The sequence below is a fragment of the Streptomyces sp. NPDC001604 genome (assembly GCF_042893475.1).
Taxonomy (GTDB): Bacteria; Actinomycetota; Actinomycetes; order Streptomycetales; family Streptomycetaceae; genus Streptomyces.
Genome location: NZ_JBIAUY010000003.1, coordinates 112,985 through 170,655, shown reverse-complemented (window position 1 = coordinate 170,655; position 57,671 = coordinate 112,985). Strand labels below are relative to the sequence as shown.

General features: G+C 70.4%; 47 protein-coding genes (2 of these 47 running past the window's edge). 31 read left to right on the top strand and 16 right to left on the bottom strand.

All coding sequences use genetic code 11. The features are described from left to right. The 19 genes in view from ACFY1E_RS10310 to ACFY1E_RS10220 are tightly spaced (at most 19 nt apart) and all read left to right on the top strand, a layout consistent with a single transcriptional unit that may run on beyond the window. Positions 1-889, top strand: partial view of a glycosyltransferase family 4 protein gene (locus ACFY1E_RS10310; RefSeq protein ID WP_389073692.1) — the 3' portion only. 362 nt of this gene lie to the left of the window's left edge; 889 of the gene's 1,251 nt are visible here — the last part of the coding sequence; its start codon lies beyond the left edge, outside the window; it ends in the stop codon at positions 887-889. Beyond that, entirely contained in the window at positions 886-2,256 is a 1,371-nt protein-coding gene (locus ACFY1E_RS10305) for a polysaccharide biosynthesis protein (RefSeq protein WP_389073689.1), read from the top strand. The genes ACFY1E_RS10310 and ACFY1E_RS10305 overlap by 4 nt, the downstream gene beginning before the upstream one ends. Further along, positions 2,253-3,770, top strand: coding sequence for a Wzz/FepE/Etk N-terminal domain-containing protein (locus ACFY1E_RS10300; protein ID WP_389073686.1), 1,518 nt, complete (start codon positions 2,253-2,255; stop codon positions 3,768-3,770). The genes ACFY1E_RS10305 and ACFY1E_RS10300 overlap by 4 nt, the downstream gene beginning before the upstream one ends. 3 nt (positions 3,771-3,773) lie before the next feature. After that, a complete protein-coding gene (asnB, locus tag ACFY1E_RS10295; RefSeq protein ID WP_389073684.1) occupies positions 3,774-5,708 on the top strand; it encodes an asparagine synthase (glutamine-hydrolyzing) in 1,935 nt (644 codons plus the stop codon). A 19-nt stretch (positions 5,709-5,727) separates the two neighbouring features. Then, positions 5,728-7,908 carry a bi-domain-containing oxidoreductase gene (locus tag ACFY1E_RS10290; protein ID WP_389073681.1) on the top strand — a complete coding sequence of 727 codons (2,181 nt, stop codon included), beginning with the start codon at positions 5,728-5,730 and terminating at the stop codon, positions 7,906-7,908. Continuing rightward, complete coding sequence (locus ACFY1E_RS10285) at positions 7,905-9,863, top strand: alginate lyase family protein (protein ID WP_389073679.1); 1,959 nt, start codon at positions 7,905-7,907, stop codon at positions 9,861-9,863. Before ACFY1E_RS10290 ends, ACFY1E_RS10285 begins: the two co-directional genes overlap by 4 nt. 8 nt (positions 9,864-9,871) lie before the next feature. Further along, positions 9,872-11,413, top strand: a complete 1,542-nt coding sequence (locus ACFY1E_RS10280; RefSeq protein WP_389073677.1) for a right-handed parallel beta-helix repeat-containing protein — start codon at positions 9,872-9,874, stop codon at positions 11,411-11,413. Between the two features lies 1 nt (position 11,414). Next, the gene (locus ACFY1E_RS10275) at positions 11,415-12,695 is read left to right on the top strand and encodes an O-antigen ligase family protein (protein ID WP_389073675.1); all 1,281 of its coding nucleotides are present in this window, start codon (positions 11,415-11,417) and stop codon (positions 12,693-12,695) included. Positions 12,696-12,697: 2 nt separating this feature from the next. Next, positions 12,698-13,942: a glycosyltransferase gene (locus ACFY1E_RS10270; protein ID WP_389073672.1), complete on the top strand. Its 1,245-nt coding sequence runs from the start codon at positions 12,698-12,700 to the stop codon at positions 13,940-13,942. Further along, positions 13,939-15,189 (top strand): methyltransferase domain-containing protein, encoded by a 1,251-nt coding sequence (locus tag ACFY1E_RS10265; protein WP_389073670.1) that lies wholly within the window; start codon positions 13,939-13,941, stop codon positions 15,187-15,189. The genes ACFY1E_RS10270 and ACFY1E_RS10265 overlap by 4 nt, the downstream gene beginning before the upstream one ends. After that, positions 15,186-15,980 carry a glucose-1-phosphate cytidylyltransferase gene (locus ACFY1E_RS10260; protein ID WP_389073667.1) on the top strand — a complete coding sequence of 265 codons (795 nt, stop codon included), beginning with the start codon at positions 15,186-15,188 and terminating at the stop codon, positions 15,978-15,980. The genes ACFY1E_RS10265 and ACFY1E_RS10260 overlap by 4 nt, the downstream gene beginning before the upstream one ends. Beyond that, positions 15,977-16,624 carry a PIG-L deacetylase family protein gene (locus ACFY1E_RS10255; protein ID WP_389073664.1) on the top strand — a complete coding sequence of 216 codons (648 nt, stop codon included), beginning with the start codon at positions 15,977-15,979 and terminating at the stop codon, positions 16,622-16,624. Before ACFY1E_RS10260 ends, ACFY1E_RS10255 begins: the two co-directional genes overlap by 4 nt. Before the next feature lie 3 nt (positions 16,625-16,627). Continuing rightward, entirely contained in the window at positions 16,628-17,653 is a 1,026-nt protein-coding gene (locus ACFY1E_RS10250; RefSeq protein WP_389073662.1) for an NAD-dependent epimerase/dehydratase family protein, read from the top strand. Further along, positions 17,641-18,924 (top strand): DUF4910 domain-containing protein, encoded by a 1,284-nt coding sequence (locus tag ACFY1E_RS10245; protein WP_389073659.1) that lies wholly within the window; start codon positions 17,641-17,643, stop codon positions 18,922-18,924. The genes ACFY1E_RS10250 and ACFY1E_RS10245 overlap by 13 nt, the downstream gene beginning before the upstream one ends. A 5-nt stretch (positions 18,925-18,929) precedes the next feature. After that, positions 18,930-20,219 carry a hypothetical protein gene (locus ACFY1E_RS10240; protein ID WP_389074876.1) on the top strand — a complete coding sequence of 430 codons (1,290 nt, stop codon included), beginning with the start codon at positions 18,930-18,932 and terminating at the stop codon, positions 20,217-20,219. After that, positions 20,216-21,163, top strand: coding sequence for a glycosyltransferase family 2 protein (locus tag ACFY1E_RS10235; protein WP_389073657.1), 948 nt, complete (start codon positions 20,216-20,218; stop codon positions 21,161-21,163). The genes ACFY1E_RS10240 and ACFY1E_RS10235 overlap by 4 nt, the downstream gene beginning before the upstream one ends. Continuing rightward, positions 21,160-22,380, top strand: coding sequence for a polysaccharide pyruvyl transferase family protein (locus tag ACFY1E_RS10230; RefSeq protein ID WP_389073654.1), 1,221 nt, complete (start codon positions 21,160-21,162; stop codon positions 22,378-22,380). Before ACFY1E_RS10235 ends, ACFY1E_RS10230 begins: the two co-directional genes overlap by 4 nt. Next, positions 22,377-22,928 carry a dTDP-4-dehydrorhamnose 3,5-epimerase gene (gene rfbC, locus ACFY1E_RS10225; RefSeq protein WP_389073652.1) on the top strand — a complete coding sequence of 184 codons (552 nt, stop codon included), beginning with the start codon at positions 22,377-22,379 and terminating at the stop codon, positions 22,926-22,928. Before ACFY1E_RS10230 ends, rfbC begins: the two co-directional genes overlap by 4 nt. 6 nt (positions 22,929-22,934) lie before the next feature. Further along, on the top strand, positions 22,935-24,278 hold the full coding sequence (locus ACFY1E_RS10220) for a glutamate-1-semialdehyde 2,1-aminomutase (RefSeq protein WP_389073649.1): 1,344 nt from the start codon (positions 22,935-22,937) through the stop codon (positions 24,276-24,278). A 2-nt stretch (positions 24,279-24,280) separates the two neighbouring features. Here the strand turns inward: ACFY1E_RS10220 and ACFY1E_RS10215 are convergent, their stop codons facing one another. Further along, positions 24,281-24,967 (bottom strand): phosphatase PAP2 family protein, encoded by a 687-nt coding sequence (locus ACFY1E_RS10215; RefSeq protein WP_389073647.1) that lies wholly within the window; start codon positions 24,965-24,967, stop codon positions 24,281-24,283. A gap of 144 nt (positions 24,968-25,111) precedes the next feature. Continuing rightward, positions 25,112-27,295, bottom strand: a complete 2,184-nt coding sequence (locus ACFY1E_RS10210; protein WP_389073644.1) for an RICIN domain-containing protein — start codon at positions 27,293-27,295, stop codon at positions 25,112-25,114. Positions 27,296-27,659: 364 nt separating this feature from the next. Here ACFY1E_RS10210 and ACFY1E_RS10205 point away from each other — a divergent pair, with 364 nt between their 5' ends. Continuing rightward, positions 27,660-27,890, top strand: a complete 231-nt coding sequence (locus ACFY1E_RS10205; RefSeq protein ID WP_389073642.1) for a hypothetical protein — start codon at positions 27,660-27,662, stop codon at positions 27,888-27,890. A gap of 84 nt (positions 27,891-27,974) precedes the next feature. Here ACFY1E_RS10205 and ACFY1E_RS10200 read toward each other — a convergent pair whose 3' ends face one another. The 4 genes from ACFY1E_RS10200 to ACFY1E_RS10185 form a co-directional block, all read right to left on the bottom strand. Beyond that, the gene (locus ACFY1E_RS10200; protein ID WP_389073639.1) at positions 27,975-29,246 is read right to left on the bottom strand and encodes an SGNH/GDSL hydrolase family protein; all 1,272 of its coding nucleotides are present in this window, start codon (positions 29,244-29,246) and stop codon (positions 27,975-27,977) included. Positions 29,247-29,299: 53 nt separating this feature from the next. After that, the gene (locus ACFY1E_RS10195) at positions 29,300-31,717 is read right to left on the bottom strand and encodes a glycoside hydrolase N-terminal domain-containing protein (protein WP_389073637.1); all 2,418 of its coding nucleotides are present in this window, start codon (positions 31,715-31,717) and stop codon (positions 29,300-29,302) included. Positions 31,718-31,808: 91 nt separating this feature from the next. Continuing rightward, a complete protein-coding gene (locus tag ACFY1E_RS10190) occupies positions 31,809-33,668 on the bottom strand; it encodes an alpha-galactosidase D (RefSeq protein WP_389073634.1) in 1,860 nt (619 codons plus the stop codon). 130 nt (positions 33,669-33,798) lie between these two features. Beyond that, positions 33,799-34,986 (bottom strand): ROK family protein, encoded by a 1,188-nt coding sequence (locus tag ACFY1E_RS10185; protein WP_389073631.1) that lies wholly within the window; start codon positions 34,984-34,986, stop codon positions 33,799-33,801. A 201-nt stretch (positions 34,987-35,187) separates the two neighbouring features. Between ACFY1E_RS10185 and ACFY1E_RS10180 the strand changes: the two genes are divergently transcribed. Continuing rightward, a complete protein-coding gene (locus ACFY1E_RS10180; RefSeq protein ID WP_389073629.1) occupies positions 35,188-35,745 on the top strand; it encodes a CGNR zinc finger domain-containing protein in 558 nt (185 codons plus the stop codon). Positions 35,746-35,768: 23 nt separating this feature from the next. On the opposite strand, the gene ACFY1E_RS10175 is transcribed toward ACFY1E_RS10180, so the two are convergent. Next, a complete protein-coding gene (locus tag ACFY1E_RS10175; RefSeq protein ID WP_389073626.1) occupies positions 35,769-36,881 on the bottom strand; it encodes an ADP-ribosylglycohydrolase family protein in 1,113 nt (370 codons plus the stop codon). Between the two features lie 444 nt (positions 36,882-37,325). Beyond that, the gene (locus ACFY1E_RS10170) at positions 37,326-38,357 is read right to left on the bottom strand and encodes an alpha/beta fold hydrolase (RefSeq protein WP_389073624.1); all 1,032 of its coding nucleotides are present in this window, start codon (positions 38,355-38,357) and stop codon (positions 37,326-37,328) included. A gap of 214 nt (positions 38,358-38,571) precedes the next feature. On the opposite strand from ACFY1E_RS10170, the gene ACFY1E_RS10165 reads away from it, so the two are divergent. The 5 genes from ACFY1E_RS10165 to ACFY1E_RS10145 all read left to right on the top strand — a co-directional run bounded on the left by ACFY1E_RS10165 (position 38,572) and on the right by ACFY1E_RS10145 (position 43,712). Next, positions 38,572-38,766 carry a hypothetical protein gene (locus ACFY1E_RS10165; RefSeq protein WP_389073622.1) on the top strand — a complete coding sequence of 65 codons (195 nt, stop codon included), beginning with the start codon at positions 38,572-38,574 and terminating at the stop codon, positions 38,764-38,766. A 37-nt stretch (positions 38,767-38,803) separates the two neighbouring features. Continuing rightward, positions 38,804-40,381 carry a tannase/feruloyl esterase family alpha/beta hydrolase gene (locus ACFY1E_RS10160; RefSeq protein ID WP_389073619.1) on the top strand — a complete coding sequence of 526 codons (1,578 nt, stop codon included), beginning with the start codon at positions 38,804-38,806 and terminating at the stop codon, positions 40,379-40,381. A 67-nt stretch (positions 40,382-40,448) separates the two neighbouring features. Further along, the gene (locus ACFY1E_RS10155; protein WP_389073617.1) at positions 40,449-40,895 is read left to right on the top strand and encodes an Ohr family peroxiredoxin; all 447 of its coding nucleotides are present in this window, start codon (positions 40,449-40,451) and stop codon (positions 40,893-40,895) included. Then, positions 40,892-41,746: an alpha/beta fold hydrolase gene (locus tag ACFY1E_RS10150; protein ID WP_389073615.1), complete on the top strand. Its 855-nt coding sequence runs from the start codon at positions 40,892-40,894 to the stop codon at positions 41,744-41,746. Before ACFY1E_RS10155 ends, ACFY1E_RS10150 begins: the two co-directional genes overlap by 4 nt. A 295-nt stretch (positions 41,747-42,041) precedes the next feature. After that, positions 42,042-43,712 carry a hypothetical protein gene (locus tag ACFY1E_RS10145; RefSeq protein ID WP_389073613.1) on the top strand — a complete coding sequence of 557 codons (1,671 nt, stop codon included), beginning with the start codon at positions 42,042-42,044 and terminating at the stop codon, positions 43,710-43,712. Here the strand turns inward: ACFY1E_RS10145 and ACFY1E_RS10140 are convergent. The 4 genes from ACFY1E_RS10140 to ACFY1E_RS10125 all read right to left on the bottom strand — a co-directional run bounded on the left by ACFY1E_RS10140 (position 43,643) and on the right by ACFY1E_RS10125 (position 46,490). After that, positions 43,643-44,065 carry a DUF6817 domain-containing protein gene (locus tag ACFY1E_RS10140; protein WP_389073611.1) on the bottom strand — a complete coding sequence of 141 codons (423 nt, stop codon included), beginning with the start codon at positions 44,063-44,065 and terminating at the stop codon, positions 43,643-43,645. The genes ACFY1E_RS10145 and ACFY1E_RS10140 overlap by 70 nt on opposite strands. Positions 44,066-44,097: 32 nt before the next feature. After that, positions 44,098-45,171 (bottom strand): endonuclease/exonuclease/phosphatase family protein, encoded by a 1,074-nt coding sequence (locus ACFY1E_RS10135; RefSeq protein WP_389073609.1) that lies wholly within the window; start codon positions 45,169-45,171, stop codon positions 44,098-44,100. 23 nt (positions 45,172-45,194) lie between these two features. Then, entirely contained in the window at positions 45,195-45,806 is a 612-nt protein-coding gene (locus ACFY1E_RS10130; RefSeq protein WP_389073606.1) for a M15 family metallopeptidase, read from the bottom strand. A 327-nt stretch (positions 45,807-46,133) separates the two neighbouring features. Next, positions 46,134-46,490 (bottom strand): hypothetical protein, encoded by a 357-nt coding sequence (locus ACFY1E_RS10125; protein WP_389073604.1) that lies wholly within the window; start codon positions 46,488-46,490, stop codon positions 46,134-46,136. Between the two features lie 258 nt (positions 46,491-46,748). Here ACFY1E_RS10125 and ACFY1E_RS10120 point away from each other — a divergent pair, with 258 nt between their 5' ends. After that, a complete protein-coding gene (locus tag ACFY1E_RS10120) occupies positions 46,749-48,395 on the top strand; it encodes a sigma-70 family RNA polymerase sigma factor (protein WP_389073602.1) in 1,647 nt (548 codons plus the stop codon). A gap of 29 nt (positions 48,396-48,424) precedes the next feature. On the opposite strand, the gene ACFY1E_RS10115 is transcribed toward ACFY1E_RS10120, so the two are convergent. The 4 genes from ACFY1E_RS10115 to ACFY1E_RS10100 form a co-directional block, all read right to left on the bottom strand. Beyond that, entirely contained in the window at positions 48,425-49,207 is a 783-nt protein-coding gene (locus tag ACFY1E_RS10115; RefSeq protein ID WP_389073599.1) for a polysaccharide deacetylase family protein, read from the bottom strand. 386 nt (positions 49,208-49,593) lie between these two features. Beyond that, positions 49,594-50,301 (bottom strand): LuxR C-terminal-related transcriptional regulator, encoded by a 708-nt coding sequence (locus ACFY1E_RS10110; RefSeq protein ID WP_389073597.1) that lies wholly within the window; start codon positions 50,299-50,301, stop codon positions 49,594-49,596. A 145-nt stretch (positions 50,302-50,446) separates the two neighbouring features. Then, positions 50,447-51,898: a purine-cytosine permease family protein gene (locus tag ACFY1E_RS10105; RefSeq protein ID WP_389073595.1), complete on the bottom strand. Its 1,452-nt coding sequence runs from the start codon at positions 51,896-51,898 to the stop codon at positions 50,447-50,449. Positions 51,899-51,998: 100 nt separating this feature from the next. Further along, positions 51,999-53,453, bottom strand: coding sequence for a glyceraldehyde-3-phosphate dehydrogenase (locus ACFY1E_RS10100; protein WP_389073593.1), 1,455 nt, complete (start codon positions 53,451-53,453; stop codon positions 51,999-52,001). A gap of 194 nt (positions 53,454-53,647) precedes the next feature. Between ACFY1E_RS10100 and gndA the strand changes: the two genes are divergently transcribed. The 4 genes from gndA to ACFY1E_RS10080 form a co-directional block, all read left to right on the top strand. After that, complete coding sequence (gndA, locus tag ACFY1E_RS10095) at positions 53,648-55,087, top strand: NADP-dependent phosphogluconate dehydrogenase (RefSeq protein ID WP_389073590.1); 1,440 nt, start codon at positions 53,648-53,650, stop codon at positions 55,085-55,087. 320 nt (positions 55,088-55,407) lie between these two features. Beyond that, positions 55,408-56,913 (top strand): purine-cytosine permease family protein, encoded by a 1,506-nt coding sequence (locus ACFY1E_RS10090; RefSeq protein ID WP_389073589.1) that lies wholly within the window; start codon positions 55,408-55,410, stop codon positions 56,911-56,913. Continuing rightward, entirely contained in the window at positions 56,910-57,467 is a 558-nt protein-coding gene (locus ACFY1E_RS10085; protein ID WP_389073586.1) for a cysteine hydrolase family protein, read from the top strand. Before ACFY1E_RS10090 ends, ACFY1E_RS10085 begins: the two co-directional genes overlap by 4 nt. Before the next feature lie 72 nt (positions 57,468-57,539). Next, positions 57,540-57,671, top strand: the 5' portion of a protein-coding gene (locus tag ACFY1E_RS10080; RefSeq protein WP_389073584.1) for a PIG-L deacetylase family protein. The gene runs 630 nt beyond the window's last position; the window shows 132 of its 762 coding nt (coding positions 1-132); the start codon lies at positions 57,540-57,542; its stop codon lies off the right edge, out of view.

Genomic DNA, 57,671 nt, shown 5'->3' with positions numbered 1-57,671 from the left:
CGCGCGGTTCGTCTTCGACCAGCACGACCTGGTGCCCGAGCTGTATCTGTCCCGCTTCGACCGCGGCAAGGACCTGCTCTACCGCGGTGTGTGCGCGCTGGAACGGCGCACGTACCGGGCCGCGGACATCGTCCTCGCCACGAACGAGAGCTACCGCGAGGTGGCGATGCGCCGCGGCGGTAAGCGCCCGGAGGACGTGTTCGTGGTGCGCAGCGCGCCGCAGATCGAGCGGTTCCAACCGGTGCCGCCCGAGCCGGAGTTGAAGCGCGGCAAGCCTCATCTGCTGTGCTACCTGGGCGTCATGGGCCCCCAGGACGGCGTCGACTACGCCCTGCGGGCCCTGGCGAAGCTGCGTGACGAGCTCGGGCGTACCGACTGGCATGCGGTGTTCGTCGGCTCCGGCGACGCCTTCGACGCCATGGTCGAGCTGTCCAAGAAGCTCGGCCTCACCGAGCAGGTGCAGTTCACCGGGCGCATTCCGGACGCCGACCTGGTGCGCTACCTGTCCACCGCGGACGTGTGCCTGTCTCCCGACCCGCGCAACCCGCTCAACGACGTGTCGACCATGAACAAGGTCCTCGAGTACATGGCGATGGGCCGGCCGATCGTCTCCTTCGAACTGAAGGAGGCGCGCGTCTCCGCCGGTGACGCCGCCGTCTACGCGCCCGCCAACGACGAGGCCCGGTTCGCCGAGCTCGTTGCGGAGTTGATGGACGACCCGGACAAGCGCGCCCGGATGGGCAAGATCGGCCAGGAGCGGATCAGCGGGCCGCTGGCCTGGGAGAACTCACAAGCGTCGCTGCTCGCCGCCTATGCCGCCGCCTGCCGTGACCACACCCCGGTGTCGGCGGTCGAGCCGGTCCGGACAGGGAAGAGGCAGCGCAGTTGAGCGAGGACACGATACGCCTGGTCACCATCGGGCGGATATTCAGTCGGCGCTGGCGGCTGCTCGCCGTCCTCGCCGTCGTGGGTGCGCTGGTCGGCTTCGGCGCCTCGGTGGTGGTGTTCCCCCCGCGCTACACGGCATCGGCACCGGTACTGCTGCCGGGACTGTGGGAGGAGCGCGAGCTGCTCACCCAGGTGGACCTCGCGACCAGTTCGGCGGTCGTCGACCGCGCGGCCGACGCGCTGCACTGGTCCGGCGTGAGCACCACCGACCTGCGGAAGCAGGTCAGTGCCAAGGCCGCGGACGGGAACATCATCACCATCGCGGGTACGGCCGACACCCCCAAGCGCGCTCAGCAGCTCGCCGACCAGGTGGCTCAGCAATTCGTGCAGTACACCGCGCAGATCGCGGGCAGCGGCACGGACTCCGCAACCACCACGGCGAACGACACGCTGCGCAAGCAGGTCGAGGAGACCAGCCGCCGCATCAGCGACCTGGCCAAGGCGGCCAACCCCGGACAGACCGTGGAGAGCGTGCAGGCCCGCACCGAGCTCGAGAACCTGCGCACCTCGCTGGAGGGGGCCATGAAGAAGGTGGACGAGGCCAACCCGGCGACCAACAAGGCAGGCATGGTCGTCATGGGGCCCGCCGCCCCGCCGACCGGCGAGGCCGCGCCGACGAGGATCCAGCTCATCGTCGGCGGAGCGCTGCTGTTCTTCCTGCTCGCGGTCGTCGGCCATCTCGTCGCCGCACGGATGAACCGCAGGCTGCGCACCGAACCGGAGATCGCCGCGGCACTGGGCTCGACACTCCTCGGCACCGTCGACGTGGCCGGTGAACGGCGCGCACGCCGGCCGGAAGTCGGGGGCTCACGAGCCCGTGTCCGCCGCTTCCTCGGCCTCGACACCCCGTGGGACCTGCCGGCCCCGCAGAAGTCCGGCGACGAGGCCGGCCGACGCCTCCGCTACCGGCGGGTGTGCGCCCGGCTGAAGGAGCGACTGCCCTCCGCCCAGCGGCTGTTGGTCGTCGTACCGGAAGGCGACGACATCGCCCGCCGCGCCGCAGGACAGCTCGTCGCCGAGGCCAGGAGCGGCCCGATGCTGCGGATGGTGGAGGTTTCGGTGAACCGGCCGGTGGTGCCGGACCGCGAGAACGAGTCCGGCGCCGTGGTGGTCCTCAGCGCGGACAGCTGGACCGCCGAAGAGCTCGCAGGCATCGCGGAGGCCTGCGCGGACGGCAGGCACGAGGTCGTCGGCATCGTCGTCGCCGACCTGGTCCAGGCCCGTCCCACGAGGTCGGCCGGCCCGCTTCCGGACGACGCCACGCTGGCGCTCGCGGTGCGCGGCCACGCAACAGGAGGTTCGGCGTGACGACAAGCACGACCCCGGAGTCGTCGGCTGCCACTCCGCTCATCGACCTGCAGGCGCTGGTGGTGGCGGTGCGCAGGCGCCGTCGCCTGTGGACGGCCATGGCGCTGCTCGGCCTGCTGGCCGGCGCCGCAGTGGCGGTCCTGATGCCGCCGCCGCCGACCGCGGTGACCAAGGTGCTGGTCGCGCACGCGGAGGACCAGCCGAACGACACCGGAACGCTGATCCGCACCGACGTCCAGCTGCTGCAGACCACCCAGATCGCCGACAAGGCCCTGCAGGCCCTCAAGTCCCCGGAGAAGCCCGAGGACTTCATGAAGGACTACCAGGGCGCCGGTCTGACCAACAACCTGCTGCAGATCACCGTGACCGGCGACAGCGACGCGCAAGCGGTGGCCCGCGCCAAGGCGCTCGCCGACTCGTTCATCGCGGACCATGTACGGCGGATGAAGGACACCGCGCAGGCCCAGGCCAAGGCCCTGCTGGACCAGCGTGACCGCATGCGCGTCGAACTCGCCCAGGTCAACAAGCAGATAGGAAACCGGTCCCCGGACAGCGACCCGAAGGCGTCGGCGGGCATCGAGACGCTCTTCGCCCGCCGGGCCGAACTCAACGCGCGCATCTCCGACTTCGACCAGCGCGCCGCGGACGCCCGCACCGGCACGCCCCAGGTCATCGCCGGCACGCAGATCGTGGACGCACCGCGCGCGGTGCGCCACTCCCTGCCCAAGGCCCTGGTCACCGACGCCGCCGTCGGCGGGATCCTCGGGCTCGTCCTCGGCCTTGCGCTGGCCGCGGTCGGCACGGTGGTGGCGGACCGCCCCGTACTGCGCCGGGACATCGCCGCGAACCTGGGCGCCTCGGTCATCGCGGAGCTGCCCCGCCGCTCGGGCAAGCTGTGGCGGCGCCGCCGCACCCGGGTCACCCGCGAACGGCTCACCGCGACCCTGGCCCGCACCACGGGCGACTCCACGGAACCGGTGTCGCTGCTGGAACTGGGCTGCGCACGCAGCACGAGCGTGATCGCCCTGGATCTGGCCAGGGCCCTGGCGGCACAGGGTCCGGTGACCGTCGTCGACGCTCTGCCCGGCGGACAGCTCGAAGGCCGTAAGAAGCCGGGAGATCCGCCTGTGGTCAGCGGCGAGCGTGCCGCGAGCCTGTCGCCTTCGGAGCGCCGCATCGGCGTCGGCTCGGTGGCGCCCGGCACGGCGTGGACCGACCTGCGCCACCTCGGCACCCAGACCGTGCTCGTCGTGCGGGCCGGACACGGCAGCGCCGCCTGGCTGCACACCGTGGCACGGCAGCTCGCGGACCAGCGCATCCCGGTGATCGGTGTGGTGCTGATCGACCCCGATCCGCGCGACCGCACCGACGGCACCCTGTGGGACGGACTGCACACCGCGCTGCGCGGCCGTGCCGAGCGGCCGGCCCGGCAGAACGGCACCAACCAGCCGCGGACGGAGCGGCAGCCGATCTGGGCCGCACACATCCCCGGCAACGACCAGGACGGGCGGTAGCACATGTGTGGCATCGCAGGCACCTATCGCTGGCCGGACGGAAAGGTCGTGACCGACCGGCTCACCGAGACCCTCGCCCACCGCGGCCCGGACGGAGCAGGCCGCTACGGCCACCCCGTCGGTGACGGCGAGGTGCACCTCGGGCACCGCCGCCTCTCCATCATCGACCTGACCGAGACCGGCGCCCAGCCGATGGTCTCGGACGGCCTCGCCCTGACCTACAACGGCGAGCTGTACAACGCGCCCGAGCTGCGCGCCGAACTGGAGGCGGCCGGGGTGCGCTTCCGCGGAACCTCCGACACCGAGGTCCTCCTCGAGGCCTGGAGGCGCTGGGGCACGGACTGCCTGCCCCGGCTGCGCGGCATGTTCGCGTTCGGGATCTTCGACGAGCGCACCGGTGAACTGGTCCTGGTCCGCGACCAGTTGGGCATCAAGCCGCTGTTCCTGCTGCGGCGCGGCGACGGCCTGGTGTTCGCCTCCGAGCTGAAGGCTCTCGCGGCCGCCACCGGCGGCAAGCTGGAGGTGGACCACGCGGCGCTGGTGGCCTCCCTCCTCTATTACTGGGTGCCGGACTCGCGGTGTGCCTTCCGTGAGGCGGAGAAGCTGCCGCCGGGCAGCTGGCTGCGGTGCCGCCCCGACGGCCGGGTGGAGCGCGGCCGGTTCTGGGACCTGAAGGAGGTCGCCGCCGAGGGCCGGGAGCGGGCCCGGGCCGGCGAGCAGCCCGACCTGGCCGCCGTCATCGAGGAGTCGACACGGCGCCACCTGCTGTCCGACGTACCCGTGGCCACCTTCCTCTCCGGCGGCCTCGACTCCAGCTACCTGACCGCTCTGGCGGCCCGTCACCAGCCCGGCATCTCCGCCTACACGATCGGGTTCCGCGCCGAGGACGCCAAGTTCGAGGCGATGCCCGACGACCTGCGCTACGCCCGGCAGGTGGCCGCGCGGTTCGGCGTCGACCTGCACGAGATCGAGATCGCCCCGAACGTGCTCGACCTGCTGCCGCAGATGACGTACAGCCTGGACGAGCCGATCGGCGACCCCGCCGCGATCAACACGTTCCTGATCTGCACGGCCGCCCGCGAGGCCGGGGTCAAGGTGATGCTCTCCGGAATGGGCGCCGACGAGCTGTTCGCCGGGTACCGCAAGCACCTGGCCAACCTGATCGCGCTGCGCTACCAGCGCGTCCCGCGGCCCCTGCGGCGCGGGGTGTCCGCGGCCGTGGACCGGCTGCCGGTCGCCACCTCCCGCCGGGGGTTCAGGTCGGTGCGCTTCGCCAAGCGGTTCCTGTCCTTCGCCGACCTGCCGGAGGAGACCGCCTTCCGGCGCAGCTACACCATGTACGACCAGGACGAGCTGCTCGCCCTGCTCGATCCGGACCTGGCCGGCACGGTCGACGACGTACTGACCGAACACAGGGACGTCTACCAGGACAACGACCTCGACGACTTCGTCAACCGCATGTGCCTGACCGACGCCCGGATGTTCCTGCCGGGTCTGAACCTCACGTACACGGACCGCTCCAGCATGGCCGCCTCGACCGAGGTACGGACGCCGTACGTGGACATCGAGGTGGTCAAGGCGGCGTTCGCCATCCCCGGCGACCGCAAGATCGCCGGACGGCAGGGCAAGGCGGTCCTGAAGGAGGCAGCCACCTCGATCCTGCCCCGGGAGATCGTGTACCGGCCCAAGGGCCTGTTCAGCGCCCCGCTGCGGGCCTGGATGAGCCGGGACCTGGCGCCGCTGGTGCGCGAGGTGGTCAACGACGGCGAACTCGTCCGTTCCGGGATCCTGCGCCGCGACGCACTGAAGCGGATGGTCGCCGAGGACGCGGCCGGGCAGCAGGACTTCTCCAAGCATCTGTGGCACGTACTGACGCTCGAGTACTGGTATCGCGACGCGACCTCTGGGTCCGGCCAGAGCACTCGTTTGACGGCTTAGGAATTTCAGAGGAGTTCGGGTGAAGCAGGTAGTACAGAACTACAAGAGCGGCGAGCTGGCGGTGCTCGACGTTCCGGTACCGGGGTGCAAGCCGGGTGGTGTGCTGGTCCGCAGCGCCTACTCGCTGATCTCCACCGGCACCGAGATGATGAAGGTGTCCGAGGCCGGCATGTCGATGCTGGGCAAGGCCCGCTCCCGCCCGGACCAGGTCGCCAAGGTCATGCAGAGCGTGGCCACCAACGGGGTGCCCGCCACCTACCGCAAGGTGATGGGCAAGCTGGACTCCTACACACCGCTGGGCTACTCGCTGTGCGGGGTGGTCGAGCAGGTCGGCGCCGGGATCGACGACGTGAAGGTCGGCGACCTGGTGGCCTGCGCCGGCAATGAGCACGCGCTGCACGCCGAGCTCAACTGGGTGCCGAAGAACCTCTACGTCCCGGTGCCGGACGGCCTAGCGCCACAGCACGCGGCCTTCGGCACCGTCGGGTCGATCGCCATGCAGGGCGTCCGCCAGGGCGAGCCGCAGCTCGGCGAGGTGGCCCTGGTCATCGGCCTCGGCCTGATCGGGCAGCTGGTGGTGCAGCTCCTGGCCGCCTCCGGCGTCCGCGTCGTCGGCGCCGACCCCGACCCGGCCCGCTGCGAACTCGCCGAGCGCCTGGGCGCCGCAGCCTGCGGCGATCCGGCCTCCGCCGCCGTGGAGAACGCCGTCGCCGAACTCACCGACGGCCACGGCGTGGACCAGGTGTACCTGGCCGCCGGCGGCGGCAGCAACCAGCCCGTCGAGCTGGCCGCCAAGCTGGCACGCGACCGCGGCAGGGTCGTCGACATCGGCAAGTGCCGCCTCGACCTGCCGTGGAACGCGTACTACGAGAAGGAACTCGACGTCCGCTTCTCCCGCTCGTACGGCCCCGGACGCTACGACCCGGAGTACGAGCTGGAGGGCCGCGACTACCCCATCGGCTACGTCCGCTGGACCGAGCGCCGCAACCTGGCCTGCTTCCTCGACCTCGCCGCCCGCGGCAAGATCGACGTGGAGCCCCTGATCTCCCACGTCGCCGACTTCGACGACGCCGTCGAGACCTACCAGCGCCTGAAGGACGGCGAGCTGAAGGCCATCACCGCGCTGTTCCGTTACCCCGAGCAGGCGGAGGAAGCCGGGGAAGCCAAGGCCCCGGCGGTCGCGGTGCCCACGGTGAGCGTGAAGCCGAACCCGGCCCGCTCTGCCAGGACACCGGTCAAGCTGGCGTTCGTCGGCGCAGGGAACTACGCGACGTCGATGCTGCTGCCGCACCTGGCACAGCGCGAGGGCGTCGAGTTGTCGACCGTCGTCACCACGACCGCGCTGTCCGCGGCCAACGCGCAGCGGAAGTTCGGCTTCACCGAGGCGACGACCGACCTCGACGCCGTGCTGGGCGACAAGTCCATCGACGCGGTGTTCGTCGTCACGCGGCACAGCTCGCACGCCGACCTGACCCGCAAGGCACTGCTGGCGGGCAAGACCGTCTTCGTGGAGAAGCCCTTGGCCCTCACCGAGGACGAGCTGGCCGGGGTGCTCGCGACGGTGGAGGAGTCCGGCAACGACCGGCTGCAGGTCGGCTTCAACCGCCGCTTCGCGCCGCTGTTGCAGGAGGCCAGGAAGCAGTTCGGCACCCGCAGCGGCCCGGCGAGCCTGCGCTACCTGGTCAACGCGGGCCAACTGCAGCACGGCAGCTGGTACCTCCAGCAGGGCACCGAGGGCTCACGCTTCGCCGGTGAGGGCGGCCACTTCATCGACACGGCGAGCTGGCTGCTCGACGCCGACCCGGTCTCCGTCTACGCGGTCGCCCCGTCCGGCAACGAGGACCTGCAGATCGTGCTGCGCTACCCGGACGGGTCCACCGCCACCATCAGCTACGTCACCACCGGCGCCCCCGGCTTCCCCAAGGAAACGCTCGACCTGGTCGCCGACGGCAAGGTGCTGCGCCTCGACGACTTCGTCCGCGCCTCGGTCTACGGCCGTAAGAAGTGGGTCAGTTCACGGCTGCCCAAGGCCCGCGACAAGGGCCAGAACGCCGAACTGGCCGCGTTCATCAAGGCCGTGCGGACCGGCGGGCCGATGCCGGTGCCGCTGCAGTCCCTGGTCGCCACCACTGCGGCCACCCTCGCCGTGCAGGCCGGCCTGGCCGGCGGCGCGCCGGTGACGTTGGAGAACGCACGATGACCATGAGCGCGGGCTGGTACCTGCGACGGCTGTCCCGGATGGGACCGCAGGAGGTCGCGGGCCGGGTGGGCGACACGGTACGCCGACGGCGGTGGCGGGCGACGCCGCCGGCCTGCCCGAGCGTGACCGGCGCCCGGTTCATCGCGGTACTGCCCGCCGAAGCGATCGCCGCGGTGCCGTCGGACGCCGCGAAACGCCTCGTCGCCGAGGCGGACCGGCTGATGGAGGGGCACGTCGAGTACTTCGGGGTGGCCCGCGACGACCTCGTCGACCCGGACTGGTGGTACGACCCCAAGACCGGGCGCCGGACCCCGTCGGGCTACGCCTTCGACGTGCCGTACCGCAGCGAGGACGCGGTCGGGGACATCAAGCAGATCTGGGAGCTGTCCCGGCATCACCACCTCACCCAGCTCGCCGCCGCCTACGCGATCACCGGGGACGAGCGGTACGCCGAGCGCGTGGCCGCGCACCTGCGTTCGTGGTGGGAGGTCAACCCGCCGCTGCGCGGCGTCCACTGGATCAGCGGCATCGAGCTGGGCATCCGGCTGCTGTCGTGGGTGTGGGTGCGCCGGCTGCTGGAAGGCTGGCCGGGTGCGGCCGATCTGTTCGAGGACAACCCGGTGGCGCTGAACCAGATCTGGCACCACCAGCGCTGGCTGGCCGCCTTCCCCAGCCGGGGATCGTCGGCGAACAACCACGTCATCGCCGAGGCTGCCGGACAGTTCGCCGCGGCCTGCGCGTTCGACTGGTTCCCCGCCTCGGAGCGCTGGCGGACCGACGCCCTGCGCTCGCTCGACCGGCATCTGCGCAGCAACACCTTCCTCTCCGGCCTCAACCGCGAGCTGGCCTCCGAGTACCACGGCCTGGTGCTGGAACTCGGTCTGGCCGCCGTGGCCGAGGCCGATGCCGCCGGCGTGCCGGTCCCCGCGACCGTCCGCCTGGTGCTGCTGCGGATGACCGACGCGCTCGCCGCGGTCGTGGACAACCGGCTGCGGCCACCGCGCCAGGGCGACGCGGACGACGGGCACGGTCTGATCCTGGACGGCGAGGGCACCGACCGCTGGGGCTCGCTGCTGTCCACCGGGGAGGCGGTGTTCGGCCGGCTCGACTGGTGGCCGACGGTGACCGGCACCGATGTGCGCACCCCGCTGCTGGCCGCGCTCATCCGGCCGTACGAGAAAAACGGAACCGGACCGGCCGTGTCCCGCCCGGACAGCAGGCCTGCCCACTTCGCGGACGCGGGCATGACCATCCTGCGCGGCCCGGAGGAGATCTGGTGCCGCTGCGACGGCGGCCCGCACGGTTTCCTGTCCATCGCCGCGCACGCCCACGCGGACGCACTGTCCGTGGAGGTCCGCCACGACGGTGTCGACGTGCTCGCCGACCCGGGCACGTACTGCTACCACGGGCAGCCCGAGTGGCGGCAGTACTTCCGCTCCACCCTCGGCCACAACACCCTCGAACTGGACGGCGCCGACCAGTCCGTCTCCGGCGGCCCGTTCCTGTGGACCCGGCACGCCGACACCCGCGTACTGGTCGCGGAGACGTCCGGCGAGGGGGCGGCCCGCTGGAGCGCGGAGCACGACGGCTACCAGGGCTCGGTGCACCGTCGCCAGGTGGAACTCACCGCCGAAAGCCGGGAGTTGAGGGTGGTCGACGAGGTGCGCGGCCCGGGCGGGGCCGTGCGGCTGGCCTTCCACCTCGGCCCGGCGATCACCGCGGACCTGGTGGACAACCGGGCCGAACTGACCTGGACCCGGGACGGCGAGGACCGCTCCGCGGTGCTCGACCTGCCCGGGCAGCTGTCCTGGCAGGCGCACCGCGGCGAGACCGAGCCGCCGCTGGGCTGGTACTCCGCAGGCTTCGGGCGCAAGGAACCCGCCACCACCCTGGTCGGCACCGGCTTCACCGACGGCACGGAGGGCTTCACCACCGTGCTCAGGTTCCGCGGGTAGGGGGGCACGTGGGGATCAAGAGGCGGCACTGGGCGTGGGCGGCGGCACCGCTGACGCTGGCCCTGCTGGCGTTGACCGGCTGCGACGGCACACAGCCCGCCGAGGCGAGGACGACGACCGCCGCGCCCACCACGTCCGGGGCGCGGTCCACGGACGTCGCCCGGGTGTGCGCCAAGCCCGAGGCCGGGCCGGCGAAGGCACCGGCGGGCGCGGTGACGGTCGACCCCGCGAAGGTCGGTGACCTGGCGGCGAAGACCAAGGACAACCCGCCGAACACCACGTTCTGGCTGCGACCGGGCAAGCACCGGCTCGACCCCGACCGGTACGCCCAGGTCATCCCCAAGAAGGGGGACCGCTACCTCGGCGCGCCCGGCGCGGTGCTCGACGGCCGGAAGACCAACCAGTACGCGTTCGCCGGCACCGCCGAAGGCGTCACCATCGCCTATCTGACCGTGCAGGGCTTCGTGCCGCCGCAGAACGAGGGCGTGGTCAACCACGACTCGGCCGACGGGTGGGTGATCGAGCACTCGACGATCCAGAACAACCTGGGTGCCGGGCTGATGGCCGGAGCCCGCCAGCAGGTCCGCGGCAACTGCCTGCGCGCCAACGGCCAGTACGGCATGAACGCCTACAAGGGCAGCGGCCGTATCAGCGGCCTGGTGGTCGAGGGCAACGAGATCGTCGGCAACAACACCGGCGACTGGGAGCGGCGGCAGCAGGGCTGCGGCTGCACGGGCGGCATCAAGTTCTGGGCCGTCGACGGCGCCGACGTACGCGGCAACTGGGTGCACGACAACCGCGGAACCGGGTTGTGGGCGGACACCAACAACAACGACTTCCGCATCGAGGACAACGTGCTGGAGGCCAACGACGGCGCCGCGCTGATCTACGAGACCAGCTACAACGCGGTCATCCGCAACAACACGATCCGGCGCAACAACTGGGTCGAGGGCCGCAAGGCAGCCGCCCGCGGCGACACCTTCCCGTTCGCGACCATCTACCTGTCCGAGTCCGGTGGCGAACCACGCGTCAAAGCCCGCACGAACAAGATCGAGATCTACGGCAACCTGATGGAGAACAACTGGTCCGGGATCACCCTGTGGGAGAACGCCGACCGGTTCTGCAACAGCCCGGCCAACACCTCCTCCGGCGACTGCACGCTGCTGGTGAAGAAGACCAGCCGCTGCACGAAGTCGACGATCACCAAGGCACCGCTCTACGCCGACTGCCGGTGGAAGACCCAGCGGGTGGACATCCACGACAACCGCTTCGTGCTGGACAAGTCCGTCCTCAAGTGCACGACGAAGTGCGACCGCATGGCCGTGCTCTCCAACTACGGCACCTATCCGGACTGGTCGCCCTACAAGGGCGAGAAGGTGGCCGACGCGATCACCCTCAAGCAGCACAACCGCTGGCACGACAACGTCTACGTCGGGCCGTGGGCCTTCGTCGTCCACGACCCCAGCAAGGTCCTCGACTTCCCGGGCTGGCAGGGCGCGCCCTACCAGCAGGACGCGGGCAGCACCATCAGCGGACAGGCCGGTGGTTGAGATGAGCACGCTGTCCGGCGCCCAACCGCGCCCCGCCGGCACACCGAGGATCATCGGGATCGTCTGGGGACTGCTGATCCTCAACACGCTCGGCTCCGCCGGGGCGAAGACCATCGTCCCGCTGCCCCGCTCCCTCATCCAGATGGTCACGATGGGCGCCCTGGTCGCCGCGTTCACCCTGGCGCTCGCGGTCAACCTCCGGCTGCGGATCCGGCCCAGCGCCTACGTGCTCCTGCTCACCCTGCTGCTGGTGTCGAGCGTGATCTCCAGCGCGAATCTGGAGTCCGGTTTCGGCGCGCTGTTCCGCTGCTTCCGGCTGACTCTCTTCGTCGGCACCCTGTGGCTGCTCACCCGCTGGTGGAACGGCGGCCTGACGTTCGTGCGGCACCACATCCGGATGTACTTCGCGGTGCTCGGATCGGTGGCCGCGGGCCTGGCCGTCTCTCCGGGCGCGGCCCTGCCCGACCTCTACGGCGGGCGCCTGGTCGGCGCGTTGTGGCCGCTCACCCCGCCGCAGATCGGACAGTACGCCGCGGTGATCATCGGGCTGACCGTGCTGCTCCTGCTGGGCCGCCGGACCGACAAGAAGAGCGCGGCGGTCATCATCGTGCCGTCCCTCGTGCTGCTCGCGCTGACCCATACCCGCACGGCCACGCTCGGTCTGATCGTCGGGCTGGTGCTGGCGATCGGCTCGCTCCTGCTGACCAGCGCCGCCGCCCGCCGCTTCTTCAGCTGGGCGGTGCTGTTGGCCACGGTGGCCGCGGTGGGGTTCGCCTCCATGCTCCAGTCGTGGTTCCTGCGCGGACAGAGCAAGGAGAACTTCTCCAGCCTCACCGGCCGCGCCAAGGTCTGGGACGCCCTGCTGTCCGCGCCCCGCTCGACCTCGGAGCAGCTGTTCGGCGTGGGCCTGGGCGACAAGTCGTTCGGCGGGCTGCCGATCGACAACAGCTGGCTGGCCGTCTACAACGAGCAGGGTCTGATCGGCGTGACCCTCGTCGCGGTGATCATCGTGGTGCTGGGCGGTGTCGCGCTGCTCCGGCCGCCGTCGCTGCAGCGGGCCTGCGCGATCTTCCTGATCACCTACTGCGCGATGGCCTCCTACACGGAGGCCGGTCTCGGTGACGCCTCGCCGTATCTGCTGCATCTGGCCCTGGCCGCCTCACTGCTGGCGGCACCCGCCGAGGCCGTCGTCCTCCCGACGCCCGAAGTCCCCCGGCTCTCCACACCGGAACTCCCGCGACAGCGCGTCCCGCGCTGGGCCCGCCGATCGGAGGCGACCTGAGCATGCACATCCTCGTGGTGCACAACCGCTACGCCTCGGCACAGCCGAGCGGCGAGAACAAGGTCGTCGACCAGGAGGTCGAACTGCTGCGCGAGGGCGGCCACCGGGTCGAGCTGTTCGAGCGGCGCAGCGACGACATCGGCGCCATGTCCCTCCTCGGCAAGGTCGCGGTGCCCCTACGGGTGCCGTGGAACCCGGCGGTCCGCACGGAACTCGCCGCCAGGCTGCGCAGCGAGCGGCCGGACGTGGTGCACGTCCACAACGTCTTCCCGCTCCTGTCGCCCGCGGTCCTCGCCGCCTGCGCCGACGCCGGCGTGCCCGCAGTGGCCACGCTGCACAACTACACCCAGGTCTGCCCGCCCGGCACGCTGCAAAGGGACGGGCGGCCGTGCACCGAGTGCGTCGGATCGGCGCTGCCGCTGCCCGCCGTCCGGCACGGCTGCTACCGGGGCTCGCGCCTGGCGACGGTGCCGCTGGCGGTCAGCCTGTCGGCCAACCGGCGGCGCTGGTGGTCCGGCGTGGAGCGGTTCTTCTGCATCTCCGCGGCGCAGCGCGACACCCTGGTGCGGGCCGGCATGCCGGCCGAACGGCTGGCGGTGAAGCACAACTTCGTGCCCGACCCGGGCGACCGTCGAGCAGGCGAGGGCGAGCATCTGCTCTATCTCGGCCGGCTCGCGGAGGCCAAGGGCGTACGGCTGCTGATGGCCGCGTGGGACGAGCTCGCGGCGAGCGGCGGTGTGGGCGTGCCGCTGGTGATCGCCGGCACCGGGCCGCTGGAGCCGGAGGTGACCGCCTGGGCGGCGGGCCGGGACGACGTGCGCTACGTCGGCCTGCTGGACACGGCGGAGTGCCAGAAGGCCATCGCGCAATCGGTCGCCGTGGTGGCTCCCTCGACCTGGCTGGAGGCGTTCGGCCTGGTGGTCGTGGAGGCCATGGCGGCGGGGGTCCCGGTCGTCGCGGCCGGGCACGGCGCCTTCGTCGAACTCGTCGAGGACGGCGTGACCGGGCTGCTGCACCAGCCGGGGGAGTCCGCCTCGCTCGCGTCCTGCATCCGCCGGATCGCGGCCGAGCCGGACCACAACCGGGAGATGGGCCGAGCGGCCCGGCTCCGTTACGAACAGGGTTTCAGCCCGGCGGTCGGCCTCGACCGCCTGGTTGATGAGTACCGCACCGCGATCGCGGGGCGGTCAGCACAGACTCGCGGCGGGGACATCCGCGCGAGCAGGGGGGATGGGAACAGCAGATGACACGATGCCGACTGTGCGGCTCGGAGGCGACGGCCAGCGTCGTCGACCTCGGGGCGACGCCACCATGCGAGAGCTTCCTCGCCGCGGACCAACTCGACCAGCCGGAACCGGCGTACCCGCTGCACCTGCGGGTCTGCACCGACTGCTGGCTGGCGCAGATCCCGCCGCTGATCACGCCGGAGGAGACCTTCAAGGAGTACGCGTACTTCTCCTCGTACTCGACCTCCTGGGTGGAGCACGCCCGCACGTTCGTCGCCGACGCCGCAGAGCGCGTGGGTCTCGGACCTGACGCCTTCGTGGTCGAGGTCGCCAGCAACGACGGGTACCTGCTGAAGCACGTGGTGGACCGCGGGATCCGCTGCCTGGGCATCGAACCGTCGGTGAACGTCGGCGCGGCGGCACGGGACAAGGGCGTGCCCACGCTCACGGAGTTCCTGAGCCCGGAGACCGGCGCGGCCGTCCGCGAGGAGCACGGCCCGGCGAACCTGGTCGTGGCCAACAACGTGTACGCGCACATCCCCGACGTGGTCGGCTTCACCCAGGGCCTGCGCGCCCTGGTCGCCGACGACGGCTGGGTCTCCATCGAGGTACAGCACCTGCTGACCCTGATCGAGGAGAACCAGTACGACACGATCTACCACGAGCACTTCCAGTACTACACGGTCGCCTCCGCGATCCAGGCCCTGGCCAGCGGCGGACTCGCGCTCGTGGACGTCGAGCTGCTGCCCACGCACGGCGGCTCCATCCGGCTGTGGGCCCGGCCGGCCGAGGTGGCCGGCGAGCCGACCCAGCGGGTGGCCGACGTGCTGGCCCGGGAGAAGGCCGCCGGGCTGCAGGAACTGTCCGGGTACACCGAGTTCTCCGCCCGGGTCGCCAAGGTGCGCCGGGATCTCCTCAAGTTCCTCATCGAGGCGGCCGAGCGCGGCGAGACGGTCGTCGGCTACGGCGCCCCCGGCAAGGGCAACACCCTGCTCAACCACTGCGGCATCCGGCCCGACCTGCTCGCGTACACGGTCGACCGCAACCCGTACAAGCACGGCAGGTTCACCCCTGGCACCCGCATCCCGATCCTCGCGCCCGAGCAGATCGCCGTCGACAAACCGGACTACGTCCTCGTCCTCCCGTGGAACCTGCGGGCCGAACTGGTCGAGCAGCTGTCCTACGTGCACGAGTGGGGCGGCCGGCTGGTCTTCCCCATCCCGGAACTGATCATCGTCGAGGCCGCGTCGGAAGAGGTCACAGCATGAAGGTCGTTCTGTTCTGCGGCGGTTACGGGATGCGGATGCGCAACGGAACCTCCGACGACGTGCCCAAGCCGATGGCGATGGTCGGCCCCAGGCCGCTGATCTGGCACGTCATGCGCTACTACGCGCACTACGGGCACAAGGAGTTCATCCTGTGCCTCGGCTACGGCGCCCACCACATCAAGGACTTCTTCCTCAACTACGAGGAGACGACGTCCAACGACTTCGTGCTGCGCAAGGGCCAGACCGAGCTGCTGTCCACCGACATAGCCGACTGGACCATCACGTTCGCGCAGACCGGCATCGAGTCGCCCATCGGGGAGCGGCTGCGCCGGGTGCGCCACCACCTGGACGGCGACGAGATGTTCCTCGCCAACTACGCCGACGTCCTCACCGACGCCCCGCTGCCGGACATGATCGACAACTTCGCCCGGCGTGACGCCGGCGCGTCGATGATGGTGGTACCGCCCCAGTCCTCCTTCCACTGCGTGGACCTGGGCGAGGACGGCCTGGTGGGCGGCATCACCGCGGTCAGCGACATGCCGCTGTGGGAGAACGGCGGCTACTTCGTGCTCCGCCAGGAGGTCTTCGACCACATCCCGGAGAACGGGGACCTGGTCGCCGACGGCTGCGCCCAACTGGCCAAGCGGGGCCGCCTGGTGGCACACCAGCACCGCGGCTTCTGGAAGCCCACCGACACCGTCAAGGAGCGGGCCGCGCTCGACGAGGCCTACGCCCGCGGCGACCGTCCCTGGGCCGTGTGGGAACACGACAACGCCGGGGTGCGCGCGTGATCCGCCTCGAAACCGGGAGCCTGGACCGGATCGTCGCCGTGGGCGCGCACTGCGACGACATCGCCATCGGCGCCGGCGGCACCCTGCTGACGCTGTGCCACGCGCGGCCGGGCCTGCGCGTCGACGCGTTGGTGCTCTCCGGCGGCGGCAGCGAGCGCGAGCAGGAGGAGCAGGCCGCGCTCGCCGCCTTCTGCCCGGGCGCCGACCTGCGGCTGACCGTGCACAAGCTGCCGGACGGCCGGCTGCCCGTGCACTGGGACGAGGCCAAGGCCGCGGTCGAGGAACTGCGTGCGCAGACCGACCCGGATCTCGTCCTCGCCCCGCGCACCGACGACGCCCACCAGGACCACCGCGGCCTGGCCCAGCTGATACCCACCGCCTTCCGCGACCACCTGGTCCTCGGCTACGAGATCGTCAAATGGGACGGCGACCTCGGCCGCATGGCCGCCTACCAGCCGCTGTCGACGGAGATCGCCGAGGAAAAGGTACGGCTGCTGCAGGAGCACTACGCCTCGCAGCGCCACCGGCCCTGGTACGACCGCGAAGCCTTCCTCGGGCTGGCACGAATCCGCGGCATCGAATGCCACGAGCGATACGCCGAGGCGTTCGCCGTCACCAAACTCACGCTCAACCTGGGGGGTTGAACCATGCGCGTACTCCTGACCGGACACCAGGGCTACCTGGGCACCGTGATGGCCCCGGTCCTCGCCGCAGCCGGACACGAGGTCGTCGGCCTCGACTCCGGCCTGTTCGCCGACTCCGTCCTCGGCGAGACACCCGCCGACCCGCAGGGGCACCGGGTGGACCTGCGTGACGTCACGGCCGAACACGTGGCCGGCGTGGACGCCGTGATCCACCTGGCCGCGCTGTCCAACGACCCGCTGGGCTCGCTGGCGCCGGAACTCACCTACGACATCAACCACCACGCCTCCGTGCGGCTGGCCCGGCTGGCGCGCGACGCCGGAGTGCGGCGCTTCCTGTACGCGTCCACCTGCTCCGTCTACGGCGCCGCAGGCGGCGACGACCTGGTGGGCGAGGACGCCCCGCTGCGCCCGGTGACGCCGTACGCGGAGTCCAAGGTGCGGGTGGAGGACGACCTGCACGCACTGGCCGACGACGACTTCACCCCGGTGTACATGCGCAACGCCACCGCCTTCGGCTACTCGCCCCGGCTGCGCGCCGACATCGTGCTGAACAACCTGGTGGGCCACGCGCTGTTGTCCGGCGAGGTGCTGGTGCTCTCCGACGGCACCCCCTGGCGCCCGCTGGTGCACGCCGCCGACATCGCCCGGGCCTTCACGGCCGCGCTGACCGCGCCGCGCGAGGCGGTCCACGACCGGCCGTTCAACATCGGCAGCGAGACCAACAACGTCACGGTCGCCGAGATCGCCGAGCAGGTCGCCGAGGCGGTACCCGGCGCGAAGGTGCGGATCACCGGGGAGAACGGGGCCGACCCGCGCTCCTACCGCGTGGACTTCTCCCGGTTCCGCGCCGCGATCCCCGGCTTCGACATCGAGTGGTCGGTCAAGCGCGGCGCGCTCGAACTCGCCGACGCCTACCGGAAGTTCGGCCTGACCAAGGAGGACTTCGACCAGCGCTTCACCCGGCTCGCCGTGCTGCGCGCCGCCTCCGAGGCCGGCACCGTCGACGACACCCTGCGGTGGCGCCGATGACCGATCCCGGCGAAGAGATGCACGCCCTGGTGGAGCGGATGTACCCGCTGTGCCGGAGCATCACCGGCGACGGTGTCCGCGCCACCCTGGACATCGTCGGCGAGTACCTGCCGCTGCAGGTGCACGAGGTGCCGACAGGGACGCAGGTGCTGGACTGGACGGTGCCGCAGGAGTGGAACATCCGCGACGCGTACATCGCCGACAGCGCGGGCAACCGGATCGTCGACTTCGCCGCGTCCAGCCTGCACGTACTCGGCTACAGCGTCCCGGTGTCGGCGACCGTGCCGCTGTCCGAGCTGCGCGAACACCTGCACACCCTGCCGGAGCAGCCGAGCCTGGTGCCGTACCGCACCAGCTACTACAAGCTGGAGTGGGGGTTCTGCCTGGCCCAGGAGACCCTGGACGCGATGCCGGACGGCGAGTACGAGGTCCGTATCGACTCCACGCTCGCCGACGGCCACCTCACCTACGCCGAGCACGTGGTTCCCGGCCAGGTCTCCGACGAGGTGATCGTCTCCTGCCACGTCTGCCACCCGTCACTGGCCAACGACAACCTGGCCGGTATCGCGGTGGCGACGTTCCTGGCCCGCGCGCTCGCCGAGGAAACGCCGTACTACACCTACCGGTTCATCTTTGCGCCCGGCACCATCGGGGCGATCACCTGGCTGGCCCGCAACGCGGAGCGGGTGGAGCGGGTCAAGCACGGCGTCGTGCTGGCCTGCGCCGGGGACCGGGGCCAGTTGACGTACAAGCAGAGCAGACGCGGTGACGCGGAGATCGACCGGGTGATGCGGCACGTCCTGACCGCATCCGAACGGCCACACCGCGTCAACGAGTTCACTCCGTACGGCTACGACGAGCGGCAGTACTGCTCGCCCGGGTTCAACCTCGGCGTCGGCTCGCTCACCCGGACCCCGTACGCCGGTTACCCCGAGTATCACACCTCGGCGGACAACCTGGACTTCGTCTCCCCGGAGGCGATGGCGGACACCCTCGCGGTCTGCCGCGAGGCGTTCGCCGTCCTGGACCGCAACCGGAGCTATGTCAACCTCAGCCCCTACGGCGAACCGCAGCTGGGCCGGCGCGGGTTGTACGACGCGCTCGGCGGCCGCAGCGACACCAAGCAGGCCCAGATGGCCATGCTGTGGGTGCTCAACCTCTCCGACGGCGAGCACAGTCTGCTGGATGTCGCCGAACGGTCCGGGCTGCCGTTCGACACCGTCGCCGCCGCGGCCGACGCCCTGCACGGCGCCGGACTGATCAAGGCGTGACGCAGATGACCATGGAGGGGGAGAAGACGACGGCACCGGCCGGGTCCGCCAAGCGGGCCCTGGTCGGCCGGCTGTCCTGGGGACTGGCCGACCAGGCGGCCTCCAGCATGTCCAACTTCGCGGTGGGCATCTACGTGGCCCGCTCGCTGGGGGTGACCGCGTTCGGCGTGTTCAGCCTGGCCTGGGTGACCTACGGCGTGGTGCTCAACGTCTCGCGCGGCCTGTCCACCGACCCGCTCGTGGTGCGCTTCAGCGGTGTCCCGGACGCGTCCTGGCGCGGCGCGGTGGCCCGCTCCACGGGGACCGCACTCGGCGTCGGCACCGCCATAGGTGCGGTGTGTCTGCTGGCCGGGCTCGGTCTCGGCGGCCGGCTGGGGCCCGCGTTCGCGTGCCTCGGCGTCATGATGCCGGGGCTGCTGCTGCAGGACGCCTGGCGGTTCGGGTTCTTCGCCGCCGGCAACGGGCGCAAGGCGTTCGTCAACGACGTCGTGTGGGGCGTCGCGCTCGTCCCCGCCATGGTCGTCGCGGCCCATGTGGGCAGCGTGGCCGCCTTCGTGCTCGCCTGGGGCGCGTCCGCCGCCGTGGCCGCCGCGTACGGCTGCCTCCAGTCCGGCATCCGGCCCCGGATGACCGAGGCCCGCGGGTGGCTTCGCGAACAGCGCGATCTCGGCTACCGGTACCTGGTCGAGAACGTCAGCCTCAGCGGCGCCAGCCAGCTGCGGGCGTACGGGCTCGGCGCGATCGTCGGGGTCGGCGCGGTGGGTGCGGTGCGGGGCGCCGAGCTCCTGATGGGCCCGTTCCTGGCCGTGCTGATGGGTCTGTCGCTGGTCACCGTCCCGGAGGCGGCACGCGTGCTGCGCCAGGCCCCGCACCGCCTCGGCGCGTTCTGCCTCCGGCTGGGCGGCGGACAGGCCGCCGCCGCGCTCCTGTGGGGCGGGGCCCTGCTGCTGATGCCTGACCGGCTCGGCGACCTCGCGCTCGGCGACGTCTGGCACTCCTCCTCGCGCCTCATCGTGGCGATCACCTTCAGTGTCGCGGGCGCGGGCCTCGGCACCGGCGCGGCGGCCGGGCTGCGCGCGCTCGGCGCGGCCCGGCGCAGCCTGCGCTGCCAGCTGTTCGCCTCCGCCTGCTATGTCGGCGGCGGGCTCGGCGGCGCTGCCGTGGCCGGCACGGTCGGCTCGGCCTGGGGTGTCGCCGCCGCGACCCTCAGCGGCTCGGCCGTGTGGTGGCTGCAACTGCGGTCGGCCCTGCGTGAGCGCGACCACAACTCCGTTCCCGAAGTGAGGACCTCATGACCGCCCAACCCAGGCTGAGCATCGGCCTGCCCGTGTACAACGGTGAGCAGTACCTCGCCGAGTCGCTCGACGCCCTGCTCGGGCAGACCTACGAGGACTTCGAGCTGGTCATCTCCGACAACGCCTCGACCGACGGGACCGAGGACATCTGCCGCAAGTACGCCGCGCAGGACTCCCGCATCCGCTACATCCGGCTGCCCCGGAACGTCGGGGCCACCCCGAACCACAACTACGTCTTCACCCAGTGCCGCGGCGAGCTGTTCAAGTGGGCCTCGCACGACGACCTCTACGCCCGCGACCTGCTCCGGCGCTGCATCGAGGCCCTCGACGAGCAGCCCGACGTGATCCTCGCCCACGCCGACCAGGCCGTGATTGACGGCGACGGCCAGGTGAAGGTGCCCTACGAGTACACGCTCGCCACCGACTCCCCGCACGCACCGGAGCGCTTCCGCAGCCTGCTGTTCGAGCCGGGCGGCGACGACTTCTACGGCGTGATGCGGGCCGACATGCTGCGCCGGGTCAAGCCCCTCGACAGCTACCACCACGCGGACCGCACCTTCGTCGCCGAGATCACCCTGCACGGCCGCTTCCACCAGGTGCCGGAGCTGCTGTACTTCCGCCGCGACCACCCCAACCGCGCCGAGCGGGCGAACCCCTCCAAGCGCGCCCGGTGCGTCAACCTGGACCCGCGCCGGGCGGGCCCGCTGCACCCGACGCCCCGGCTGCTCGCCGAGTACATCTGGGGCTTCGCCGCGGCGATCCGGCGGGCGCCGATCTCCCCGGCCGACCGGCGCGAGTGCTACCGCCACATGGGCGCCTGGATGACCAGCCGGGTCCGGCCCGGTGCCGGCGAGCGGGTGGAGGACCGCGCGCCGGTCGACCCGGCCGCGCTCAGCGTCTCGGTCGACGCCCTCGTCGCGGGCCGCGAGGGGCGGCGGGCATGACGACGGCGACACGCGTGGGCGTGTTCGGGCTCCTCGGCTCCGGCAACCTCGGCAACGACGGCTCGCTGGAGGCCGTACTCGGATATCTGCGCACCGAGCACCCGGACGCGGTCGTGGACGCCCTGTGCGGCGGACCCGAGGCCGTGACGACCCGGTTCGGGATCCCCGCCACACGGCTGCACTGGAACCGCGCCGAGTACCGCACCGCGTCACGGGCGGGCGCGATCGCGTCGAAGGGCCTGGGCAAACTCGTCGACGTCTTCCGCACCGCCGCCTGGGTGCGCCGGCACGACGTGGTGATCGTGCCGGGCATGGGCGTCCTGGAGGCCACACTGCCGCTGCGGCCATGGGGCTTCCCGTACTCGCTGTTCCTGCTCTGCGCGAGCGGCCGGCTGCTCGGCACGCGGGTCGCCCTGGTCAGCGTCGGCGCCGCCGAGATCCGCAACCGGCCCACCCGCGCCCTGGTGCGCTGGTCCGCGCGGCTGGCCGCGTACCGCTCCTACCGCGACGCCCAGTCCCGGGACGCGATGCGGGCGATGGGCGTGGACACCGCACGCGACGAGGTCTACCCCGACCTCGCGTTCTCCCTGCCGACGCCGCAGACGAGCGCGCCCTCGGGCTCGCCGGGCACCGTCTGCCTCGGTGTCATGGATTTCCACGGCGGAAACGACGACCGCGCCCGGGCCGAGGAGATCCACCGCCGCTACCTCGACGGGACGATCCGGTTCGTCCGCACGCTGGTCGAGGAGGGCAGGCCCATCCGGCTGCTCACCGGCGACCAGTGCGATGTGGCGGTGGTCGAGGCGATCCTCGACGCGGTGGACTCGCCTCTGGTCACCGCCGCCGAGCCGGCGTCACTGGCCGACCTGATGAAGGAGATGGCGGCGGCCGACACCGTGGTCGCGGTCCGCTACCACAACCTGATCTGCGCGCTGAAGACCGGCACCCCGGTGCTCGCCCTCAGCTATGCGGCCAAGAGCGACGCACTCATGGACCGGATGGGCCTGGGCGCCTTCTGCCACCCCGCGCGCGAGGTCGACGCCGACCGGCTGCTCGAACAGTTCCGGACGCTGGAGAAGCGATCGGCGGAGCTGCGGCAGGTCCTCACCGAGCGCAACCAGGCCGCGGCAGAGCAACTCGCCGAGCAGTTCACGGCCTTGAATGCGGCCCTGTTCCCGGCGACCGACCAGTCCCACACCCTGCGGAAGGCTCCATGAAAGCGACCCAAGTCCCGGAGATCGCCGGCGCGTACCTGTTCGAGCCCACGCCGTACGCCGACGAACGCGGCTTCTTCTGCCGCACCTTCGACGCCGACGTGGTCCGCTCGGTGGGCCTCGATCCGAACGCCTTCGTCCAGGACAGCGTCTCCCGCTCGGTCCGGGGCGTGCTGCGGGGCCTGCACCTGCGTTCCGGCGCGGGCGAGGCAAAGCTGGTGCGTTGCTCGTACGGGAAGATCTTCGACGTCGTCGTGGACCTGCGCCCGGACTCACCGACGTACCGCAACCGGGCCTCTTTCGAGCTGTCCGGTGAGACGCAGAAGACCCTGTACATCCCGGCCGGGTGTGCCCACGGCTTCCAGGCTCTTACCGAAATCGCAGATACCTCTTACCGTATCGATCGTCAGCACGATCCGTCCGAGGACGTGACGATCGCCTTCGACGACCCGGAACTCGCCATTCCCTGGCCGCTGCCGGTCACGTCGATGTCCCAGCGGGACCGTGAGGCGCCGAGCCTCGCCGAGGTCCTCAAGCACCAGGAAGGGTGAAGTCGGTTGACCACCGAACACACCGAAGCGACCGGGGAGTTCGTCCTGCCCCGGTCACGGGCGGCGAACGAGCGCCTGCACGCCATGATCCCCGGAGGCGCGCACACCTACGCCAAGGGCGACGACCAGTACCCCAAGAACCTGGCCCCCGTCATCAGCCACGGCCGCGGCGCCCATGTCTGGGACGTCGACGGCAACCGCTACATCGAGTACGGCTCCGGCCTGCGCTCGGTCAGCCTCGGCCACGCCCATCCACGCGTGACCGAGGCGGTACGGCGGGAGATCGACCGCGGCAGCAACTTCGTCCGGCCCTCCATGGTGGAGGTCGAGGCCGCGGAACGCTTCCTGGCGACGGTGCCCACCGCCGAGATGGTGAAGTTCGCCAAGAACGGCTCCGACGCCACCACCGCCGCGGTGCGCCTCGCTCGCGCCGCCACCGGCCGGACGCGGGTGGCCCTCTGCGCCGACCATCCGTTCTTCTCCACCGACGACTGGTTCATCGGCACCACGCCGATGTCCGCCGGCATTCCGGAGACGACGAACGAGCTCACCGTGTCCTTCCCCTACGGGGACCTGGCCGCCACCGAGGAACTGCTCACCCGCTACCAGGACGAGATCGCCTGCCTGATCCTCGAACCCGCCACCCAGACCGAGCCGCCGCCCGGATACCTCGCCGGACTGCGCGAGCTGGCCGACCGGCACGGCTGCGTGCTGATCTTCGACGAGATGATCACCGGCTTCCGCTGGTCCGAGGCGGGCGCCCAGGGCCTGTACGGCGTCGTCCCCGACCTCTCCACCTTCGGCAAGGCACTGGGCAACGGGTTCGCCGTCTCCGCGCTGGCCGGGCGCCGCGAGCTGATGGAGCGCGGCGGGCTGCGCCACTCCGGCGAGCGGGTGTTCCTGCTGTCCACCACGCACGGTGCGGAAACGCACTCGCTGGCCGCCGCGATGGCCGTGCAGAGCATCTACGCCGAAGAGGGCGTCACCGCACGGCTGCACGCCCTCGGCGAGCGGCTGGCCGCCGGGGTCCGCGAGGCCGCGGCCGGCATGGAGGTCGGCGAGCACATCGTCGTCCGGGGCCGGGCCAGCAACCTGGTCTTCGCCACCCTCGACGAGAACGGGCAGCCGTCGCAGGAGTACCGCACCCTGTTCCTGCGCCGGCTCCTCGAAGGCGGGGTGCTCGCCCCGTCGTTCGTGGTGAGCAGCGCGCTCAGCGAAGCCGACATCGATCACACCGTCGATGTGGTGGTCCAGGCATGTGCGGTGTACCGGAAGGCGCTGGACGCCGGTGACCCCACACCCTGGCTGGGCGGACGACCGGTGAAACCGGTCTTCCGCCGCCTGGCCTGACGTCAGCGATGCTCCAGCCGACCGGCGTCGGCCGTGTGAACGGCCCGCCGGTCGGCCGCACGGTCGACCAGCCAGGCGGTCGCCGGTACCACCGCCAGCGCGGTGCACCAGCCGCCCAGCGCGTCGGTCGGGTAGTGCGCCCCCAGGGCGACCTGCGCCCACCCCATCGCTGCGCCGGCCACCAGCGCCGCGCCGAGCACGAGTGACATGCCGGCCGCCTTGCCGAGGCCGAACCGACCGGTCGCCGGCAGCGCCGCCGTGAGGGCGAGCGCGGTGAAGAAGGCGGTGTGCCCGCTCGGGTAGGACAGGTTGTCTGCCCCGTGGATGGTGCGTCCCACCACGTGCTTGAGCAGCGTCGCCGTCCCCACGGTCAGGCCGGCACCGGCCACGACGAGCACCGCGGCGCGAGGACGCCGAAGCAGCAGACATCCCGCCACCGCGGCCAGGATCACCACTGCCGATCCAGCGGGTTCCCCCAGGAAGTCCAGGGTCAGTGCGACATACCGCCACGGCGGCCGCACACTGTCCGCGGTCGGCGCGACGAACCACCGGTCCACCCTGCCGGGCTCGCTGTGGCCGGCGTACAGGAGCCCGATCGCGGCGACCACCAGCGCGGCGAGAACCGCGATCGGTCCGAGCAACGGGCGCAACGACGAAGGCAGCACCGAGGGCGCCGGCCGGCCGGTCACACGCACACCGCGTCCGCTCGGCCGGCGCCGACCTTCCGGGCCTGCTCCTGCCAGGCGATCCAACGCGAGCCCCCCGTCGTGTCCGGTTCCCCTTCAGCGATCATAACCGCCGCGTGGACACCCGTTCTGGGGCTTTTACGTCTCCTAGGGATAGCTGGTCAGATTGGCCACGTTGGTGCTGGAGTTGGACGGGCCGCCCGTGTTGTCGATGACGTGGCTGATGGTGCCGGTGCCGCCGAGGGAGACAGTCACCATGCTGGTGAAGCGGACGCCGGAGTTGTTCGGCGCCTCGATGGCGTGCGCGGCCACGACACCGGGATTCACGTTGAAGTAGCAGTAGCTGCCGAGACCGTACGCCTGGTGGCTGGTCACCGAGTCGGCGACCTTGTAGGCCGCGTAGCCCTGGGTGGAGCCGTTCATCCAGGCCGCCTGGTTCGGCGGGTCGTAGGGCATCTCGTTCTGGAAGAAGTATGTGCGTCCGCCGTTGCCGTTCCAGACGGTCTGGTACTTCTGGAAGTGCTCGACGAACAGGCCGTACATCGTCACGTCGTCCCCGTTGACGATCACTCCTGTGTCCGCGGTGTTGCTGGTCCAGCCGACGCCGCTGCCGTGGTCGGCGCGCCAGATCCACATGTGGTCGCCGATGACGTTGTCGCTGTTGACGATCAGGCCGGTGGTCACCTTGCCGACCCCGGCGCCGCCGACGCGGAAGTAGACGTCGTGGAGGGAGGTCGGGTCGGCCGTGTGGGAGGCGGCGGAGCCATTGGGCCCGACCTCCAGCAGACTCGGCGAGTTGGCGGTGCCGGCGTCGAACAGCAGGCCCGCGATCTTCACTCCGTCGACGTCGGCGACCTTCATGGCGGTGATGCCGTTGTCGGGCACGAAGGTGGCCAGGCCCAGACCGAGCACGACCGTGTCGGCGCGGTTGATCTGCAGGGTCTGGTCGAGGTGGTAGACACCGGGGGTGACCAGGAGGTTCTTGCCCGCCGCCAGGGCGGAGTTGATCTGCGAGGCGGTGGCGCCCGGCTTCACGACGTAGAAGGAGTCCAGCGAGAGCGAGGAGCCCGAGGCGCCGCCCGCCCAGCTGGTGCCGGAGGAGTTGGACCGCAGGGACGGCACGAAGACCTGGTAGTTGCCGGACCCGTCGATGTACACGAAGGGCTTCTCGCGGGAGACCGGGCTCTGGGCGACCGTCGTATAGGGCGGGTTGGGGAAGCTGGTGGCCGGGACGCCGGTGCTGCCGGTGAAGACCATGTTCCAGTTGGAGCCGGTCCAGCTGCCCAGCTGGGAGTTGCGGGTAAGCCACTGCTGCTGGGTGCCGGATCTGACCTGGCCGTCGATCTTGCTGTCGGCGAGGAGGCCACCGCTGGACCAGCCGCCGTCGTCCAGGGCGAGGTTGCCGCGCAGGTGCATCCGGCGGTACGGCGCCGCCTGCGAGACCGCCCAGCGGTCGCTGCCGCCGGTGGGGTTGACCGACAGGTTCTCCGCGCCGCGCCAGAAGTTCTGGGTGGCGTTGCCCTGGAACCAGTCGGCCTCGGCGTGCACCGCCCCGTTGATGGTCACCGCGTCGGGGGAGAGGCCCAGGCCCAGCACCTGAGTGTAGAACCCGACGTTGACGTCGGCGCTGTAGGCGCCCGGCTTGAACAGCACGGCGTAGCGCTGGGAGCCGAACTGGTTGGTCTCCTGCTGCTGGAAGATCGAGTCGAGCCTGCTCTGGATCGTCGAGGACGACATCGACGGGTCGAACACGACGACGTTCGGGCCCAGGTCGGGATTGCCGGCCGACTGCGTCACGGGTACGACCTGGAAGCGCTGGGCCGCGGTGCCGTTGCAGGTGTACTGCACGAACTGCACGCTGTCGGCGGTCGAGGCCGCGGGGTCGTCGAGGCACTTGCCGCTGTTGCGGTTGACGAAGTGGTAGGCGCCGCCGCCCTCGTCCACCGGCAGCCACTGCTGGTTGGCGCCGCCGCCGTAGGCCCACAGGTGGACCACTGCGTTGTCAGCGGTGGAGACGTCGGCGACGTCCGCCACCTGGTTGGTGTCGTTGGCGTTGTTGATCCGGACGTATCCGTCGCTCGTGGCGGTGAAGCTCCAACGCTGGGCCGCGGTGCCGTTGCACGAGTACTGCTGCACGACGGTGCCATTCGCGGTGGCGGCCGCCTTGGCGTCGAGGCACCGGCCGCTCGCGGCGTTCATGACCGTCGCGAAGCCGGTGGGCAGGGCGGTGGCCGCGGCCTGTGCGGGGGCGCCGGTGAGCAGGCCGGTGGACAGGGTGAGAGCGGTGACCGCCAGCGCGGCGGATGCGGGGAGTGGCCTGGATCTGGGCATGGCGGGGGAGCCCTTTCGTGGGGGGTGGGGATGCTCGGGCCGCGTACACCTTGTGAACGGGCGAGTACACGCGCGGGGTTGGGGCTGCCGGTGAAACTAAAGGTACGGACCACTTTCGTCAAGGTGTGAAGTAAGAGTTGAGGGAAGGGAGTTGCCGCGGCCCGGGAACCGGCTGCCTCCTCGGGCGTGGCGGTCCCCATCCATGCGGCCCCCGCCGCCACGGCGGACCGGGCGCACGGCACGGCCCCGTGGCGTCGCGCTCGCCGCGACGGCTACCGTGGGGGCCGCCGCACCGGCTTCCGGCGCGGCGCAGCAAGACGGCGCGGACTACTGGGCGTTCTGCTGGATGGCACCGTCAGGATCGGTGAAGGTCACGTTCGCCGACGGGGACACCTCGTGCCTCAGCGGCCAGGGTTTCGTCGGGTTCGATCCGAACGACCCCGACTGGACCGTCCGGAAGATCGAGACGAACGACAACTGGGGCGCGGTCGTCTACCCCGGCACCGTCGATCCGCCCACGCCCCGCTTCGACCGCAACCAGGACGTGCCCGTCAACTCGCGGATCAACGGCATCTATCTCAACACCGCACCCTGACCCCGACCCCGAGCCGGATCTCGGGAGACAGTGTCCGCCCGCGCTCTGTGTGCGTGCGGACACTGCGCGTCGAGTGGCGGGGCGTCAGCTGCGCAGGAGCCGCAGATCGATCGCGTCCGCCATGGCCTTCATGCCCGCGTCGTCGGGGTGGATGTGGTCGCCGGAGTCGTACGACGGGTTGAGGGCGGCCGGGTTTGCGGGGTCGCGCATGGTCCGGTCGAAGTCGATGACGCCGTCGAAGGCGCCGCTGGTGCGGATCCACCGGTTGACGCTCTGGCGGAGGGCCTCGGCGGCGGGTGTGTAGTAGCCGTTGCCCTCGTCGGGCATCAGGGTTGCGCCGATGACGTGGACATGGGCGGCGTGTGCCTGGTCGATCAGGGTGCGGTAGCCGGCGATGAGGCCCTGGGCTGTGAGCGGTCGGCCGTCGGGGCCGGCGTTGTTGCCGATGTCGTTGATGCCTTCGAAGAGGATGACGTCCTTGACACCCCGCTGGCCGAGGGCATCGTGGCGGAAGCGTTTGAGGGCGCTGACGCCTTGCCACAGGTTCGGGACGTCGGTGAGGACGCGGTTGCCGCCGATGCCGGCGTCGACGACGCTCAGTCTCTGCGGGCCCGGTCCGGCGCCGAGCCGGCGGCCGAGGAAGTCGGGCCAGCGGGTGTAGGTGCCGGTCGAGGAGTGGTAGCCGTCCGTGATGGAGTCACCGAAGGCAACGACGGTGCCCCTCGCGGTCGATGCCAGCACGTCGAGGCGCGCCAGGTAGTACCAGGAGGTCGTGGTGGTGCCGAACGCGGTGGCGCTGTCGTCACCCGTGTGGTTGCCCGAGGCGATGTAGGTGGTGTCGAAGGCGTCGGAGTGCCAGGTCGACATGCCGGTCGCACCGGGGACGTAGAGGCTGACGAGCAGGTTCTGGTCGGCGCCGACCGGGATCGGGACGACGTCACTGACCGCCTCTTCGCCGGCCGGGATCGTGAGGTGGCGGGAGCCGGCGAAGGTGACGTTGCGGATGGTTCCGCGCGTCCCCTCGCCGCCGTTCGCCTGGACGGCCACGTCCGCCTCGCCGACATCGAGCGGAGCGCTGCTGTACCGGTTGGACAGGGTGATGCGTGCGCCCGAGCCCGCGACGCTGCTGTGCACCACCATCCGGATGGTCTGGTTGTCGAAGGACGGGCCGCCGGTCGTCATGCTGGGCGACCAGGCACTGACCCTGGTCGCCTTGCCCTGCGAGTCAGAGGCGGCCGCGCTTGCCACGGTGGCGGTGCTCAACGGAACGGCCGTGAGCGCCATGCCGGTGAGTGCGGCGCACACGGACAGCAGCGGTCGGCGAAACGCCGCCGGTCTTCCCTTTGCAGAGGACATCGTCGTTCTCTCCGCTCATGTCGTCGTGTCGGGGAAACAGGGCCGGACCGGACTCAGCCGAAGTTGCTCAGCGTGACGGACGCCCCGGGCTTGATGCTGACCTTCCGAGAGGAGCTGCCCGCGAAGACGGTCGTGTCGCGGCCGCCGACGCTCCTCAGCGTCAACTGCGTGACCTTGCCGCCCCGCCACTTGAGGTCGGCGACGAAGCCGCCGCGGACACCGACGCCGGACACCGAGCCGGACGCCGCCCATGCGGCGGGCAGGGCGGGCAGCAACTCGACGTGACCCGGCCGCGAATAGACCAGCATCTCGATCATCGCGGAGGGTGTGCCGAAGTTCGCGTCGATCTGGAAGATGCCGCGGCCGCCTCCCATGTCCATGATGTCGAAGAGATTGGACGCGCTGCCGTTGCTGCCGTTCGCGGATGGCTTCAGGTTGTTGACGACCAGTTGGTAGGCCTTCTCCGCGTTCTTCAGCCGGGCCCAGCACAGGCTGCGCCAGGCGTTGGACCAGCCGTAGCTGTTCATGCCGCGGGCGGTCAGCAGGGCCTTCGCACCGGCGAGGATGTCCTTGGGTGTGGAGCCGTCCGGACGGATCCGGTCGCCGGGGAAGAGGCCGAACAGCGGGGAGAGATGACGGTGTGTGGTCTCGCCGAGGTTGTCGGGCGACATCCACTCCTCCAGCCAGCCGGTCGTGGGACTGACCACGGGGAGGTACAGGCGCTCACGCAGGCCGTCGACGGTCGTGCCGTAGGACAGGTCCTTGCCGAGTACGCGGGTGGCGGTCCGGTAGTTGCCGAAGAGGTTCCACACCGCTTCCTGGGCGTAGGTGATGCCCTTGGCGTCCTGCGGGCCCTGCTCGGGTGACCAGTCGCTGTCGTCGACGAGGACCTCGCGCGAGGCTCCGGAGGCGTCGGTGACGGTCGTGGTGATGAGGCGGGCCTCCCAGAACTCCACGGCGCCCTTGAGGAGGGGGTAGATCCTTTCGAGGTAGGCGCGGTCCTGGGTGAACTCGTAGTGCTCGAACAGGCTCTGGCAGAGCCAGGCATTGCCCGCCGGGTGCCACCACCAACCGCTGCCGCCGTAAGGGTTGGTGGAGAAGGCCACCGCCCAACCGGCCACCCTTCCACTGGAGTTGCGGAATCGGTTGGTCGAGGCGTTGAACAGCCGCTGTGTGACGTCAGTCCACAAGGGCAGCTGCGCGAGGCAGTAGTCCGCGAAGGCGTCGAAGCAGTCCGACAGGCCTGTCCGGTCGGCCATCCAGTAGTTCATCTGGACGTTGATGTCGGTGTGGTAGTCACCCATCCAGTCGGGGTCGTTGCCGTCCAGCCACGGGCCCTGCAGGCCCATCGGCAGGCTGCCCCACGACCCGGAGATCATCAGATAGCGGCCGAACTGCAGGTAGGCCGCCTCGAGTTCGGGGTCGGGTACGTCGTCCCGGTAGCGCGCCTGCACCCGCTGCCAGGTGTCCAGCCTGCGCTGGGCGGCGGACGACGTGCCGAGGTTGATGTCCTGCTGCTCGAACACCGGGCGGAAGTCGGCGACATGGGTGTACAGCAGAGTGCCCGCGGAGTGTCCGGCGGCGGCCAGGACCTTGGTCCGCGCCAGGGACTCAGGGTCCACGGAAGGGTCGCGGAACCCGGCGGCCGCCTCAGGCGCGTAGTTGGTGCCGCCGCTGACCACGACGGTCAGGTCCTTGCAGTTGCGGAACGAGATCGAGGTACCGTCGACGGCGACCGTGCCCGCGCTGCTGTAGGCCGTGACGGCGGCGCCGTACTGCAAGCCGTTGGCGAAGGAAGCACCGAACGAGGCACAGCGCCCCGTGCGGTTCGCCGTGGTCGTCTCGCCGTGCGTACCGGCGAGGGACACGGTGCCGGTGTAACTGCCGCCGCCCTGCTGGGAGAAGTGCAGGACGATGACGTCGTCGGGGCGACTGGCGAAGACCTGCCGCCGGTAGGTGACGCCGGACAGGTCGTACTGGGCGCTGACGAACCCCTGGCCGAGGTCGAGGGTACGACGGTAGTTGTCGACCGAGCCCAGGTCGTGCGCGGGGATGTCGACGGTGAGCTCGGCCAGCAGCGTGAGCGAGCCGAAGTCGTCACGGCCGTAGGGGAATTGGCCGTCGCTCTGCAAGGTGTCGTTGAGGCCGCCCGTCCACAGGGTGGAGTCGGTGATCGTCAGCAGTTCGGCGGCGGGATCGTTGCTCGTGAGCGCTCCGAGGCGTCCGTTTCCGACCGGCAGACCCTGCTGGATCATGGAGGTGGGGGAGCCGGGCGCTCGCCACCACAACTGGTTCTTCGCGGCGGCGGTCGCGGACAGCAAGGGGGAGGAAGCGGGCCGGAGAGGGGCCGCCGACGCGGTGAAGGCGGGCAGACCGCCGAGGGCGGCGACCGCGCCGGCCGTGGAGGCGAGTGTCAGAAAACGTCTGCGGCTCGGGTGGTTGTCGGATGGCTCGGGGTGCTGAGTGTCCACGTTGTGCACTCCATGTCCGAGGGGTAAAGGCGCATGCGGGAAAGAGGGACAGCGGCCGTCGGGAGGCGTACTGATCAGGACGGGAGACTGATCAGGCGGACTTGGGTACGTCGATCCGGTCGATGTCGGGGGCGTAGTCCCAGCCGCTGTCGAACGTGATCGTGTTGGAGCCCGCCTTGAGGGCCAACTGGACGCTGACGGTCTCGACCGTGCTCCAGTCGCCGGTGGAGGGGAACTTCAGGCTGCTGCCGTGGCCGCTGTTGGAGTAGACGGTCACCGAGCGGGCATCGCCGCTGACGTAGCCGACCTTGACGGTGTAGATGCCGTCCTTCTTCACCGTGATGTCGTTGAACTGCAGCTTGCTGTCGAGGTAGAGGTTGCCGACCTTCTTGCCGCCGGAGCAGGCGTCGCACGAGGCGACGGAGGCGGTCCCGGTCAGGGTGTTGTTGCCGGACTCGGCCTCGTAGCGGGTGGTCGCGAGAGAAGCGCCACCGGGCTTCACGGTGAACAGCCGGGATCCGTGTGCGGGCAGCGTCGAGGTGATCCGGTTCTTGTACGTACCCAGGTTCTGGTGGTTCCACAGGTCGCGCACGGCGGCCGCGCCGGTGAAGCCGAAGGACGCCCAGTCCGCGGTGACGGAGGCGGGCGAGCCGCCGAGGTTGAACAGCGCGACGGTGTAACTGCCGTCGGGGTTCCTGGTCCCCCAGACCTGCTGGTCGCCCAGCGGGGTGACGGGACGTGCGACGGGCGAGGAGTTCTGGTCGACGGCTATGACTTCCTGGTTGGTGAGCAGGGACAGGCCGTAGCTGTCGAGCTGGGTGAGGTCGTCGCCGGTGAACAGGGGCGACTTGTTGATGGCCCACAGCGTCATGTAGCTCTGCCGCTCGGCCTTGCTGAGGCCGTCCATCGCGCCGTTGCCGACGTCGATCGCATCGAGGTCGTTCCAGCCGCCGGGGCCCGCCTCACGGCTCCACGCGGGGGCGTCGTTCCACCGGTCGTCGACCGAGTTCTCCCAGGTGACCAAGGTGTTGCAGTAGCACTCCACGTCGGTGTCGATGCGCCAGCCGTCGGAGTACTTCTTCCAGTCCGCGGCATGGGAGATGTCGAGCGACCAGGACAGCTCCAGGTGGATCGGCCGCCCGGTGTCGGCGATGGCCTGGTGCCAGGCGGCGACGTCCGCCACGTTGTTGTAGTTGTCACCGGACTTGGACGAACCGGGGCCCACCCCGTCGAGCTTGAGGAAGTCGTAGCCCCAGCCCGCCAGCAACTGCGCCTGTGAGTCGATGTACTTCTGCGCGCAGGGGTTGTCGAAGTCCAGCTTGTAGGCGCTGTCCCAGCCGTTGGTGGTGCGCAGGTCCGGGTAGACCACGTCCGCGGTGGTGCAGCCCGGCGCGTCGTGGATCGGCACCTTGCCGTCGCCGTAGGCCCCCTTCTCCAGGCCGACGGGCAGATAGATGCCGGCCTTGAGGCCCTTGGCGTGGATGTGGTCGGCGACCGACTTCATGCCGTGCGGGAAGCGCACCGGGTCGGGGGTCTGCCGGCCGTACTCGTCGAACTCGGAGGTCCAGTTCTTGTCCATCCACCAGCCGGCGTCGATGTTGACGTGGTCGTAGCCGTACTTCTTCAGCGTGGTGGCCAGGGCGTCCGTCTGCTTCAGTACGTTCGCCTCGGTGAGGTAGCTGTAGTTGCCGTCCGGGTTGAGGCCCGGGTACTGGGAGGACTGCATGCTCCAACTCGACCAGCCCATGTACGGCTTGGCCGCCGGGCCGACGTCCGCTGCGGCGGGAGCCGAACTGGCTGCTGTGGCCGCGGACTTGGAGGCGGCCGGCGCTGCTTGAGTGGCGGCGGCCGGGATCGCGGTGCCGAGCCCGGCCGTGACGGCCAGGACCAGCACGGCTCTGAGGGAACGGCGCGTGAGGCCGGGGAGGGCTCTGGAGGGGGATGAGGGCATGGCTCGCCTCCTGTTTGTGCGGTGAGTGGACTGGTGCGGCAGTACCCGGTGGGGGCGGGGCGATGGGGGTGAGACCTGGGTTAGGGGAGGTCGGCGACCGCGGCGGACTGCGGGCTGCGGCTGGGCAGCGTCATGGCTGCTCCTCGTACGTGTCCGACCCCATGAACGACTGGATCGCGGTGGCCGCGGCCCCACGCGCCCACTCCTCGAAGGGCAGCGGACGGGTCATCACGTCACACTGCGAAGCGGTACCGAATGCGGAGGCGGCGAACGCGTCCCGGATGCCTTCGGCGAAAAGGTCGTACGCGGCCAGGCCCTCCCCGGAGATGACCACCCGCTCGGGACCGAGGAGGTTCACCAGGGAGGCGATGGCCTTGCCGATGGCTTCACCGGCCTGCGCATAGACCGCCCGGGCCCCGGGGTCTCCGCCGTGGGCCAGGTCCAACGCCTCGGCCGGATCGGTCAGTTGCCTGCCCGTGGCCGCGCTCACCGCGCGGAGAATGGCGGGGTCCGCTGCGATCGCCTCCACACACCCACGGTTGCCGCAGTGGCAGAGCGGACCCCTGGGGTCGAGAGACAGATGCCCGATCTCGCCGGCCACGCCGTGCGCGCCCGACACCACCCGGCCGTGCACCACCAGGCCACAGCCGATGCCGGCGCCCACGGTCACCAGGGCGAAGTCCGAGAGTCCGACTCCGGCCCCGAACCAGTGCTCGGCGACCGTGAGCGCCCGCACGTCGTTGTCGACCGTGACCGGCAGACCGGTCGCGGTCCCGGCGAGCTCGGCGAGCGGTACGTCGCGCCACTCCAGGAAGGGCGAGTAGCGGACCAGACCGTTCGCGCGGTCCACGTCCCCCGAGATCGCGATGCCCAGTCCCCGTACCTGCACACCGAATCCGACGGCCTCGACGAGCAGCTCCTGTACCAGCGCGGTGATGGCTGGCAGCACGGCCTGCGGCTCGCGGCCCTTGAGGGTCACGTTCCGGGCCACCCTGATACGGCAGCACAGGTCGGCCAGCACGGCGATGATCTCGTCGCCGGTCACCTTCACCCCGATGAACAGGGCCCTTCCCGCGTCCACCGACACCAGGTTGGCCGGACGCCCCACCGCGGGCCGCGCCTCCTCGTCCGCGCCCTCGACGAGATAACCGAGCTCCATCAGCGGACGAACCGCCTTGGTGACCGCGGCCGGAGAGAGCTTGGTGCGCCGCCCCACCTCGGCCCGGGTGAGCGGACCGTGGGAGAGCAGCGTGGTGAAGACCAGGGAGGCGGCCGGAGTCATGGGGGAGACCGACTCGCGGGCGAAGGTCGGGCGCATGGCCGGAAACCTAAGGTCGGATCTTTTCCGCTGTCAATAAAAAAACCGCGCTTGTTCCAACATCTGGCAGAGGCGGCTTTGTGTAAACGAAAGCAAGGCGTGTTGCGCGTTGCGGACCGGAAGTAAAGGTGCCGATCTCGGGCTCGTTGCGCGGGGCGGCGAGACGTTGCACATCCAGATGTCACCCGTCAGTATGGTTACGTGAATCACGCTTTTCCCTGCGGGACGCTCCCTCTGGACTTCGTCGGCACCTTGCGCGCGCGACGCAACGGTGAGCCGCTCGAGAAGCTCGCCACCCCCGAACTGCTCGACGACTGGTTCCTGGAGTCCGGGATGCTCGATCTGGCACCCGGGGCGAGCGAGGCCGACCTCTTGCTCGCGGTGGAGCTGCGTGAGGCGATCTACTCCCTGGTGGCGGCCCGGATCGAGCGGCGGCCAATGCCTGCGGAGGCGGTCGCCGAGGTGAATCAGCAGGCATCGGGCCTCCCTGTGACCGTGCGGCTCGGCACCGATGGTGCGACCCGGACCGGCACGGCTGCCCAAGGACTCGCCACCCTCGCCCGTGAGGCCGTCGAGATCATCGGCGGTGAAGAGGCCGCGCTGTTGCGCGAGTGTTCCCGTCCCGAGTGCACCCAGGTCTACCTCGACCGTTCACGAGGCCGCCGACGGGAGTGGTGCGCGATGCGAACGTGTGGCAACCGGGTCAAGGCCGCCAATTACCGGGCACGCCAGCACAGCGCGAAGACAGTGGAGGCGTAGAGGGGACCGCGGTCCGACGCGTGTCACCAGCCGGGATAACGGTGCCACCAGTGCGGATCCCACCCCTGGACGTACTCGCTGCCGCTCGGTGAGTCTTCGAGTTCCATCAGCAGGTCGCGGGCCAGGGTGTCGAGGACCCATGCCAGTTCGTGACGGCTGATCAGGTCGACAGGCAGTGCCTCGACCCCGTGTACGGCGCCGAGCAGCGCGCCGGCCACGCAGGCGACGGACTCGCCGTCCGGTGCGCCCGCCGCGAACTCCAGCGCAGTACGGAACGCGGCACGGTCGGGGAAGGATGCCGCTGCGTAGAGGCCGCCGAGCAGGGCCGAGGGGGCGGTCGGATCCGGTGCGAGCCGTGCGAGCCGTCCCGCGTCCGCCGGCTCGTCGACGGCGTTCCGAAATGCCGCCACCAGACGGCTGTGCTGGTCGTTGGTGATGACCTGTCCTGCGGACTGGAGGGCGGTGATCCCCGCATACAGCGAGTCCCGGGCCGATCCGCCGGCCTGGGTCGATGGGCTGCGTTCCGCGGCGGAGTTCGTCAGACAGTGGTGGGTCAGCACGGCTGCATGGACGGTGGCGGCCTGCGCGGCTGTGTCGCCGTGCGTGAGAGCGGCGAGCTCACCGGCCTGGGCGATCCCTCCCATCCCGGTGACCGCGACCGGAAGGGTCCGGGTCAGTGCGTGACAGCCCCGGCTCGTCGTGGCCATCCGCTCCTGGCCTTCCCCGATCCGGGCCAGGGCCGAAACCGTCGCCGGGGCGCTGCCGCGCCGCTCGGCCAGCGCGGGCACACCCGCGAGCCAGCCGTCCGGCCACGCCGTGCTGCCGGAGGAGGCCCAGCGGCGGCGCATCGTCTCCCTCTCGATGCCCTGCAGGTAGGCCCACCGGCTGTAGGCGTGCAGGACCACCCCCGGCGGGTAACAGATCCCCTTGTGGCTTCCGCGTACCTGCGCGCGAATGATGCCCTCGGTGGTGAAGCAGGCCAGTTGAGTGCTGACGCCGGCCCGCAGCGGACCGCCGGTCGGCAGCCTGCCCCGCGCCCCTCCCAGCGTGTCCCCGAGCGCCAGGCCGAGCATCATCCCGCGCACCCGGGACTCTCTTCTCAGATGCTTCCTCTGGTGTTCCTTGGCGTCGGGCAAGGGGGCGCGCCTTTCTCCTCGGTAGCAGCGGTGGGTGTCCGGGTGATGATGGGGTCCGGGCGCGCCCGTGCAGGGGGCGGGCCGGGGCGCGAGCAGTCAGTCCTGGTCGCGCTCGCCGACCACCGTAGCGTCAGTCTCGTAGCGGTCAGACAGGGCCCCAGGGGTCAACTCGACCTGCTGTGGCTGCCGGTTACCTGTGATGTTCCATCAGATGCACCGGGCAAATGGAACCAGTTCCAGGGAACGCGAAAGACTGCGCAGTGCTCTCACCATCAGTGCGCCTCTACGGCGGCGTCAGCCTCCCATAGCGCCGCGAAGTTGTCGTACCGGAGGCTTGTTCGGGCGTCCCAGCTGGCCGTCTCCTGGCGCGCTGGCGGTTGCGCAGCACGCAGGCCCGAAGGGAAGTCGTGAGGGGCGAACTCCGTCGACCGGCCACCCCCTCCGTCAGAGGCGGTCAGCGTCGACGACGGCCTGGGCGAAGGCCGTCGGCGCCTCCTGCGGCAGGTTGTGGCCGATGCCGGTCAGTGTCCGGTGCTCGTACGGGCCGGTGAACTTGTCGCGGTACATGGCACCGTTGCCGGGCAGGGTGAACGGGTCCTTCTCGGGATCGAGGGTGATGGCCGGCACCGCGATGGGCGGTGCCGTGGCCAGCTTCTCCTCATAACGGTCGTAGCGGGGTTCGCCCTCGGCCACGCTCAGCCGCCAGCGGTAGTTGTGGATCACGACCGCGGCGTAGTCGGGGTTGTCGAAGGCGGCCGCGGTGCGCGCGAAGGTGGCGTCGTCGAAGTTCCAGGTCGGGGAGACGAGGTCCCAGACGAGCCGGGTCAGCTGGAGACGGTGGTCGTGGTCCTCCATGGCCTTCTTGCCGCGCTCGGTGGCGAAGTAGAACTGGTACCACCACGTGTGCTCCGCGACCGCCGGGAGCGGTTCGAGCTGGGCCTTGCGGTCGGTGATGAGGTAACCGCTCACCGAGACCAGGGCCTTGACGCGCTCGGGCCACAGCGCCGCGAGGATGTCGCCGGTCCGTGAGCCCCAGTCGAAGCCGGCGATCACCGCCTTGTGGATCTTGAGGGCGTCCATCAGCGCGATGATGTCCAGGGCGATCGCCGACTGCTGTCCGTTGCGGAAGGTGCGGGGCGACAGGAACCGAGTGGTGCCGTGACCGCGCAGGTAGGGCACGATCACGCGGTAGCCCTCGGCCGCCAGCAGCGGAGCGACGTCGACGTAGCTGTGGATGTCGTACGGCCAGCCGTGCAGGCAGATCACCACCGGGCCGTGAGCGGGGCCCAGTTCGGCGTAACCGACGTCCAGCAGACCGGCCTTGACCTGTTTCAGCGAGGGGAACGAGGTGGGCGCGCCCGCAGCGGTCGCGAGGACCGGTGCGGCGCTCGAAACACCCTGCAGGCCGGCCAGTGAGGCAGCGGCAGCTCCCGTGCTCAGACCCATGGCTGTGTTGAAGGTACGCCTGTTGATCATCTGAAGCCTTCCGTGTAGCGGGCCAAGTGCCGTACCGCTGCTGCGAGTTCGGCGGCAGGGCGACTCTGGCACGGGGTGCGTCACCTGTCAAAGAGGTTACGAAGTGAGATGAGTAACCGATTAGAAGGGTGATGAGTCTTGTGACCCTCGGCGTCACCTGTCAGAGTGGTTACGCGATCGAGGGCATCGACCGATGAAGAAATGGAGTTCGGCCATGAACAAGGAACCGTTGACGGACCCGGCCGCGAAGGCGCGGCACGCGCGCTACGGCTCGCTCCCCGAGCGCATCCGCTTCGAGGACATGACCGAAGAGGTCGAGACCGGCCACGGCGGTGGGGCGGCGGCGTCGTACAACCCCGAGGGCTCCTGGAAGTACTACTCGTGCCTCGCCCTGGACCTGGGCCTGTAGCAGTCCGTTCGTGATAACAGGGATGACAGGAAAGCCAATGAGACGACTTCTGACCCTTCTCGCGGCCGGAGTGCCGCTGGCGGCGGCCTTATGCCTGCCGGCCGATGCGTCCGCGGACAGCCGAGGCTCCGCTTCCGCCCCCTTCAACTGCTCGACCCTCGGCGTGCAGGCCCCGGCCGGCACCGAGGTGGAGTCCGTGACGGTGACCCGCCAGGCGGGCGGCACGGTGAACGGGACCGGGATCCCGGGCGGTTCGGTCTCCGGCGTGCCGGCCTACTGCGAAGTGACCGTCACCCTCACCCATCCCGGCGACGGCGACCACGCCAAGGTGCGGACATGGCTGCCCGCGCAGGACTGGAACGGCCGTTTCCAGGCGCTGGGCGGCAGTGCCTATGCCGCCGGGGACAACGGTGTGGGCCTGGCCACAGCGGTCAAGACCGGCTATGCCGCCGCCACCACCGACGCAGGCGTGGGCGACGTCCTGGACACCGGCTGGGCGTTGAACAGCAACGGGCAGGTCGACACCGCGCTGTTGAAGAACTTCGCCGACCGCTCCCAGCACGAGATGGCGCTCGTCGGCAAGCAGGTCGTCGACGAGGTCTACGGCAAGGCCGCCTCCTACTCCTACTGGAACGGCTGCTCCACCGGCGGACGCCAGGGCTACATGGAGGCCCAGCGCCATCCGGACGACTTCGACGGCATCCTCGCCGACGCACCCGCCGTCAACTGGGACGCGTTCGAGGTCGCCACGCTGTGGCCGCAGGTGGTGATGAACGAGACGAAGACCCGCCCGACCAGTTGTGAGCTCAACGCGTTCAACCAGGCCGCCCTCAAGGCCTGCGACAGGCTCGACGGCATCAGGGACGGCCTGGTCTCCGACGCCGAGCGGTGCACTTACGATCCCCGCAGCCTGATCGGCACCAAGGTCGTCTGCGCCGGCAAGGAGGAGACCATCACGGCGGCCGACGCAGCCGTGGTGCGCAAGATCTGGGACGGTCCGCGGACCACCTCGGGCAAGCGGCTCTGGTACGGCCTGCCGGTCGGCGCCGACTTCACCTATCTCGCGGGCGACGCCCCGTTCCCCGTCCCGGCCGCCTGGGTCGCCTCGTGGGTGAAGAAGCAGCCCTCCTACGACACCTCGAAGCTGACGTACGACCAGTTCACGCAGGTCTTCCGGCAGTCCCGGGAGGAGTACGGCAAGCTCATCGGCACGGACGACCCGGACCTGTCCGCGTTCCGTGACGCCGGAGGCAAGCTCCTCACCTACCACGGTCAGGCGGACCAGCTGATCCCCACGCAGGGCACTGTCGACTACCGCGAGCGCGTCGAACGGAGGCTGGGCGGCTCGCACCGGGTCGACGACTTCTACCGCCTCTTCCTCGCTCCGGGCACCGCCCACTGCGCACTCAAGGACTCGGTGGACGACCTGGCGGCTCTGACCAAGTGGGTCGAGCAGGGCAAGGCCCCCGCAACGCTCACCGCCTCCCTCACCAACGCCTCCGGCCGGTCACTCACCCGTGACCTGTGTCGCTACCCCCTGATCTCCCGCTACAAGGGGCAGGGCGACCCGGCCGACGCCGACAGCTTCCGCTGCGTCCCGCCGCACCGGCACTGACCGGCGCTCTCTGCATCAACCGTTCAGCCCACCTTCCCGACATCCCGACCCAAGATGGGGACCCGTCATGCCAGTCAGCTACACAGCCGTCGTCAACGTCACCGGAGAGGGCCGCAACGGCGGCACCGTCCGCTCGCAGGACGGCCTCCTGGACCACAACCTCGCCATACCCAAGGAACTCGGCGGCGCGGGCGACGCCACCAACCCGGAACAGCTCTTCGCGGCCGGCTGGGCAGCCTGTTTCCTCGGTGCCCTGCGCCGTGCCGCCGCCACCCGCGGGATCAAGCTCACCAGCACAACCATCACCTCGGAGATCACGCTCACGCACGGCGACGACGGCGAGTTCACCCTCTCCGCCACGCTCAACCCGGTCCTCGGCGGTGTCGACGAGCACACCGCCCGGGAGCTCGCCGAGGCCGCCCACCAGATCTGCCCATACTCCAAGGCCACCCGCGACAACATCCCGGTGACGATCAATGTGGCCACGACCGCGGACAAGAGTGACGTGCAGTGAAGGCCGACAAGAGCGCGAAGCATGTGCGGGGACGGCGGTTCGCGACGGTTGCCGCCGCTACGGTCCTCGCGGGTGCCGCGGTGGGTACGCTCGCCGCCACCGCGAACGGCGCATCCCGGCCCGCCGCAGAGGACCGGCAGACCAGGCCGACCATCGTCCTGGAACACGGTGCCTTCGCTGACGGCTCCAGCTGGAACGGCGTGACGGAAAGACTGCAGGCCGACGGCTACTCGGTCGTCGCGGCAGCCAACCTGCTGCGCGGCCCTCACAGCGACGCCGCCGCCCTGCGTACCGTCCTCGACCACATCAAGGGGCCCAAGATCCTCGTCGGCCACTCCTACGGCGGCTCGGTCATCAGCGAGGCTGCCGCAGACGAACCCCAGGTGAAGGCGCTGGTCTACGTCGCAGCCTTCCTCCCGGCACCCGGCGAGAACGCCCTCGGCCTGACGAACAGGTACCCGGGCTCCACGCTCCCCGACGCCCTGGACCCCGTTCCCTACACCAATGCCGACGGCACCACCGGAACCGACCTCTACATCCAGCAGGACAAGTTCCGCCACCAGTTCGCCGCCGACGTCCCCGCGAACCAGGCCGCCCTGATGGCCGCCGCCCAGCGGCCCATCGCCCAGGCGGCGCTGGAGGAGAAGGCCACCGTCGCCGCCTGGAAGGAAAAGCCCGCCTGGGACATCGTCACCACGCAGGACCTCAACATCCCAGCCGCCGTGCAGCGTTTCATGGCCCGGCGCGCCCACGCCCACACCGTCGAAGTCGCCGCTTCGCACTCGGTGGCCGTCTCCCGTCCACGTCTCGTCGCCGATGTCATCGAAAGGGCGGCACGGGCCACGCCCTGAGGCCATCACCGCCGACGCAGGACCGACATGCGAGTCGGTGATCACGGTGCTGGCGCCGGGCCCACGGTCCGGCTTCCGGACACCTTCGCCCCGGCTCGATCCGGGCCCGGCCGATGATCTCACTGCGGACGTCGACCGTGCCGCCCGGCGACGCCGTAGCGACGTCCCGAACTGACCGGCTCCCGGGCGAACGACCTCAACCGCAGTGCTGCAGGGCGGAGTTCATGCACACTTGCTGATGCGTCTGAGCTCGGTGTCATCAGAGGGACCAGCGGCCGGAGGTTGTCCAGTGGCCATGGAAGACCCGAACGATCCCTCATGGGCCCAGGTCCATGAGGGCATCGAGGCCGTGATCGGTCGCTGGGACGACGCGCTGGCACGTGTCTCCGACGACACGGCGGCACGGCGCACCGTCCGCGACTTTCTCGTGGACCACGTCTTTCCGCAGGGTGGTGGCTCCCCCCAGGAGCGTGCACAGTTCCTGTTCCTGATTGCGCAGCGGTTGGCGGAACTGGAGCGGGTCGGTGACGCTCTCACCGTCCTCGAGTGGATCGCGGAGCTGTACGCCGGTCACGCCGATCCCGACGTGGCCGTACCCGCGCTTCTGGCGCTGACCGACGCGGCCGTGGCACTGGCAGCGCACGAAAACGACCCGGGCCACGCCGTCGCGGTCCTGAACGGGGCGGCGGATCAGGTCGCCCCACAGGCTCACGTGACGATTCAACGAGCAGCGTCCCGAGCGCTCGCCCTTGGAGCCCTCCTCGCCGGCACGCCCCGGGTCGCCGACGGTGACCGGGGCATCAGGCAGCAGGCCGAGCCGTGGCGCACGATCCTCGACCGCTGGTCGGGCAGCGGGGACGTGATTCTGCGCTGGCGGCTCGCACAGGCGCACTTCCACATCGGCCTGGTCCACCTGCTGTTGGGAGAGGACGCGTCGGCCGACGACCGGTTCGCCAGTGCGGCCGCACAGTGGAACGGCCTCGCCGCCGACCCCGACGTGACCGGCGAACTCGACACGGAGTACTTCGCCAGGGGCCGGTACGCGCGCCGCATCCTCCGCGCCATAGAACTCCCGGGCCGTGCGGCGAACCTCACGGCAGAGCTGCTGATGCGGCCTGCCGCCAACCGGTGGGAGAGGGTGCGCGAGCGGCAGCAGGCGAAGGAACTCGTCCGCGCCGCGCAGCAGCGGCACCGCAGGTCGATCGGCGAAGTGAAGACCTGGTGCTGTTGCGGACAGCCTTTTGCGCTGCTTCTGCGCAACTTCGGCCTGTTGGAGTGGACGGTCCGTCAGCCCGGGGCCGACGGTGCAGGCGGACAAGGCTTCCATCAGGCTCAGACGTTCACGTATCAACGTCGTGGCGATCTCGTGGTGCGAGAGCTGGGACGTGAGGTCCCCACCGTGCAGGTGGCCACCGCGGAATCGGCAGGACTCGAACTCGACCCCTGGGGATTCCACGGCGAGCCCCTGGCCCAGGCCCAGCTGTACCTCTCGAACGACAGCTGGTTCGAGACGGTGGCTCACCTGATCACCCTCGCGGAAACCATCATCATCTGGGCCGAAGGCATGACACCGGCACTCGCACAGGAGATGGCTGCCGTGCGCGCTCAAGGCCGCACCCAGGACGCGGTCGTCCTCATCGAGAAGCTGGACGACGACCCCGCCCAACGGGCCCCGATCGCCTTCGCCCTGGCGCAAGAGATCGTCGGGGAGGACAGTGACGACCACGATGCGGTGAGGTCATTGGCGAAAGAGCTGATGACACAGGTCAGGCCGGCACGCGCGCAACTCACACCGAAGTCCCTGGCCCTTGACGGATTCCCGCACGTGGTGGACCTCCGCCAGGCCCCCGAGTCGGCCGGCACGCAGCATCCCGCCGTCCTGGCCAGACGGCGGCATCACCAGGAGCTCGGCGAGCTTCCTTGGGACGAACGGATGGCGCGTCTGTCGAGCCGACTCGGCACCTGACGGCGGCTGCGGAGCCCATGAGGAAGCCGTACAGCCCGGGGCCGTGCTGCACGGCGAGTTCGGCGTTGTGTGCCGGTCCGTCGAGTTCGTTGGCGGCCGTGATCTCGAGGAACGCCCTGAAGTCGCCGGGGGAGGGCTGGTGCTCGCGGCCCGGTGAAGCGGTCCCGGAAGGCGACTGCCGGGCTGCCGTCGATCTGTGGCCAGACGGTGGCGCGCTCGTAGCCGGCGTAGAGGTACACCAGCTCCTCTGCCGACTCACCGATCAGGGCTGCGGGCGTGGCCCGTTCGGTGAGCGGCAGCAGAGTCGTGGCGAAGCCGTCGGTTCCGTAGGTCGCGCGACACAGTGGGGTCATCTCGCAGCGAAGACCGGCCTGTTGCCCGGAGTTCACCAGCTGATCCCGGCCGCCACCGGCAGGTGGTCGCTGCCGGTGGCCGGCAGCACCCACGAGCTGTCCGGCTGCACGCCGCGGACCAGGATCTGGTCGATCCGCGCCACCGGGAACGTCGCCGGCCAGCTGAAGCCGAAGCCGTCCCCGGCCACCTCCTGCGCGGAGCGCAGCCGCGAGGTGAGACCGGCGAACGCGCGGTCGTCCGTGGTGCCGTTGAGATCGCCGAGCAGCACCACCCGCTTGCTCTTCTCGGCGGCGACGGCCTTGCCGAGCAGCTGCGCGTTCCTGTCCCGCGAGCCCGTCGCGAAGCCCGCCCTGGGATTCACCCGTGCGGATCCCAGGTGGGCCACATACACCGTCAGGGGACCGTGATGCGTGACCACCGTGGTGCGCAGCCCCCGGTTGTAGGCCAGCTTCACGGCGGCCGGCTTGGTGGCCGCCAGCGGCCCGTAGTCCATTCCGATGTCGACCGGCCGGGTGCCCGAGAGCGGCAGCCTGCTCCACAGTCCGACCGTGCCCAGCACCGTGTGGTACGGGTACGCCTGCGCCAACCCCTTCTCGTAGACGCCCTGCGCCTGCGGGGTGATCTCCTCCAGCGCCAGCACGTCCGCGCCGGAGGCGACCAGGTCGCGGGCGGTGCCGGCCGGGTCGGGGTTGTCGGCGCCGACGTTGTGGCTGACCACGGTGAGGTCGCTGCCCGCGTGGGACTTGTCGCTGAGCATCCCGCCGAAGAGGTGCAGCCACACTGCCACCGGCAGCAGCAGCGCCGCCACGGCGGCGGCGGAGCGGCGCCAGAGCGCCCCGGCCAGCAGCACCGGGACGAACACGCCGAACCACGCCAGGAAGGTCTCCACCAGGCTGCCGAGGTTCCCGACCCGGTTCGGGATCTCGGCGTGCAGCAGCATGAGCAGGCCGAGCAGCAGCGCCGACGCCGCGAGGACCGGGCCGCGCTTCCAGGGCTCGGGCCGGGAGCCACGACGGATCGCCCGCCGGACGGCCGTGCTCCAGGCATGGGAGCCGGTGTCCCGGCGGCCGTCCTGTCCGGTCTCCGCCGTGTCCACCTGCGTCATCGTCTGTCCTCGCTCACTGCCGGTCACTGCTGCATCCTCGGGTCTTCGGTGGGGTCGGCGTACATGGGCGGGCAGCCACGAGCGATCGCACTGGTGCGCAGCTCGTAGTGCCAGGTTTCGTTCCTGTAGATCTGGCACAGCCCGTAGTCGGCTCCGTGCCGTGACAGCCATGCCGTCGCATCGGCACGCCCGACGTCCACCGCGTCCCCGGACACATGCGGAGAGGTCGCCGCGGTGGCCACCCATCGGGCGGCCTCGTTCGCGGATCCGTACTTGGCGACCGCCTGGCGAAGCAGCTGGTTCTGATAAGCCTTGGAACGCCAGCCGCTGTTGACGTAGAAGGTGACTCCGTCGTGCGCGGCAGCCGAAGCCGCCCGGCGCAGGGCCTTGAGCAGATCCGGATCGAGCTTGGACACAGCCGGCATCGTGTCGTCGAAGACCGTCACACCGTTCGGGACGATCCCGTCGGCCTCGCCCAGCGCGCCCCTGTGCTCACCGCCATGAGCATCCGAAGGTAACGCGGCCGACGGAGGCGAAAGCGACGAGGAGGACGAGGACTTCGGCACCTGGTAGCCGAGGACTGCGGTGATCACCGCTATGACGACCATCAGGCCGACGACAAGCAGCCCGCGCATCCGGCGCTTCGTTGTGGGTGCCGATGGTGGGGTTCGAGTCATACGTCCAGTCAAGGCAGCACGCTGTTGCCGGCACGTATGTGGTTTTCGATACGCCGACGATATGCGTCGGCTCGGAGGGCAAATGACGTGCGTGTGCGGGGAGTTGAGGACAAACCGCTGGGCACCCGATGGCTTCTGCCGGACACGTCTTCGGGACCCTCAGTCAGCTGGTGAACGTCACGGTCGCCTGAGGACGAAAGGGAGGGCGGAGAGGGAACAACGCTCTCCGCCCTCCCGCTCGGCTGTCCGAGGCCCGCACGTCATGCCCGGAGGGCCAGTCGCGGACTAGGCATGCCCGAACCAACTGCCGCCCCACACCGCGCGGGTTCCCGCAGGGCAGGTCAGACGGAAGTCCCATCGGCCGGAGTAGGAACGCCGGAACTCATGGCGGCCGTCGGTGCAGTCCACATACACCGGGTACGTGTGGCTGTCGCAGGTCAGGTAGACGTTCCGGTTGCCGTCGGTGCGCCCGTCGAAACAAGCGACGCCAAGCTCGCTCTCCTCCGGGGACGAGGCGCGCTGCACGAAGTCGAGCAGAGAGTGCTCCAGTGGGGCGCTGTCCTGGATGGTTCGCCCGTCGACGTTGGTGGCCTGGGCCTGCGCATCGCCGGACGTGTCCGCCGCGCCGGCCGGCACTGACATGCCTGCCAGCGCAGTGACAGCGATCGCCACAGTGGCTGCAACGTTCCTCATGGACGTCAAGTTCTCCTCCACAGAAGGGACAAGTGGCTACATATTCAACGGAAGGTAGCGAATTACTCCCGGCACCTCCAGCCAGACATCCACCGGAACGCCGCTGGTTGACTGAGCGTGTGTCCGAAGAACTGTTATCCGAGACGCATCCACCGGTCTCCCAGGTATCGGGCAGGATCGTTCGGCGTCGAGGACGGGACAGTTTTCATGGGTACACAGCGCACGGTGGAGCCGGCGGCACTGGTCGCCGCCGCCCGAGGGGGCGATCCGGAAGCTCAGGACGCCCTGGTCGGTGCGTACCTCCCGCTGGTCTACAACATCGTGGGGCGGGCGCTGAACGGCTCCGTCGACGTCGACGACGTGGTGCAGGAGACCATGCTGCGTGCCCTGGACGGACTGGGTGGTCTGCGCACCCCCGAGAGTTTCCGTTCCTGGCTCGTGGCGATCGCGATGAACGAGACCCGCAAGCACTGGCAGGACCGGCAGTTCGCACCGGGCACCGTGGAGGAGGCCGAGGAACTCGCCGATCCGGGCGCCGACTTCGTGGACCTCACCCTCGTACAGCTTCAGCTCTCCGGGCAGCGCCAGGAGACCGCGCGCGCCACTCGCTGGCTGGAGCCGGACGACCGGGGACTGCTGTCGCTGTGGTGGCTGGAGTGCGCCGGCGAGCTGACCCGTGCCGAGGTGGCTGCCGCACTCGAGTTGTCGCCGCAGCACACTGCCGTACGGGTGCAGCGGATGAAGGCGCAGCTGGAGGCGGCCCGCGTGGTGGTGCGGGCGCTCGACGCGCAGCCGCCGTGCCCGGAACTGCGCGGCATGCTGGGCACTTGGGACGGGCGGCCCTCGGCGCTGTGGCGCAAGCGAATAGCCCGGCACGCCCGCGGCTGCGGGCGGTGCTCCGGCCTGTGGAGCGGGCTGATGCCCGTGGAGGGGCTGCTGGCCGGGCTGGCACTGGTTGCTGCGGCGCCCTCGCTGCTGGCGGGCGTGCGCGCCGCCCACGGAGGGACGGCCGAGGCCGGGACGGCGCTGCCCGGCACGGGGCCCCGGCCCTCCGGCAGCCGTACCGGATCGGGCCCGGAGGCCGGACACCGTGCCGTGCGCGGGCGGCCGGGATCCCGGAGCGAGGTGCGCCGACGTCGGCGCAACCGGCGCAGGGCCGTCGGCGGTGCGGTCGTTGCGGCCTGTGTGGCGGGCGGCGGCCTCTGGTACTTCGGCACGGGCCCCGGGACCGGCAGCGAAGGGGCGAGCGCGGAGCACACCGCGGGCGCCCCCGTCGCGGACCTGTCGGAATCCAGTGCCGTCGACACTTCTCCGTCGGCCTCCCCGTCTCCGTCTCCGTCCGCATCACCGGCGAAGAAGGCGAGCGCGTCCAAGAGCCCGCGCCCCGCAAAGAAGGGCGCCCCGGCTCCCCGCCCCTCCGCTCAGCCCTCGCGGACGGCGACCGGCACACCCGAGGCGTCGTCGACGCCGTCCGGCACCGTCGCGCAGGTGGTCGCGCTGGTGAACAAGGAACGGGCGGCCAACGGCTGCGGTGCGCTCACCGAGGACCCGCAACTGGAGAAGGCCGCCCAGGGCCACTCCGACGACATGGCCGCCCGCCACTTCTTCGACCACACCAACCCCGACGGCCTCGACCCCGGGCAGCGCATCACCGCTGCGGCCTACAAGTGGTCCACGTACGGGGAGAACATCGCCCAGGGCCAGCAGACACCGGAGGCGGTGATGGAGTCCTGGATGAACAGCCCCGGCCACCGCGCCAACATCCTCAACTGCTCGTTCAAGGACATCGGCGTGGGCGTCCACGACGGGCCGGGCGGGCCGTGGTGGACGCAGGACTTCGGTGCCAAGCTCTGACCTGCGAAAGGCAGTTGCCCGGGCGGGGCTCAGTGCACCGGGAAGCCGAAGGAGCGCCCCTGCTGCGTCAGCCAGGGCAGGACTTCGCGCAGCGCGGCCACCGTCTGGGAGCGGTCTCCGCCGGCGTCGTGGAAGAGGATCGTCGGGCCGTTGGACAGCTCGTTCTTGACGGTGGTGACGATGGCGGCGGTGCCGGGGCGTTCGAAGTCCTTGGAGTCCACGTTCCAGCCCAGCGGCCGCATCCCCTGCACGGCGGCGAGGTGCCTGCTGTAGGGGGTGAAGGCACCGCCGGGGGCCCGGTAGTACAGCGGCCGGACGCCCCCGGAGGCCTTGGTGATCATGTCGGCGGCGTCCAGGATCTCCTTGGCCTGGTAGGAGTTGGGCTTCTTGTCCATGGTGGTGTCGTGCGACACCGTGTGGTCGCACAGCCTGTGCCCGGCCGCCACCACCGCCTTGACCAGGTCCGGGTGCGCCTGGGCCTGAGTGCCGACCATGCAGAAGGTGGCTTTCACGCCGTTGTCCTTGAGCACCTGCAGGACCTGCGGGGTCCAGACCGGGTCCGGCCCGTCGTCGATGGTGATGTTGACGCCCCGGGCGCCCTGGTCCGAGGCGTGGACGATGCTCACCGCCACCGGAGTCGTCCGGCCGGCGCCGGCCGCCGCCGAGGAGAGGTGGGCCGAGGCGCCCGAGTGCCGGTCGCTGGAGGGGCCGGCCTGCGCGGTCCATACCGAGGTGGCCGCCGCCACCGCCGTCACCCCGACCGCCGCCGCGAATACCCGGCCGTACCATCCCCGCCCGCCATGCCGCGCCATTTCTGCCCCGCCCCTGTCATCCCGGTGTTGCTTGTGCACCTGTCAGGACGGCGAAAGGTTGCTCCGGGATCCGTCTGTTACTGATCACGGACAATTCCGCGGGAGTTCCGGGACGGACGACCGGCGCACAGGGGCGGAGCAGGGACGATGCCCCCGCCGGGGAGCCGGTTCTGCAACGCCCTGGGGGCGGGCCGATGTCGCGCGCGACGGTCGCGGCACCCGCCGGGCGTCGAGGCAGACTTGCGGCCCGGACCGGCCCGTCCCTGCGGTCGCTTCTTCTACGACGCGGTCGCTTCTTCTACGACGGCTCACCGGCAACGAGCCCGGTGCCGCTGCCCGCCGCGAGAAGGCGGCTGCCTCGGGAACCGCCGCTGTGGAACAGCCCCTCAGGCCGCCGGCCGGATCAGCCCGGACTCGTAGGCGAAGGCCACCGCCTGGACGCGGGCGCGGGCGCCGATCTTGGCGAGGATGTGGCTGACGTGGGATTTGACGGTGGTGGGGGCGATGGACAGTCGTACGGCGATCTCGGTGTTGGACCAGCCGGAGGCGACGGCCGTCAGGACGTCGCGTTCACGTTCGGTGAGGGTGTTCAGTCCGGCCTCCCGCCCCGCGGGTCGGCCGGCGGGCTGCTCGCGGACCGCGTCGATGAGCGCACGGGTCAGGGCGGGCGTGATCGCCGCGTCTCCGGCGGCCACCACGCGGATGGCCGCGGTCAGTTCCTCCGGGGCGGCGTCCGTGAGGAGGAAGCCTGCGGCGCCGGCGCGCAGGGCGGCGTAGGCGTGCCTCTCGTGCGGGGTCGAGGTCAGGACCAGGACGCGGGGAGGGGGCCCGGGCGGCGTCGCGGTCTCGGAGGCCGGGAGGAATCGCGGGAGGTGTGCGGGGCGTGCGATGCGCCGGATGGCTTCGATGTCGTCGGTACCGGCGAGGTGGCTGTCCATGAGGACGACGTCCGGACGGAGCGCGGAGCACAGGCTGACCGCCTCGGCTGCGCTCGCCGCTTCGCCGACCACACTCAGGTCGGGCTCGGCAGCCAGGAGCATGCGCAGACCTACGCGTTGCAGGGACTGGTCGTTGACGATGAGTACGGAGACCATGGCTGCCCTCCCGCCCGTAAACGAAACGGTTTCGTTCACCTGGAGCTCAGCATAGCCCTCCCCGTTAGCGAAACGGCATCGTTCTCCTTATGGTCTGGGTCACATCTCCCGACCGTCTTGGACGGCGGCGACTTCCCGTGGACGGTCAGGGCTCGCGGTGCTCGTGGGCCGCCTGCTCAAGAGCCTCCGCCTCGGCCTCCGCGATCCGCTGCTCGGCCTCCACGTCGATCGAACGAGTCAGCAGCCAGTACAGCGCCGCGGCGACCGGCAGACCGACGAACAGCGAGATGTCGGCTCCGTCGAGTGCGTCGGCGACGGGGCCCGTGTAGAGGGTGCCGACGGAGAAGAAGGGGATCATGACGGCGAAGCCCACCAGGTAGGCGATGATGCCGTGCCAGCCCCAACGGCCGTAGATTCCACGGGGGTTGAAGATCTCGGCGATGGCGTAGTGGCCGCGGCGCACCACGTAGTAGTCCATCAGGTTGACCGCGGTCCACGGGATGAACAGATAGAGCACCAGCAGCAGGAAGTTGTTGAAGTTCTCGAGGAAGTTGGAGGTCGCGGCCAGCGCGCCGACCAGGGAGAGCGCCGCGGTCAACCCGATGGTCACCAGCCGCACGCCGAGCGTCGGCGTCACGCGTCTGATGGAGTCGATGGCGCTGATGAGGGTCAGCGAGCCGCCGTACATGTTCAGCGCGGTGACGGAGACCAGGCCCAGGACGGCGAAGAGCAGCACGATCGCGCCGAACCCGCTGAACACCTTGTCGCCGGCCTCGTTGATCGACTTGATCGTCTCGAAGTCCTTGCCCGCCCATGCGGCGAGCAGCGCCCCGAGGACCATCAGCCAGATGCCGCCGAGCGCCGAACCGAAGTAGGTCCAGTAGAAGGTCTTGCGGACGGTCACGCCCGGCGGGAGGTAGCGCGAGTAGTCGGAGACGTAGATGGCCCAGCTGATCTGGTAGCCGGCGACCACGCCGAACTGCGCGAGGAACGGTGTGGCCTTGAAGGCGCCGAGGTCGAAGGAGCCCGCCGGGTAGTGCAGCGTGACCAGGACGCCCACGGTGAAGATCCCGAAGACCACCAGGAAGGAGTACGTCAGGAACTGCTCGGCCTTGTGGATGACGTCGTAGCCGACGAGCGCGATCACGAGGGCGACGACGGTGACCACGACCACCCACAGCTTGACGCCGCCGTGCACCGTGGTGTGCATCGCCTCACCGGCGAGGATGGTGTTGAAGACGTTGAAGCCCGCGTACTGGACATAGGCGAACAGCCACACCAGGAGGGCGCCGACGTAGCCGAACTGGGGCCGTGACTGGATCATCTGCGGGAGGCCCAGCTGCGGGCCCTGGGCCGAGTGGAAGGCCATGAAGAAGGTACCGAGGACGGTGCCCGCCACGATCGCGATCAGCGACCAGATGAGGTTGCCGCCCTCGGTGATGCTGATCAGACCCACCGCGAGGGTGGCGATCTGCGCGTTCGACATGAACCACAGGGGGCCCAGATGCCACAGCTTGCCGTGGCGCTCGTCCAGCGGGACGTAGTCGATGGAGCGGATCTCCAGCCCCGACACCCGCGGTTCCGACGTAGTGGTCACGGCACCTCCAGAGATGATCCGCCCCTGTGGCCGGATTCATTCCCCGGAGCCGTCCGGTCAAGCGGTCATTGCCGACCCTTGACCGGACGGCTCACAGAGGTCAGGCCGCCGGGCTGGGGAACGTCGGATACTCCACCCCGGAGACATGCTGCACGACCCGGATGACCTGGCAGGAGTAGCCGAACTCGTTGTCGTACCAGAGGTAGAGGATGGCGTTGTCGCCGTCCACCTTGGTGGCACCCGCATCGATGATCGAGGCGTGGCGCGAGCCGATGAAGTCGCTGGAGACCGCGTCGGGAGCGGTCGTGAAGTCGATCTGGCGCTTCAGCGGTGAGGTCAGCGACACGTTGCGCAGATGGTCCAGGACTTCCTCGCGGTCGGTCTCGCGGCCGAGCCGCAGGCTGAGGATCGCGATCGAGACATCCGGCACCGGCACGCGGATCGAGCTGCCGGTGATGGGCGCCTTGAGGTCCGGCAGCGCCTTCGCGACGGCGGAGGCCGCACCGGTCTCGGTGATGACCATGTTGAGCGGCGCGGAACGGCCGCGGCGGTCGGCCTTGTGGTAGTTGTCCAGCAGGTTCTGGTCGTTGGTGAACGAGTGGACGGTCTCCACATGGCCGCGCAGCACGCCGTACTCGTCCGCCATCGCCTTCAGCGGCGGCACGATCGCGTTGGTGGTGCAGGACGCGCAGGACAGGATCTGCTCGTCCGGCTTGATCGTGTCGTGGTTGACGCCGTGCACGATGTTGGGGACGTCGCCCTTGCCCGGAGCGGTCAGCACAACCTTGTCGATGCCGGGGCGCAGGTGCTGGGAGAGGCCCTCACGGTCGCGCCACTTGCCGGTGTTGTCGATCAGGATGGCATTGCTGATGCCGTACGCGGTGTAGTCGACCTCGGACGGGTCGTTCGCGTAGATCACCTTGATCGCGTTGCCGTTGGCGAAGATCGTGCTGCTCGCCTCGTCCACCGTGATCGTGCCCTGGAACTGGCCGTGGATGGAGTCCCGGCGCAGCAGCGAGGCCCGCTTGACGAGATCCTCGGGGGCCCGGCCGCCGCCGCCGCGCACCACGATCGCGCGCAGCCTGAGCCCGTTGCCGGAGCCCGCCTTCTCGATCAGCAGGCGGGCCACCAGGCGGCCGATGCGCCCGAAGCCGTAGAGGACGACGTCACGGCCCTCGCCGCGCTCGATCTTGTTGGCGCCGGTGGCGCCCGCGACGGCCTCCGCGGTGAACGCCTCCACCGACAGACCGTGGTCGTCGGCCTTGTACGTCGCCGCGAGCATGCCGATGTCGATCTGTGAGGGACCCAGGTCGAGTGCGGTGAGCGCCTCCAGGAACGGCAGGGTCTCGGTGACCGAGAGCTCCTCGCCGGCGATCTGCCGGGCGAACCGGTGCGTCTTGAGGATGCTGACCACCGACTTGTTCACCAAGGAGCGGCTGTGCAGCAGGACCGTCACGTCCCGCTCGCGGTGCAGCTTCCCGATGATCGGGATCATCGACTCCGCGATCTCCTCGCGGGTCTTCCAGTTGGTGAACGAGTCGTCGTTGACAGTCACAGATCCATCTTTCGAGCTAGGCAGCGCTCATATGTTAATCCCTGTTTGATCGATCGTTTGAGCGGGGTTCGTCACACCGCTCCTCGCATGCGCCCAGACCCGAATCGAGACGATCCGGCCGCCCGTCCGTACCTGACGGACATGGGGCACGCCCGCCCCGCATCCGCCACCGGACCGACCGAGGGACGTACACCATGAACGCAACCGCAGCCATCGGCGTGACCGGCCTGGGCGTGATGGGCCGCAACCTGGCGCGGAACTTCGCCCGCAACGGCTACACCGTCGCCGTCCACAACCGCACGGCGGGCCGCACCCGCGCGCTCATGGAGGTGTACGGCGACGAGGGCACCTTCGTCCCCGCCGAGACGCCCGCGGACTTCGTGGCCGCCCTCCAGCGTCCCCGCCGACTGATGATCATGGTGCAGGCGGGGGAGGCCACCGACGCGGTCATCGCCGAGTTCGCCCCGCTCCTCGAGCCCGGCGACATGATCATCGACGGGGGCAACGCCCACTTCGCCGACACCCGCCGCCGCGAGGCCGCCCTGCGCGGGCGCGGCATCCACTTCGTCGGCACCGGCGTCTCCGGCGGCGAGGAAGGCGCCCTCGAAGGTCCGTCGATCATGGTCGGCGGCTCGGTGGAGGCGTACGAGGTCCTCGGCCCCATGTTCGAGACCATCAGTGCCAAGGTCGGCGGCGAACCGTGCGCCGCGCACATCGGCAGCGACGGCGCCGGTCACTTCGTCAAGATGGTCCACAACGGCATCGAGTACGCCGACATGCAGCTCATCGCCGAGGCCTACGACCTGCTGCGCCAGGTCGCCGGATACACCCCGGCCGAGATCGCCGAGGTCTTCAGCCACTGGAACAGGGGCCGGCTCGGCTCCTACCTGATCGAGATCACCGCCGAGGTGCTCGCCCACACCGACCCCGTCACCGGCGCCCCGTTCGTCGACATCGTGGCCGATTCCGCGGGCCAGAAGGGCACCGGCCGCTGGACCGTGCAGACCGCGCTCGACCTGGGTTCGCCGGTCACCGCCATCGCGCAGGCCACCTTCGCCCGCGCGGCCTCCGGCCAGCGCGACCTGCGCGCCGCCTACTCGGGCCTGCCCGGCGGCACCCGGCCCCCGCTCAGCCGCACCGAGGCCGAACGCTTCACCTCACAGGTCGAGCACGCCCTGTACGCGTCCAAGGTCATCGCCTACGACCAGGGCTGGAAGATGATCCAGGACGCGGCCGCCGAGTACGGCTGGAAGATCGACCTCGGCACCGTCGCCCGGATCTGGCGCGGCGGCTGCATCATCCGCGCCTCCTTCCTCGACCGCATCCGCGCCGCCTACGCCTTCGACCGCGACCTGGTCAGCCTGCTCGGCGAGATGGAGTTCGCCATGGAGATCACCGACGCGCAGGTGCCCTGGCGGGAGATCATCGCCTCTGCCGCCCGGCGCGGCATCCCCGTCCCCGCCTTCTCCGCAGCTCTCGCCCACTACGACACCCTGCGCGCCGACCGCCTGCCCGCCGCGCTCCTGCAGGGCCAGCGCGACTACTTCGGCGCCCACACCTACCACCGCACCGACTGCCCCGGCACCTTCCACACCCACTGGACCGCGCCGGAACGCTCCGAGACGACGGCCTGACCAGCCGGGCACCTACACCTTCGCCCAGGTCCGCCCGCCGCAGTCCCGGGCGTGCTGAGCGTGCAGGCACAGCACGGCCATCACCGCGGACAAGGCGAAGGCGAAGGGCGGTCATCGATCCGGTTCTGAGGGTCCCGGTGCCCGAACGGGTACCGGGATCTTTCCTGTTCGCCCTTCATCGGACGAGGCCGCCCGTGCGGTTCACGGGATCGCGCCCCTGTGCGCAGTCGCGTCCGGCACACCCGTCCGGTGCGGCCTTGACGCCCCGACCTGCGCCGACAAGGCTTCGGGCAACACCCGCCCGGACAGGTAGGACGACGATGGCAGACTCCCCGGACACCCCCGACAACAGAGCCGCGGGCCGGCAGCTCCAGGTGGAGACGCACGGCCTCGACGTCATCGCCGACGCCGAGCGCAAGGGCACCCCGCGGACCCTGTTCTGGCCCTGGTTCGGCGCCAACGTCTCCATCCTGGGCCTGAGTTACGGCGCCTTCGCGCTCGGCTTCGGGATCTCCTTCTGGCAGGCGCTGACCGCGGGCGTCATCGGCATCGTCTTCTCGTTCCTGCTCTGCGGGTTCATCGCGGTGGCCGGCAAGCGCGGCTCGGCGCCGACCATGGTCCTGAGCCGCGCCGCGTACGGGGTGCGCGGCAACCGCCTGCCCTCGGTGATCTCCTGGGTGCTCACCGTCGGCTGGGAGACGGTGCTGTGCGCCCTGGCCACCATGGCGACCGCCACCGTCTTCGGACGGCTCGGCTGGGGAGGCGGCACCGGGACCCAGGTCGTCGCACTGGTCGTGGTCGGCGCACTCACCGTCGTCGGCGGTGTGATGGGCTTCGACCTGATCATGCGGCTGCAGACCGTCATCACCGTGGTGACGGGCGTCCTGACCGTCGTCTACATCGTGCTGGTCGCCGACCACATCCACTGGAGCACCGTCAGCGCCCTCCCGGCGGGCTCCGCCCAGGAGTTCATCGGCGCGCTGGTGTTCATGATGACCGGCTTCGGCCTCGGCTGGGTCAACGCCGCCGCCGACTACTCCCGCTATCTGCCGCGCAGTTCGTCGAGCCGGGGAGTGATCGGCTGGACCACCTTCGGGGCATCCGTGGCCCCGCTTCTCCTGCTGGTCTTCGGACTGCTGCTGGCCGGCTCCTCCACGAAACTCGACACGGCCGTGGCCGCCGACCCGATCGGCGCCCTCACCACCCTCCTGCCCACCTGGTTCCTGGTCCCGTTCGCCGTGGTCGCGGTGCTCGGCCTGGTCGGCGGCGCGGTCCTCGACATCTACTCCTCGGGCCTGGCCCTGCTGTCGGCAGGCATCAGGATCCCCCGCTATGTGGCCGCCTTCGTCGACGGCGTCCTGATGATCGCCGGCTCGATCTACATCGTCTTCTTCGCCGGTGACTTCCTCGGCCAGTTCATGGGCTTCCTGACCACGCTCGGTGTTCCCATCGCCGCCTGGTGCGGCATCATGCTCGCCGACCTCGCCCTGCGCCGCCGCGACTACGACGAGGCAGACCTCTACCGCCCCGCGGGCCGCTACGGCGACGTACCGCCCGCCCCGCTGCTCCTCACCCTCGCCGCCACCGCGCTGGGCTGGGGCCTGGTCACCAACTCCGCCGCCGGCTGGCTCAGTTGGCAGGGCTACCTCCTCGAACCGTTCGGCCTCGGCGGGAAGTCCGGCGCCTGGGCCTACGCCAACCTCGGCGTCCTCGCCGCCCTCGCACTCGCCTTCCTCGGCACCCTGGCCCTGGGCCGCCCCCGCGTCCGCGCCCAGGAGGCCGAAGCGCCGAGCCCGGCCGCGGGGGAGGAGGTGCCGATCGCATGACCCCGTCCGCCACCGGACTGCTCGCCGTCATCGACATGCAGCGCGTCTTCGCCGACCCCGACAGCCCCTGGGCCACCCCCCGCTTCTCCGAGGCCGCGGCAGGAGTACGACGCCTGCTGCCGGCCTACGGCGACCGGGTCGCCTTCACCCGCTTCCTGGCGCCCGCGAAGCCGGACGGCGCCTGGCAGGCCTACTACGAGCAGTGGCCCTTCGCCCTCCAGCCGCCGGACGCCCGGCTCTGGCAATTGGCCGACGAGTTCAAGCCTCACGCGAGCCATGTCGTCGACGCCGCGACCTTCGGCAAGTGGACCCCGGAACTCGCCCGGCACCTCGGCCCCGAGAAACGCCTGGTCCTGGCCGGCGTCAGCACGGACTGCTGCGTCCTGTCCACCGCGCTCACAGCCGCCGACGCCGGTGTCGAGGTGCTCGTCGCCGCCGACGCCTGCGCGGGCGCGGACGACGACTCGCACACCAAGGCGCTGCAGATCATGGACCTGTACCGGCCGCTGATCCGCGTGACCACCGTCGCCGAACTGCTGGGCGAGGCGGGGTGAGCGAAGACCCGCCCGGGCGTCGGTGAACCACCGACGTAGCGCGACCCGGCTGCCCCCGGAAAGGAATCCACCGTGCCCCTGCCCAGCCTCCTCGCGGTTTTCGCGCACCCGGACGACAAATCCCTTTCCGCGGGAGGCGTGCTCGCGCAGCACGCGGACTCCGGGGCCCGGACCGCTGTCGTCACCGCGACCTGGACCGAGGGG

What these genes read in the sequence shown, in the direction of transcription:
- asnB (WP_389073684.1), top strand. Translation starts at nt 3,774, where the DNA reads ATGTGTGGCATCGCAGGCACCTATCGCTGGCCGGACGGAAAGGTCGTG.
- ACFY1E_RS10285 (WP_389073679.1), top strand. Translation starts at nt 7,905, where the DNA reads ATGACCATGAGCGCGGGCTGGTACCTGCGACGGCTGTCCCGGATGGGA.
- ACFY1E_RS10275 (WP_389073675.1), top strand. Translation starts at nt 11,415, where the DNA reads ATGAGCACGCTGTCCGGCGCCCAACCGCGCCCCGCCGGCACACCGAGG.
- ACFY1E_RS10270 (WP_389073672.1), top strand. Translation starts at nt 12,698, where the DNA reads ATGCACATCCTCGTGGTGCACAACCGCTACGCCTCGGCACAGCCGAGC.
- ACFY1E_RS10265 (WP_389073670.1), top strand. Translation starts at nt 13,939, where the DNA reads ATGACACGATGCCGACTGTGCGGCTCGGAGGCGACGGCCAGCGTCGTC.
- ACFY1E_RS10260 (WP_389073667.1), top strand. Translation starts at nt 15,186, where the DNA reads ATGAAGGTCGTTCTGTTCTGCGGCGGTTACGGGATGCGGATGCGCAAC.
- ACFY1E_RS10250 (WP_389073662.1), top strand. Translation starts at nt 16,628, where the DNA reads ATGCGCGTACTCCTGACCGGACACCAGGGCTACCTGGGCACCGTGATG.
- ACFY1E_RS10240 (WP_389074876.1), top strand. Translation starts at nt 18,930, where the DNA reads ATGACCATGGAGGGGGAGAAGACGACGGCACCGGCCGGGTCCGCCAAG.
- ACFY1E_RS10235 (WP_389073657.1), top strand. Translation starts at nt 20,216, where the DNA reads ATGACCGCCCAACCCAGGCTGAGCATCGGCCTGCCCGTGTACAACGGT.
- ACFY1E_RS10230 (WP_389073654.1), top strand. Translation starts at nt 21,160, where the DNA reads ATGACGACGGCGACACGCGTGGGCGTGTTCGGGCTCCTCGGCTCCGGC.
- rfbC (WP_389073652.1), top strand. Translation starts at nt 22,377, where the DNA reads ATGAAAGCGACCCAAGTCCCGGAGATCGCCGGCGCGTACCTGTTCGAG.
- ACFY1E_RS10210 (WP_389073644.1), bottom strand. Translation starts at nt 27,295, where the DNA reads ATGCCCAGATCCAGGCCACTCCCCGCATCCGCCGCGCTGGCGGTCACC.
- ACFY1E_RS10200 (WP_389073639.1), bottom strand. Translation starts at nt 29,246, where the DNA reads ATGTCCTCTGCAAAGGGAAGACCGGCGGCGTTTCGCCGACCGCTGCTG.
- ACFY1E_RS10190 (WP_389073634.1), bottom strand. Translation starts at nt 33,668, where the DNA reads ATGCCCTCATCCCCCTCCAGAGCCCTCCCCGGCCTCACGCGCCGTTCC.
- ACFY1E_RS10185 (WP_389073631.1), bottom strand. Translation starts at nt 34,986, where the DNA reads ATGCGCCCGACCTTCGCCCGCGAGTCGGTCTCCCCCATGACTCCGGCC.
- ACFY1E_RS10170 (WP_389073624.1), bottom strand. Translation starts at nt 38,357, where the DNA reads ATGATCAACAGGCGTACCTTCAACACAGCCATGGGTCTGAGCACGGGA.
- ACFY1E_RS10165 (WP_389073622.1), top strand. Translation starts at nt 38,572, where the DNA reads ATGAACAAGGAACCGTTGACGGACCCGGCCGCGAAGGCGCGGCACGCG.
- ACFY1E_RS10160 (WP_389073619.1), top strand. Translation starts at nt 38,804, where the DNA reads ATGAGACGACTTCTGACCCTTCTCGCGGCCGGAGTGCCGCTGGCGGCG.
- ACFY1E_RS10155 (WP_389073617.1), top strand. Translation starts at nt 40,449, where the DNA reads ATGCCAGTCAGCTACACAGCCGTCGTCAACGTCACCGGAGAGGGCCGC.
- ACFY1E_RS10145 (WP_389073613.1), top strand. Translation starts at nt 42,042, where the DNA reads ATGGAAGACCCGAACGATCCCTCATGGGCCCAGGTCCATGAGGGCATC.
- ACFY1E_RS10140 (WP_389073611.1), bottom strand. Translation starts at nt 44,065, where the DNA reads ATGACCCCACTGTGTCGCGCGACCTACGGAACCGACGGCTTCGCCACG.
- ACFY1E_RS10135 (WP_389073609.1), bottom strand. Translation starts at nt 45,171, where the DNA reads ATGACGCAGGTGGACACGGCGGAGACCGGACAGGACGGCCGCCGGGAC.
- ACFY1E_RS10130 (WP_389073606.1), bottom strand. Translation starts at nt 45,806, where the DNA reads ATGCGCGGGCTGCTTGTCGTCGGCCTGATGGTCGTCATAGCGGTGATC.
- ACFY1E_RS10125 (WP_389073604.1), bottom strand. Translation starts at nt 46,490, where the DNA reads ATGTCAGTGCCGGCCGGCGCGGCGGACACGTCCGGCGATGCGCAGGCC.
- ACFY1E_RS10120 (WP_389073602.1), top strand. Translation starts at nt 46,749, where the DNA reads ATGGGTACACAGCGCACGGTGGAGCCGGCGGCACTGGTCGCCGCCGCC.
- ACFY1E_RS10115 (WP_389073599.1), bottom strand. Translation starts at nt 49,207, where the DNA reads ATGGCGCGGCATGGCGGGCGGGGATGGTACGGCCGGGTATTCGCGGCG.
- ACFY1E_RS10110 (WP_389073597.1), bottom strand. Translation starts at nt 50,301, where the DNA reads ATGGTCTCCGTACTCATCGTCAACGACCAGTCCCTGCAACGCGTAGGT.
- gndA (WP_389073590.1), top strand. Translation starts at nt 53,648, where the DNA reads ATGAACGCAACCGCAGCCATCGGCGTGACCGGCCTGGGCGTGATGGGC.
- ACFY1E_RS10090 (WP_389073589.1), top strand. Translation starts at nt 55,408, where the DNA reads ATGGCAGACTCCCCGGACACCCCCGACAACAGAGCCGCGGGCCGGCAG.
- ACFY1E_RS10085 (WP_389073586.1), top strand. Translation starts at nt 56,910, where the DNA reads ATGACCCCGTCCGCCACCGGACTGCTCGCCGTCATCGACATGCAGCGC.